We start from the raw sequence: 41,060 nt of genomic DNA, 5'->3' as shown, positions 1-41,060 counted from the left end.
TTCGGTTGCCGGTGGGATCAGGCCCCGGCGGATACCGGTTGCTGGTTCAGCTGCGTCCTCCGGGAATGCCTTGGGCGAACAGCATGGAGAAACCGCAAGGAAAGTACTGGCGAGGGGAGCCGCACGAAGTTGATTCGACAGGGCTCCCACCACGGGCAGCAGCTGGTGAAGTGCAAATCGAAGTAGCGCGATTACTACCCGGCATCGCGCAAGAGCAATAAGAGCTTCATCAGCGCCAAGACCCTGGCCAAAACCAAGGCTGTCACCCGTGGCAAGAAGGGCAACGGCGTTTGGGCGCTTTCCAGAAGCAAAGCAAAATCATTAGCTGCAGCTACTAAGGACGGCAAGGCGCCAGTTGGACCCGAAATCAGTGGAGGAGGCAAGAAGGGTACATGTGGCACTTCCACCCGAACAAGCGGACCCCTGACGTTCATCTCTTCTGCGGAAGCTCGACCTGGGAAAGAACTTGCACGAAGCATTGGTGCCGCCAGCTACTGTTGGCGGTACCAATAGTGCTTGAATTGGGGAACTATGACTGACTACCAAGAACTCTTGCAGGCTGCTCGTGCACACTACGGGGTTGGCACTGCTCCACGCGTGTCGGAAGCTGCAGCACTTCTCACCTCGTTGGGTGGCAAGACCTTCGACTACTCCAGGTTCGCCGGCAACCTCATCGATGAATATGTAGACTCGGCACGTGTAGTTGCAGCCTACGATATTTCCGACCCGGAGCTCCTTGCTTCCCGGTCCTTGCCGGTTGAACGCGAAATGATGGAATGGCCTCCCGAAGAAGATGAAGACAGCTACGACGTTGTGTTCACTAAGGATGAAGAGCTGTGGAACGTCATTCAGGACGAGCTCGGTGGGATGAGGCGAGCAATTGTCTTGCTTGAGCATGCTGAAGGGGATGCAGGCGCTGTAGGCAACTTCCGTGTAGCTGGATTCGCACAGTGGCTAAGGGAGACGCTCTGGGCTGCTACCGGTGTCGTTCCGCGGGATCCAGGCTGGCCGGATGAGAGCGCCATTCTGTATGAGAAGGCTTTTGCGATGCAGGGACGGCCAGGTTGCGAACCAGACCCAATCGATTGACGAGTATTGTCGGGTCAATCCGAGACACTTTCCAAGCTGCTTGCATCACCAGCCACGCTTTCGGCAAGGGGTGCATGGCGTTGCATGGAGTACGGAATGCGTCATACAAAGTCCAGTAGAAGTCGAAAACGCTTGGATCCGCGAAGCTACACGGATCCAAGCGTTTTTTATGAGATTTCGGGCTGGGTTACGACTTAGCTCATTGTGCCTCGGCCTCGGACTCGGCGGCTGCGGCTTCAGCGGCCTTCTCCTGGTGGATCACTTCGGCCAAGAGCTTTTCCATTTCCTTGGCGACACCTGCGGCGGAAGCTGGGTTCTGTCCGGTGACCAGGCGTTCGGAGACTTGTACATTCTCTTCGAAGTTATCGGCGGCGATATGCGTGGCGCCTTGCTCGGTGAGCTTGTCGGCCAGGAAGAACGGAATGATCTTGTCCTTGCCTACGGCCACTTCTTCATCGTTGGTGAATGCTGCAACGGTTTTGCCACTTAAGAGTTTCAAACCATGATTCAGCTCGACATCGAGCAGACCGGCCGGGCCGTGGCAGACTGCACCGACAACGCCGCCCTTGTTGTAGATAGCGCCGACCAGCTTTTGCAGGCCCTCATTATTGGGGAAGTCCCACATGGTGCCGTGGCCTCCCACGAGGTACACGGCGTCGTACTGTTCGGGGTCGACGACTTCAACCCTTGCGGTGTTGTACAAGCCGGCACGGGTCGTTTCGTCCTGGGTGAACTGGACCTGGACCGGGTCGTCCTGGTCCACTGTGTCGCGCGGGGGCTGTCCGCCTTTAATGGAAGCGAAGTCGACGAAGTGCCCGGAATCCCGGAACACCTTCCATGGATGTGCGGCCTCGGCGACGTTGTATCCGGTAGGTTCCTTGTCATTACCGATTTCGGAAACGCTGGTCAGGACCATGAGGATTTTCTTCAAGGTGTGCTCCTTTCGCATTCGTCCTTCCACCCTTGTACAACAGGCAGGCTGTCGCAAGGGCGATGCGCAAGTTGCCAGTTTGCTTTCCGGAATCGTGCTCCGGAGGGAGAACAAATGGGAAGTGGCTCCTGTTTCTAGCCTCGGAGCGAGTTTGGCGTGCGTTGCCAACTAAGCATGCGCTTAAAGCCAACGCCCTTGGGGCGGACTTTGCGAGAATGAATGCACCGGCCGGGATGTGCCGTGCATCACTTCTTGAACCTTGGAGAGCCATCCCGGATTGGTATCTTTCGAAAGGATTGCACTCGTGAACACCGCCCCTAGCCTTCTCTTGGTCAACGGCACCATCCATACGCTGGATCCGCATGAACGCATAGTCAATGCGATGGCCGTCCGCGCAGGAAAGATTGTCGCGCTCGGAGAGGATGCGCTGGCGCTGCGTGGGCCGGAAATGGAAATTATCGATCTGGACGGGGCCACGATCATGCCCGGGCTGATGGACGTGCACAATCATCACATGCTTGCCGGGCAGATGGACCTGTTCGAGCTCAACGTTCCGCCAACTCTCAACCTGGACGAGTTCCTGGAGGCAGTCGCGGTCTGGTCGGATAAGCTGGCTGCGGACCAGTGGGTCATCGGTGGCAGCTGGGGTTCGGGCCTGTTGAGCGAGATCAATACGCCCCAGGCACTGGCGCGGCTGGATCAGGCCACCGGCGGCCGGCCGGCCTTGCTCAAGGATGATGCTAAGCACAACCGATGGGTGAACAGCCATGCCTTGGAGCTTGCGGGCATCACCGGCGCGACCCCTCACCCCGAAGGCGGGGAAATCATGCGGGATGCCGAAGGCCGAGCCACCGGCGTGCTGCTGGAAGCCGGCGGGGTCATTGTCGAACAGGTCCGCGAATCACTGAGCCCCACGCCGACTTGGCAGTTGGCCGAAGCGGCATCGCGGGGCATGGAAATACTGCATTCTTACGGCATCACCGGTTTCCAGGATGCTGCCGCCTCCTTGCAACTCATGCAGGCCCTGAAAGAACTCGATGAATCCGGGAATCTGCACGCCTGGGTGGTTTCCAGCATGCAGGCCAATGACTTCATTTTCGGGACCCATCCGCTGGGCGAGGGGATCATTGCCGAGCGCGAGCAAACCAGGTCAACTCATCACCGCCCGGATTTCATCAAGATCTTCCTTGATGGCGTTCCGCCGGCAGGGACCGGAGCCTTCATCGAACCGTATCTGGAGGGTGCGGGATTCCCTGAATGCCATTGCGGCAACACCACAATGCCTCCAGAAGAACTCGAGGGCTGGCTGATGAGCACGGCGCGGCGGGGCATTTCCGCGAAGATCCACTGCACCGGCGATGCTTCGGTGCGCCTGGTCCTGGACACAGTCCAAAAGGTGCGCGATGCAGGTCTGGGCGACCCGAAATACCATATCGCCCACGGCCAGTTCATTCACCCGGATGACCTGCCGCGCTTTGCAGAACTGGGAGTCACCGCGGATATCTCGCCGTCACTGTGGTTCCCCGGGGTGATTACCGAAGCCATGAAACTCGTCCTTCCCGCCGACCGGGCATCCAAGATGCACCCGAACAAGACCTTGCTGGCCACCGGGGCGCTAGTTGCCGGCGGCTCGGACTGGCCGGTGAGCGTTTCCCCGAACGCATGGGAAGGAATCTACGGTCTGGTCACCCGCAAGGATCCTACCGGAGCTTTCCCCGGAACGCTCTGGGAGGAAGAAGCCGTGACCTTGGCGGATGCCTTGCGCATCTACACGATCAATTGCGCCAAAGCGATGGGACTGGATGACCTGACCGGGTCGCTGGAAATCGGTAAGTCCGCTGACTTCATCATGCTCTCGGCAGACCCGTTTGAGGTGCAACTCGAAGAGCTGCCGCAGATCACTGCACAGCAGACCTGGTTCAGCGGGCAAAAGGTCTACGACCGACTCGGATCCTCGAGCGTGCCGGTGCGCTAATCGCCTGCCCAGCACGTTGTTCTCAGCCGGCCAGGGTATCGGCCGGAGCATCATTATTTACCCGCGGCAACTCGCCGCTGTCTCGAAGGAAAGCCATGGACTCGATACTGGCTGGCGCGCGCACAAAAACAGGCGGCGACCGCGGAACCTACATCTACATCGGTGCCTACAGCGCGGTGCTGTACATGGTGCTGCTGACCGCACCGGTGATCGCCTCCAAGCTGGTGGCGCAATTCGGCCTGACGGCTACCCAAGTAGGCGGGCTGCTGTCCATGGAGCTCGGGGCCTTCAGCTTGGCGACTATCCCCGCCTATCTGTGGCTCAAGCGCGTCAACCTCGTGACGGCAACTCGTGTCTTCACGCTGGTTGCCGTGGCCGGAAATGTGGTCTCGGGCTTTGCGGACAACTACGCGCTCTTGGCGGTGTGCCGCATTGTGACGTCCCTGGCTGCTGGCTCGATCACCGTGGTGATCCTGAGCTTGAGCGGCAGGAGCGCGAACCCAGGACGGGCCTATGGGTTATTCGTTGCGGCCCAGCTGGTCATGGGCGCCGTGATTCTGGCGCTCTTCCCGGTGCTCTTCGCGGATTCCGCGGTGTCTGCGATCTACTGGACCATGGCTGGGCTAGCCCTGTGCTGCATGGCGGTTGCGCACCGCATCGATGGCAACGTGCTGTTGGGAAGCACCGCTGACCCGGCTGCCGATAGTGCCAACTACGGGCACCGGCCGGCCCCGAGATCCAAGGCGTTTCTGGCCCTGGCGGCGGTAATGCTTTTCTACGTAGCGTTGAGCGGGGTGTGGTCGTTCATGGGGCAATTCGCGGCGTCCGCGCAGATCAATTTGAGTACGACGAGCCTGATTCTCGCTGTTGCGACAGTCCCGGGAATTGCTTCCTCCTTGCTGGCCACATTCCTGGGCGACCATCCGCGCCGCCCGCTGTTCCTCATGCTCGGTTATCTGGCGATGCTGCTGTCCATCGGCTTGCTGTTCGGGTTGAGCGGAGCCGTGCAGTTCGCGGCCGCGGCGATCATCTTCAAGTTCTCCTGGACCTTCATCCTGCCCTACTTGCTGGCCACGGTCTCCGACCTGGACTCCAGCGGCCACCTGATGAATTCCACGAACTTGATGATCGGCACCGGGTTCGCGCTTGGACCAGTTCTGGGCGGCATGCTCATCGAGGCTGCCAGCGGCTTTGGCGTGCTTCTCGTCGCCTGCAGTGTCGGAGTGCTGCTGTCCATGACCTGCGTGGTTCTCGTCCAGGGCCGCCATCAGCACGGCTTGCCCCAGCGCGTCGCTCCAATGGGAATTCCTGAATAGCAGTGCACGGTCCACCACCGGCACATGCCAACCAGTGGAAAACAACGACTTTCCAGGACCTGCGCCGCTGGTAAAGGTGCCGAGGCATGTTCAGCACCACAACGATTCGCCCAGAGCGCCATGAAGCCCCAGCCGGTGTCCTCGATCCTGTAAGGTTCACGGACACCCGCTGGGGCCCAGGCGCGCTTTTCCGATTGGCGAGGAGCTAGACTGCCAGCTTGCGGCGGATGAATCCGGACGCTTGGTCAACGACGATGATCAGAATCAGCACGATGATGATGTGCGTAAGCATCGTATCGAACTGGAACGACTTGATCGCCTGGTTGATGAGCAAGCCGATGCCGCCAGCACCGACCAGGCCCAGGACCAGTGACGAACGGACGTTGACGTCGAAGCGGTACAAGAGCAAGCCGACGAACTGCGGGATCACCAGCGGCAGTGCGCCATGGGTAAGCTGCTGAACCCGTGATGCGCCGGTGGTGGACAGCGCTTCCTGCGGGCCCTGATCGGTTTCTTCCAGGGACTCGGCCCAGAGCTTTCCCATCACTCCCGTGTTGTGGCAGATCAGCGCCAGCACACCTGCGAAGGGACCCAAGCCCACGGCGGTGACGAAGATGAGCGCAAAGACGATGTCCGGAACCGCGCGGAAGAAGGACAAGATGCTGCGTGCTGCTTGGTAGGCCAGCGGATGCGGCGTCGTGGTGCGGCATGCGAGCACAGCGAGCACCAAGGCCGTAGGAATGGAGAAGGTCGTACCCAGCAAGCCGATCCACAAGGTGACCAGCGTTGCCTCCAAGCCAGGAAGTATGACTTTGTCCCAGCTCAGATCCGGCGGGAATGCGTCGCTGATGAATCGTGCCATCCCGCGCCAGCCTTCCACGAGCAGCGCCGGATCAAAATCAGTTCCCGCGATGGCCAGCAGATGAAGGGCGGCAATCACTGCAACTGCGGTAATCCAAAGGGTACGCCGGGCGGCCTTGTGCGGGTCCCTGGGCAGTGCTGGGGCGGATTTTCCAGCGATCATTTGCGAAGTGCTTTCCACTGCCTGCTCCTTGATGCGAGTCCGGGTATGGAGGCTCATGCTGCAATCCTCTCGGGAGAGTAGAGAATGTCCAAGAAGTCGTCGCCGAGATTCTGGACCGGACCGTTGAAGGCGATACGTCCATGCAGCAACCCGATCGCCCGGTCTGCGTAGCGTTGTGCAAGCTCTGGCTGGTGCAGAACCGCGGCGACTGCAAGGTTTTCGTCGTGCGCCAAGGTAGCGAGCAATTCCATGATGTTCTCGGCCGCATGCGGGTCCAGAGCAGAAACCGGCTCATCGGCAAGCAGCACCGACGCGCGCTGGCACAGGGCCCTGGCGACGGCTACGCGCTGCTGCTGTCCGCCAGAAAGGCGCCCGACCTTGTCCAGGGCGCGGTCGGCCATGCCAACCCGGTCCAGGCAGGCCATTGCTTCTTCCCGCAGTTCGCGCGAGAAGAAAGCGGGGGAGAAAGAGGCCAAGCCGGTGACACGGGCCAGGGCGCCTGCGCAGACATTGTCCAGTGCTGTGCGGCGGGGCACCAGATGGATCTTCTGGAACACCATGGCTGCCCGGGATCGCGCACGGGCTAGATCACGGCCATGGAGATCGGCCAGGTGGATGCCATCCAATTCGATGCTTCCCGAATCCGGCGTGGCCAATCCCGCGACGCACTTGAGGGTGGTGGATTTTCCGGAGCCGTTGGCACCCAGAAAGACCACGAGCTCGCCGCGGTTGACGGTGAAATCGACGTCATCAAGCACGCGGCGCTGGTTGAAGGACTTGGCCAGGGACTTCACCGAGAGGGCCGGACGGGCCAATTGCGTGGTGTCCATGGTTAGATATCGTCCTCGGTGAGGCCCATTTCGGAAGCCAGGTCGAACAGCGGGCCGTAGGTTTCCTTGGTGACTTCCAGCAATGGGCCCGGAGGGGTAACATCCAGGAAAGCTCCTACCTGGGCGATATCTTCCTCCGGCAGGTTCAGCAGCGCGTGCTTAACGGCTTTCTTCAGTTCCGGGTCGGCATCGGCGCTGATGGTGATCGGGTCGTTCGGGATGGGTTCCGAGGTCCAGATCTGGCGGTAGTCTTCCGGGTTGAAGGTACCTTCTTCTTCGGCAACCGCCTGGGTCTGCGAGTTGAGCTGGGCGGCGTCGACAGTTCCGTTGGCCAAGGCCAGCAGTGATTCAGGATGCCCTCCTGCGTAGTTCAAGTTGACTTCGGACTCGGCAATGCCGGCAGTCTTCAGCGCGTAGCGCGGCAGGACATCTCCGGAGGTTGAGCCCACGCCGCCAAGTGCGAAGTCCTTTCCGCGCAGGTCTTCGAGGGTCTTGATTTCTGAATCCTTCGCAACCCAGATGCCACCGGTGTAGGTGCTGAGCTCGCCTTGAGCGGTCCCGAAGGACACGAGCGGTTCAGCGCCGGCCTGCTGGCTGGCGAACACGTATCCCACGGGACCGAACTGGCCAAGATCCAGTTTTCCATTGCGCATTGCCAGTACCTCTGCGGCGTAGTCCTCGACAACTTGGACCTCGACTTCGCATCCGAGCTCGCGCTCCAATGCGTCGGCGAGCACGCCGTACGCCGGTTCGAGCTTGGCTGGTGCTTCGTAGGGCTCGATGCCGAAATTGATGGGCCCATCGGCGCAGAACGCGGGGGCAGCGGAGTCGGCCTGCTCATCCGCTTGGGCGGACCCGCAAGCGGTGAGGGCCAGCAGGCCCAGCGAGACGGCAGAGAATTTAAATGCCTGAGAGATCTTCATGGTTTGCTCCAATGCGTGGTGTAGCTAAGCTAGGCGGTGATCGATGAAGCCATGGCCGGCTTGGCGAGGTTTTTGATGTTCTTGTCGGCCAGGCCGAAGGACAGGGTCATTCCGACTCCGGCGGTCACGGAGACGACGGTAATGGCGTCGGCGGCATTGCGGATGAGCAAGGGGCCGATAGCGCTGGAGGCATAGATTCCTTGCCAGCGTTCAATGACTTTCAGCTCGGTGCCACTCATGTAGCCCCCGATGGCCGAGAGCAATGTTTGCGAGGTCGCTTCCTTGAGGAAGGGAGCTTGGGTTGCGGCGTAGCTGTGCGAATCTCCCATGAGCAGGGTGCCGTCGGGCCTTTGGGTGAACATGACATTCGCCTGGATATCCAGCAGCTCCGGGTGCTCGGCGAGAACTTCAGCCTGCAGGGCCTTGGCTGCTGGCACTTCGGTGAAGGCCTCGTAGCGCAGCATGGAGGTGGCGGTGAGGACGGCCGGCTTCAATTCCAGGTCTTCGGAAGCTTCTGCGCGGAGCATCTGCAGCGCGCACCGGGTGATCTGGTGCTCCTGCGCGATCTGCGGGAAGAGGTAGTCCACGTCGTGGCCGACGCAAACGAAAACCTGGTCGGCTTCGAAGGCGCCGCGATTAGTTTGCACGCTGGCCCGGCGATGCCGGCCGGCACCGAATCCCAAGGCGCTGGTGCTGAACTGGACGTTGCCAGCAACATGGGCGTTGACCCACTGGGCCAGCTTGGCCACCGTGGTGCGCGGGTCGACGCGCAGGTCATCACGCAGGAACGCGCCGCCGAGGAATCCTTCGGTGCTTTCGCGTCCGAGCTGTTCTGCGATGTCCTGCGCGTTGAGCATCTCGACCTGCCCGGTTTCGCGGCGTGCGGACAGTTCGCGCAGGACCTGCAATTCCGTTTCTGTCGAGGCCACCACGACAGCTCCCGATTCAACGGCCCAGAAGCCAGCGCGTTCAGCGTAGTCAAGCCACAAGGGACGTCCTGACTGCGCCAGGTCGTAGAGTTCGCCGGACTGCGCGGTGATGCAGCAGTGGCCGAAGTTGCGGACCGATGCGCCGATGGCCTCATGGTCACGTTCAATGACGATTACCGAGAGGCCGGCGTCCAGGGCACGAGCGGCATGGGCCAGGCCGACAATGCCGGCGCCGATCACCAGCACATCTGCGTGGTTGGCGACTGGCCGGGTCTGTGGGAAATTTTTTTCGTTGCTCACGACAGTGATCATCCATGCCCGGGATGAGCGGATTCAACCCGAAATGGCACTTGTTTGAACAAGTTTGCCTAGAGTTCAGAATGGTGTCCGTCTATTCACTTTCAGTTCACTGGAATGTCTTGTGAATCGCTGATTTCACAATAAAACCACTTGTATGATCAAGAGGTGATGGAGAACAAGAAGCAACCCAAGTACCAAGCCCTCACCACCTGGTTGCGGCAGGAAATAGCGGCTGGCACATGGCACGAAGGAGATGTCCTGCCCAGTGAGGCAGAACTCTGTGCCCGCGCCAATGCCTCGCGTGGCACGGTCCGGCATGCGCTCGCCCAGTTGCGTTCGGAGGGCCTCATTGCGGGGGGACAAGGCAAGCCGCCAATCGTGGCGCAACAGGTGCAATCCCAATCGTTTACCACCTTCATGTCCTTTACTGATTGGGCGCGCTCCATCGGATTGGAGGCTGGACAGGAAACGCGGGAATTGGCGCAGCGCCCGGCCGATGCCCTCGTGGCCGAGCAGCTCGAACTCGAAGAAGGTGCCAAGGTGGTGCAGATCCTGCGCCTGCGCTTGCTCGATGGGAGCCCGGCGATGCTGGAGCGGACTAGCTTTACCCAAGAAGTCGGTCGGCTGCTCTTCGAATTCGATGCGGATGACGGTTCGATTTTCGAGTACCTGCGGGAGCAAGGCGTAGACCTCTACCGAGGCAAGCACACCATCGACGCGGTGGCGGCCGATGAACTGGACGCGCAGCTGCTGGGTGTCCGGCTCGGCGCCCCGCTCCTGCGCGAACGGCGCGTGACTTCCTCCAAATCGGGGCAGAAACTTGAGTACTCCGATGATCGGTATTTGCCGGATCTGGCCAACTTCACCATTGAAAACACCAGCGAGCATCGCGCCTCATTGAGCCGTGTGCGAAGCATTGCTGTCTGAACAGGAAAACACGATGAAACGAGAAGACATGTTTGAACTCATTGCCTGCGATATGGCTGGAACGACCATTGACGAACATGCCGATGTGTACCGGGCTCTGGAGAATGCGGTGTGCGAATTCGGTGTTGAGGTCAAGGAGGAGGATCTGCAGCATTGGATGGGCGCCGAGAAGCAGGAAGCGATCAAAGCGCTGATTGAACTTGGCGGAGCTGTTGCCAGCGATGAGCAGGTGCAAGTGCAGTTTGGCCGTTTCCGCGATCTGCTGCTGGGATATTACCGGGAGAATCCGCCCGTCGCATTGCCAGGTGTCGTGCAAGCGCTGGAACGCTTGGCTGCCAGCGGCAAGAAGATCGCGTTGACAACGGGGTTCTCGCGCGATGTTGCCGATATTATCCTCGATGGCTTGGGCTGGAAGGTCGGTCCTGGCGAACTTCTCGACGCAGTGGTTGCCGGTGATGAAGCCGCAGCGGGACGCCCTGCGCCGTACATGATTCATCGAGCGATGGAGTTGACGGGAATTCGCGATGTAGCCAAGGTTGTTGCCGCAGGCGACACCGCCAACGACCTGCTGGCCGCGCATCACGCGGGAGTGCACGGGATCGGTGTGCTGACCGGGAAGCTGGGCCGCGAAGAGCTGGACCGGTTCCCGCATGCCGCCATCCTCGAATCCGTGGCGGAGCTGCCGGATTATCTCGAGGCGATTGAGCCCGCGGCCGTGTAGTTCGACCCGAGTAATTTTGCAATGCGGAAGATATGTTTCGTTTCGGATTGGGATGCGGGATATGCTGAGCTCTAGTTGGAACATCCCATTGAGATGAAAGAGAGTCGTCATGAGCAAGACTGTTCTTCAGCGCCACCTGTTCGGACCGGGTCCATGCAACCCGTATCCCGAGGCAACGGCAGCGCTCGGCCTTCCGCTGCTGGGCCATCTGGATCCGGAGTTCATTGCACGCATGGATCGCGTTGCTGATGGTTTGCGTACTCTCTGGGGAACCGGAAACTCCCGTACCTTGCCTTTGAGCGCCACGGGCTCAGCTGGCATGGAAGCCGCTTTCGTCAACACCATCAACCCAGGCGACGTAGCGGTCATCGCGATCAACGGCTTATTCGGCGAGCGCATGTGCGAAGTTGCTGCGCGCGCTGGCGCTGAAGTAGTCCGCGTCGAGCATGAATACGGCACGCCGATCGATGCCGAACGCGTTGCCGCGGCGCACCCGAACCCAACCGTCATTGCCGGCGTGCATGCTGAAACCAGTACCGGAGTTGTTTCCGATATAGCCGCGCTGGGCGCAATCAAGGGCGATGCACTGCTGATCACCGATGCAGTGACCTCCATTGGCGGCATGCCGGTGCTGGCTGATGAATGGGGGATTGACGTTGGCTATGCCGGCACGCAGAAATGCCTCGGCGTGGCTCCGGGATTGGCACCATTTACCATTTCAGACCGTGCTTTCGAGCGCCGCGTCCAGAAGCCCCAATCCTGGTATCTGGATCTGGGCTTGCTCGGCGGCTACGCCACAGGTTCCACCGGGGGCCAACGCACCTACCACCACACCGCACCGGTCTCGATGGTCGCATCGCTGGAAGCCGGCATCGACCGCATCCTGGCCGAGGGCCTGGACGCGGTCACCGCCCGCCATCAGGAAGCGGGAGGCTTGCTGCAAGATGGCTTGCAGGAAATGGGCCTGGAGCTATTCGCCCAGGAGGGGTACCGCCTGCCGCAGCTGACGACGGTCTACGTTCCTGAAGGCGTTGATTCGGCGAAGGTCCGTGGATACCTGCTCGACCGCTTCAATATTGAAATCGGCGGCGGTGTCGGCAAGTACGCGAGCACCGTATGGCGCGTCGGCATGATGGGCCCCAACGCTAATCCGGGTTCGGTGGCGCTGCTGCTGGCTGCGCTGAAGGAAGCGATCGACAAGGCCTAAGCCCGTGAGGGCCGTGGCCTACTGAGCGCAAAGCAAGGCGGGGCCAACCAGGAGATGGAATGGTCCCGCTTTTTGCCGTGGCCCTTGGGCTAGCCCAGCTGGTCTTGTGAATGCGCAAAGTGCAGCTGCACCGAATCGTCACCGGTCGAAAGCCTGGCGTAGCCGCCAATCGGCAAGGTGAACATCGGGGAAGTGTGGCCGAAATCGAGGTTGGCCACAACCGGGATGCGCTGCAGGATCGGGTGCTTTGCGATGACTTGCTCCAGCAGGCTACGGGTGATGCCGGATTGCCGCTGGAAACGCCCAATGGCCAGCCCGGTCAGGCCAGCGGCGCCAGGGGACTGCAGGAAAGAGGCGAGCTTCCGGGCGATTTCGTGGATGTCTTCGGAGGAGTCTTCCTCGATGAAGAGCATCGCCCCGTGCAAGGATGGCATGAATTCGCCGCCCTGCAACAAATGCAGCGTGCCCAGATTCCCTCCAATCACCGTGCCCGTGGTCGCTCCTTGATTCAGGATCCACGGTCCGCCGGATGCCTGGAAGGACCTGTTGTCTTGATCCATGAACCACAAATCGTCGGTGAATTCGCTGGCGTGCTCGATGGTCCACGCGTGCTCGTGGGTTGCGGTCCGGAACCACTGTCCGGTTGGTTCAAAATGATCACGCATGCCGAAGCTGGACCAATGCGCGCCGACATAGGTAACGAGGCCGGTCTTGGCATGCACGGCGTTTGCCAGCGCGGTGAAATCCGAATAGCCGCAGAAGACCTTGGGATTGGCGGCAATGAGATCCCAATCGAGGTAGGGGAGCAGCTCGTTTGAATTGAAGCCGCCAATGACCGAGATGATTCCGGCGACAGAAGGATCGGCAAATGCGGCGTGCAGATCGGCCACGCGCGACGGGATCGGCGAGCTGTCGAAGTCATCGTTCTCGTCTACGTGATCTCCGAATTCCTGCTTGAGCCCCATGGCCTCGAAGCGTTCAGTGATCCACTTCGTATTGTCGAATTCCATCACGAAGGCGCGGGAGCACGATGGCGCGATGGCCCTGATGGTGTCTCCGGATTGCAATCGGGCTGGGACGATGGTCGGCTTCTCATGGCTTGTCATGCAATCAGTCTAGGGTCTGGCTTGGCAGGGGATAATAACCCGCACGCAGTCGCAGGCGACTAGTTGGCGAAATTTTCGCAACAAATGAAGATATTCCGCTCCAGCTACTGGGAGAATACTGCGAAATTCGATAACGTGGGCGGGACAGCGCAATTTCTCTAAAGAAAGAAGCAAATAAGGTGAAGTCCCTCTTCGACTTGGAATTCAAACAATTCATCACGCCATCGATCATCAAGATCGTTTACATCCTGATCATGGTCCTGTTGGCGATCGGCTACCTCGGAATCGTGATTTCCGGGTTCATGGCTGATGCAATGCTCGGCTTCCTCATGCTCCTGATCGTGGGTCCTTTGGTGTCCCTGGTCTATTTGGTCCTGGTCCGTGCAGGACTCGAATCCTTGCTGGCACAGATCCGCACGGCAGAGAACACCACTGAACTCGTTCGTCTGGCCGGTGGCATCCCGCCGGCAGAAGGCGGCTACCGCCCGCACCCGGGTAATCCTCCTGCTCCCCAGCAGCCGCAGGATCCAACCGCCAATGGCGGCGGCACTCCGCCAGCCAACCCTTACCAGAAGTAAGTCCAACGGCCAATGGCCCGCCCCCGTGGTGCGGGCCATTGGCCGTTGTTGAGCGAACAGCGTGCAGAACTACCAGTCGCTGGACGCTTTGAGCGACAGCACTGGGCAGGAAGCCTGGAGCAGAATCCGTTGCGCGTTGCTTCCCATGAGGAACTTGCCCATTGCCGTCCGCTTGCGCAGGCCGATCACGATCAGCTCGGCTCGTTGGGCCTGGGCTACATGCAGGATCTGGTCTGCCGCATCGGCACCCTGGGTGTGGCGCTCAATCCAGAAATCGATGCCGGCATCAGAAAGGCGGGCTTCCAGCTCGTGGTACTGCTTCGCGTCAATGAGCCTGTCGTCAACGAGCTGATCGCCCTTCGAAGAGTTCACTACGATCAATCGCACCTCGCTGCGCCTGGCTTCGAGAATGGCTCGTTCCAAGGCGGCTTCGCCTTCTGGCGAGGGAATATAGCCCACTACGATCGTCATGATTCATTCCTTTCAGCAGCCTTGCTGTTCTCATTTCCGTGGCCAGGCTTCGCCTGTTCCGGCTCGGGGCCGCCAGCTGCATCGTCGCCCAGCAGGGCCTCGGCGGCGGCAGACGCTGTCCCGCGTTTGCGCCGAATAGCGGAGATCAGCACTGGCAGCAGGAGCAGGACGGCGATGAGCACGTAGATGCCCACGGCCAGCGGCTCGCTCCAGAGACCTGAGACTTCACCAGCAGAAAGCTGGAAGGTCTTGCGCAGCTGTTCCTCGGCCATGGGGCCGATGATGACACCAAGGATCAGCGGAAGCACTGGCAGGCCGAAGCGGCGCAAGGCAAAGCCCAGCAAACCGATCAGCAGCAGCAGCCAGAGATCAGCTACCTGCATGTTCACCGAGAAGGCGCCCAGCGTTGCGAAGAACAAGATGCCTGCGTACAGGTAGGGGCGCGGGATCTTCAGCAGCTTCGCCCACAGCGGCGCTAATGGCAGGTTGATCAGCAGCAGCAACGTGTTGCCAATGAACAAGCTGGCAATCAGGGCCCACACCAGGTCTGGTTCATTCTCGAAGAGCAGCGGACCGGGCTGGATGCCTTTCATGGTCAAGAACGCCAGCATCACCGCAGCGGTGGCATTGGTGGGCAAGCCCAAGGCGAGCATCGGAGTCAGGGTGCCAGCGGCAGAGGCATTGTTCGCGGCCTCCGGGCCGGCAACGCCCTCAATGGCGCCGTGGCCGAACTCCTCAGGATGCTTGGACAGCTTCTTTTCGGTGACGTAGGACAGGAAGGTCGGAACTTCGGCACCGCCGGCAGGCAGCGCGCCGAAGGGGAACCCAAAGGCGGTACCGCGAAGCCAGGGCTTCCACGAACGCTTCCAATCTTCCTTGCCCATCCACGGGGCACCCACCGGAATGGTGCGGGCCGGGCTGGTGCGCAAGTGCGCGGCAATCCACAGCGCCTCGCCGATGGCGAAGATCGCCACGGCGACCACCACGATGTCCATGCCGTCCACCAGGGGAGCGAAGCCGAAAGTCAGGCGCTGCTGCCCGGAGACCGGGTCCATGCCGACCAGGCCAATGGCCAAGCCCAAGCCCAGGGAAGCGAACCCGCGGATCTTGGAAGAGCCCAAGACTGCGGTGACAGTTACCAAAGCGAGGACCATGATGGCGAAGTAGCTCGGTGCGCCAAGGCCCACCGCGAACTTCACGACGATCGGGGCGACGGTCACCAGCAGCGCGGTACCGATGGTTCCTGCAACGAAGGATCCAATGGCCGCGGTGGCCAAGGCCTGTGCCGCACGGCCGGCCTTGGCCATCTTGTGGCCTTCGATGGCCGTGATGACTGTTGCCGATTCACCCGGGGTATTGAGCAGGATCGAGGTGGTTGACCCGCCATACATCCCGCCGTAGTAGATGCCGGCGAACATGATCAGTGCGCTGGAAGTTTCCATGCCGAAGGTCAATGGCAGCAGCAGTGCCACAGCCATGGCCGGGCCGATGCCCGGGAGCACTCCTACAGCGGTGCCCAGGATGACACCGGCGAAAGCGAAGAGCAGGTTAATCGGGGTCAGCGCCGAGGCGAAGCCGCCCATCAATAAATCCAGAGTTTCCAATTAGAGCACCCCCGAGAGGATTCCGGCCGGAAGCTTGATGCCCAGGCCCAGATAGAAGCCGTAGAACGAACCAAGCGCCAAGGCAAGCGAAATAACCAAGGTCAATACCCAGCGCCGCGCACCCAGGCAGGTGGCCGCGCCGAAGAACATGATGGTTCCCGAGATGACCCAGCCAGCCCAATTCACGATCAGCAGGTTCAGCACGAAGATGCCGATCAGCGGGAGCAGGACCTTCCAATCCGAAGGTTGGCTCAGGTCCACGTCTTCGCCTTCTTCGCCCGCTGCAAGGTTGCCACGCATGACGGTGATGGCCAAGGCAATGGACGAAAGAATGAGAATGCCCGAGACGACGTAAGGCAGGGCCTTGGGACCTACAACGTCTGCCTGGGAGTACGTCACATGAAGCTGCGACGCGTCAACAAACACGATGATTCCGACGATAAGAAGAAACGCGGCGAACAGGAGTTCGACGCGTTTCTTCTTTGCGGTGCCTACTTCGCTCACGCCAGGCCCAGGGTCTTCAGGACGCTGGCAACGCGCTCGTCCTGGTCGGTGAGGAAGGCGGAGAATTCGTCACCGGTCATGAAGGCGTCGCTCCAGCCGTTGGTCGCCAGGGCTTCCTTCCACTCGGCCGAATCATGCATTTCGGTGACCAGGTTGACCCACTTGGCCTTGTCCTCTTCGGAAATCTCAGGTGGAGCCACCAGACCGCGCCAGTTGGAGAACACCAGATCGATATCCGATTCCTTCAGGGTCGGGGCATCTACGCCTTCCAGGCGCTCTTCGCCGCTGGTGGCCAGTACGCGAACAGAGCCCTCTTCGATCTGCTGCATGTACTCGCCGGCACCGGAGGCAGCGAAGGCCAGCTTGTTGCCCAGGATGGCCGGCAGCAAGTCGCCGCCGCCATCGTACGATACGAAGTTCACGTCCTTGGGATCAATGCCCACGGCTTCGGCCAGCTGCATTGGCAGCAGATGGTCCGGGCCGCCAGGGGAGGAGCCGCCGCCGACCGAGAGCTTGCTTGGGTCGTCCTTCCAGGCCTTGACCAAGTCGTCAATGCTCTTGTACGGAGAATCCTTGGAAACCATGATCGCTCCGGGCTCTTCGATGAGCTTGGCAATCGGGGTGGTATCGGTCAGCTTGGAGTCGGTTTCGTTGGTGTAGCTTGCACCCACCACGCCCAGGCCCATGAGCATGGCCAGATCGCCATTGCCCTTCTCATTGACAATGCGGGCCAAGCCGACGGTGCCGCCGGCACCGGCAAGGTTGAAGACTTCCGGGTTGCTGGCCAGCGATGCGTCATCCATGACCTTGGCGGCAACACGGGCAGTGGTGTCGTAGCCGCCGCCTGGGGTGTTTGGCACCATGATGCGGAGGTTCGCGATGGGGCCCTTGGACTCTGCGGCGTCAGTGCTGGAAGACTCTGATGTCACGCCGCAGCCAGTGGCGGTCAGGGCCAGTGCAGCGGCAGCTGCCAGCGCGCTCAGCGCACGGAACGACTTGAACGGTTTCATGGGGATTCAGCCTCTTTGCTTTCATCGGGGTTGCGAGTGATACCAACTTACGTGCCATCGTGAGCCGGGTCACTCTTGCGTACTCAAAGAAAATACTGTTCATTGTGTAACCGGAAATTGTGATCTGAACCATTCGAATCTTCGGTAAGGTAGCACAGTGCCCGGATGCAGGTGCCAGCAAGGACCTGCCGGGTGCAACGTGGATTTCTGGAATATTGGGGGCGAGGCAATGGGTGCCATGCGTTTCTGGCTCGCTAATCTGTACACGCGCCGCAAGCTGACCCTTGCAGGGCAGTACCTGATACTGCAACTGCTCATTATCGCGGTGGTGCTGGCCGGGGTCATCACGGTATCGCTGACCCAGGCCACCAATAACTTCGAAAAAATCGAGGGGCGCCGCAGCCTCTCGGCCGCCGAATCGCTGGCTGCAAACCCCCTGCTGCGCGTGCTCCTGCCCGAGGCGGAGCCGGAAATGGGTTCGGCGTTGCCTGCCATGGGCGAATCGGTGCGCAGCACCTCGGGTCTCCAATTCGTGACCATTGCCGATCCCCGGGGAACGGTCGTCACCTCCAGCTATCCGGATGAAGTCGGAACCTCGATACTGCACCCTGAATCCGCCGTCACCGAAGGCCGCGGATGGACCGGGGAAATCTGGCGCAATGGCAACCATGTATTGATTGCGCAGGTTCCGGTGCTGGATGACGAGGGGAAGATGGTCGGCATCGTCAGCGCCGGCCAAAGCTATCCCAGCACCGGTGAGATGATCCAGGAGATCGCCCCCAACGCCTTGTTCACCCTGGTCATTTCCCTGCTGCTGGGGACCGCCGGCTCAGTCTTGCTGGCCCGCCGGGTCAAGCACCAGACCCGCGGGCTTGAACCCCGGGAAATTGCAGAGCTTTTCGAGCATCGCGAAGCCCTGCTGCACGGAGTCAAAGAGGGAATCATCTCGGTGTCGCCGGATAGCCGGGTGATGCTGGCCAATGATGTCGCCATCGAGCTGCTCCAGCTTCCCAGCCACTGCGTGGGCAGGACCCTGGACGAATTGGATGTTGTTCCGCAGGTGCGCCATGCACTGACCACCAGCCAAGAGCTGCCCGACCGGCAATTCCTTGTCGGCGAGCGGGTATTGGTCTTCAACCGGATGCCGGTCAAGACCGCCAGGCGGGATTTGGGATCGGTCACCACCTTCCGCGACAAGACCGAACTGACCCTGCTGGAACAAGAACTTGGAGACAGCAAGGCCACCGCCGACATGCTCAGGGCGCAGACCCATGAATTCGCCAACCAGCTGCACGCAATTTCCGGGTTGATCCAGCTCGGGGAATACGACGAGGTCGTGGGCTTCATCGATGGCGTGAGCTTCAGCCGGAGCAAGATCTTCGAGGACGTCTCCGCATGCATCGCCGAACCCACGATTGCCGCGTTGCTGATTGCCAAGTCCAGCGTGGCCGCCGAGCGAGGGGTGCACCTGAAGATGGCGCCTAGCTCAACCTTGGGCAGGTGCGAGGACCAGCTGGCGCGGGATCTGACCACCGTGATCGGCAATCTCGTCGATAACGCGATGGACGCGGCCGCTGCGGCTGCCAATCCGGAAATCCAGGTCGGGATCGAGGAAACCAGCGAGCTGGTGCGAATCACCGTGAGGGACAATGGAGAAGGCATCGCGGAAGATGCCATGGACGAGATCTTCACCCAAGGTTTCTCCACCAAGGACAGCGCGGTTTCCGGCGGCAGGGGCTTCGGCCTTGCCATCAGCCGCCTGGTTTGCCGCCGCCGCGGTGGAGAGCTGGCCGCGGCCAATGCACAAGGTGCCCGGTTTACCGCCACGCTCAGGAAGTAGGAAGCAAGAAGTGATCAAAGTACTGGTGATCGACGATGACTTCATGGTCGCCAAGGTGCACGCTGGATTCGTCAACAGCGAACCGGGGTTCACCGTGGTCGGCGTGGCGCACTCCGCCGGTGACGCGATCAAGGCCGCCGGCGCGCTCTCGCCGGATCTCATCTTGCTCGATATCCATTTGCCGGACATGAACGGCCTGGACCTCTTGCAGCGCCTGCGCGAAGTCCAGCCGGAGCTCGATGTCCTGGTGATCAGCGCGGCGCGGGAAATGGATACCGTGCGCCGCGCGCTTCGTGGCGGCATCGTCCACTATCTGATGAAGCCCTTCTCGCGGGATGACCTGCGCGAACGGCTGGAGCACTACGCAAAGGCCTACCAGCCGCTGGGCGAAGCAGCGGACCAGGAATTGCAGCAGGCCGATGTGAACATGCTCTTCGGGCTCGGCGGACAAAAGCGCCGGCCTCTTCCCAAAGGCTGCAGCGCCGAAACCATGGAACTGGTTGAGAGCATCGTCAAGGAAGCCGCCGAACCCATCTCGGCCACTGAAACCGCGCAGAAGCTGGGCACGTCCCGGGTGAGCGCTCGCCGGTATCTGGAATACCTGGCAGAGGAAAACCTGGCTCAGGTGAACCTGCGCTACGGGGGAGTCGGCAGGCCCGAGCGCCGCTACTCATGGAGGGGCTAGCCCCGGAACTTGGGTTTTGCAGATCAGGAAGCACTGTGGCTGCGTCCAAAAGCACGCAGCCACAGTGCGCGGTTCTGCTCAGCGCTACTTTGACGTGGCCTTTTCAGTGGCGGCCAAGTCTTCCACGCTTTCGGACGGAACGGGAGCCATATAGCGTTCCAGGCTGTCGTCCAATTCGCTGAGCCACGGCGTATGGTGCGTGGCTGCCATGGTACCGGTCATGACCGAAGGATAAACCTTGTCCCGGTAGGTCATGATGTTTTTCTTCTTGTCGTTCTTCCACGCCATGAAGGTACGGGTGACCTCATCCAGATCGAACATGGGGTAATCGGTCTGCTCGATGAGATCGCGAATGTAGTCGGCCTGGAACTTCACTTCGTCTTCAGCGGTTTCAATGGCATTAAAACGCTTCAACCACGCATCGATGCTGATCCGCTGGTCGCCCGCTGCGGGGATCGAGGCCTTCCCGGTAATCAGATCACGGACGTACCATGCTTGGGCATCGAACATGTTGAAGGTGAACCACTGGTCCTGGGCGCCCAGGTAATACAGCTTGTTGTTGTTCTCGGATGCGACACCACGGTACAAGGTATCCGGATACACGTTGTTCGGCGAGTCCAGAGCCAACCCGGAGGGCAAGAACGGGTAATGGTGGAGGTAGCCGGTACAGAGGATTACCGCATCGAACTTGCGTGATACGCCATTGCTGAAATGGGCCGTGGACCCTTCGAAGCGATCGATGAGCGGAAGCTCCTCAATGCCCTGGGGCCAGTCGAAGCCCATCGGTGCGGTGCGGTAGCTGTAGGTGACCGAGCGCGCACCCATCTTGAAGGACTGGACGCCGATGTCCTCGGCAGAGTAGCTGGCGCCGATGAGCAGGATGTCCTTGCCGGCGAAGCGCTCGGCTCCACGGAAATCGTGGGCATGCATGAGCTCGCCGGGGAAAGTGCCTATTCCTGCGAATTCAGGAACGTTAGGGAAACTGAAGTGGCCGGTTCCGACCACGACATGGGTGAAGTCGCTGGACGCAGTCTTGCCGGTTTTCAGATCTTCGGTGGTGACGGTGAAGAGCTCGGTGCTTTCGTTGTAATCTACCCAGCGGACCACGGTGGCAAAGCGCACGTACTTCTTTATATCGGATTTCTCTGCGCGGCCATTGATGTAATCCCAGAGCACGGCTCGTGGCGGATAAGACGAAATCGGCCCGCCGAAATGCTCATCGAAGGTGTACTCGGCGAATTCCAGGGCTTCCTTCGGGCCATTGGACCAGAGATTGCGGTACATGCTCGAGTGCACTGGTTCGCCGTATTTGTCGATCCCGGAGCGCCAGTTGTAGTTCCACTGGCCTCCCCAATCATCCTGCTTTTCGAAGCAGACGATTTCTGGGATATCTTGCCCTGTTTTCTTGGCAGAATCGAAAGCCCGCAGCTGGGCGATGCCGCTGGGTCCTGCTCCAATGATTGCGACGCGTTGAGTCAAGCGTTCCTCTCCGGCCTGTAAGCCTTGAAAATCTCGCGCAGGCCGCAGTACCGGAATCCGGGATATTTGGCCGCGCGTTACAACAAATGTGCTCTAAACCAGTTCTCTAGCCGTGCGGACGGGAGGTGCAGATTTCTATATGAAAACCTTCCATAGGCACAGGCTATAAATCCCTATTCTACCAGCCGTCAATTATATGGATCTTGAATGCAGAGGTCAGTGGGTATTTTCGGAATGAGTCAGCCGGAAGAATAGCGTGCAATCGAATGCCAAAGAGGGTGGTCAGGAGTTGGTACAGAGCAGAAGGGAACGCTGTGGTGCAGCCCCGTTGGAACCCGGATCAGCTGCACAGCGGAATGCGGGTGCTGGAACTTTTGCGCGAGTCTGAAAAATACAGGGGCGCAACGTTGAAAACCGTGCGTAATCGTGTCGTTGAAAGGGGAGCTGTGGCAGGACTGAAGAGTCCAGTAGCTTCGTCACGGTGCCGGGACCTGTCCGGAGGAAATTAGCTCCAGGGATTAAACGAAGGACGCTACAGTATTCTGTCGGTGCTCGCTGGCCGGATAGGAGCCGAGGATCTTGATTTCCCAGGTGAAGAAGTCCAGCTCCTCCAGGGCTCGGCGTACCGGAAGATCGTCGGGGTGTCCTTCGATATCAACCATGAAAGTTGTGGCCGCGAAGCCGGAACCCACCATGTAGCTTTCCAAGCGGGTGAGGTTCACGCCGTTGGTAGCGAAACCGCCCAGGGCCTTGTACAGCGCACTAGGAACGTTGCGAGCCTGGAAGACCAATGTGGTGATCACGGATTCTGGCATGGTGGAGCGACTCGGGAGATCCTGCCGGCGTGCAAGTACAACGAAACGAGTTGTATTGGTCTGGTCATCCTCCACTCCTGTAGCCAGCGCTTCCAAGCCATAGAGTTCTGCTGCCAGAGGTGGCGCCAAGGACAGCTTGGTGGGATCATTCCAATCGCGCACCTCGCGCGCGGAACCTGCGGTATCCCCGGCAATGATCGGAGTGAGCTGATGCTCGCGAATGATCTTGCGGCACTGGCCCAGCGCATGGATGTGGCTGTGCACTTCAGTAGCGCCCGAAATGGTGCTGCCTGGCAGCCCCAGCAGATCGAATCGGATTCGCAGGTAGTGCTCGGCCACGATCTGCAGCTGCGATTCGGGCAGCAGGACGTGGATATCGGCAACGCGTCCGGCCAGCGAATTCTCGATGGGGATCATGGCCAACTCAGCTTCGCCGTTTTCCACCAGGGCGAAAGCATCCTCGAAGCTGGCGCAGGGCACGGCTTCCATATCGGGAAAAAGTTCTGTGCAAGCCATATTGGAATTGGAACCGGCTTCGCCCTGATAGGAAATCTTGTTGCGCATTGAATCAACATAACCCAGTGCCCCTTTCCTGATGAAAAACTTGTGTCAAGGTTGCGGGGACGGGGCTTCTGGACGTCGAGGGCGCGACACCTGACGATGCTTGCGCCCCTTGCCGAACGGAGCTTGGAGTGCTGATGAATTACGGCAAGGTATGCGGATCGGCGACGAATTTTCACGCGAACATAGTTCCGTTCCTCTGCTCCTGGGCCAATTGCGGTCGTTATGCTGTAGACCACAGGGCAAAGGAGCATCAACCATGGCGAGCATATTGGTTCGGCAAGATGACGGGGCATGGTTTGAACCCCAAAAAATTGGGTATGCCTTGGAATCAGAATTACAGGAGATCCTTGCGAACCACCCGGAACTGATTCCAGGCGTGAGTTCCGAAGCGAAAGCCTGTCGCGAATTCCAGTCCGAGGTCGGCCCCGCAGATATTGTCGTGGTGGATGCCGGAGGGGAAGTCACCCTCGTCGAATGCAAGTTGGCGTCTAATCCGCAGATCAGGCGTGAAATCGTTGGCCAGATGTTCGACTATGCCTCGCGTCTATGGAAGATGGACGTCGACGAATTTGCGCAGCGCTGGAGAGACCGTTCTTCCACGCCGCTTTGGGATGAATATACTGAGACGGCGACGACACTGAAAGAGTCCCTTGCGCTGAACCTGACGCAGGGAAATTTTCGAATCGTGCTAGCGGTCGATGCAATCAATGCCCAGTTGAGACTCATGGTTGAATACTTGAATATGATGGCCGGCCCAGGGACATCGATCGTTGCAGTCGAATATGCCCGGAGGCGGCATGGGGAGCTTGAACTCCTGTTGCCTCACGTATTCGGCGAAGAATTGGCCAATGCGAAATCAACACCGGAGAATCGCCAGACCACCCGGTGGGAAGCAAGCAGCATCCGCTCCTGGCTTCTTGAGAGTGACAGGCAAAGCTTGGAAGCGTTCGACGAACTGATTAATTCTGCGCTCAAGTCGGAATTGCCATTCCTAGGGTCGAGGTCAAAATACCCCGCGGGCACGATTCCCATTTTCGATTCAATGGGAACTCGGCTTGGCACCGTATCGATATTCTATTTCAGTGTGCAAGGGCTGTCCCTGGAATTCAATTTCAAGCCTCTTTCCCAGTTGCCACTCGAAGAAGCGCCTGAATCTGAGGCCAGAGAATTCTTCTTGAATGAGCTGATTGGAATCCCAGGACTGGAAGAGGTCGGAAGGAGCCTGCGGCGCAGCAGCTTTGCCAGTCGAAAGCCTAACGTTCCGCTCTCGCAGATTCCCCCGGATTCGGTGCAACGCGTCGTCAATGCGCTAAGGATTTTTACAAGCTTTGGATCGCAGCAATCCTATTGAGCTGGAGCTTTCCCTCCGGAGGAAAAGCTTGCTCACCGCCGGTAGTGCTCCGCCAGCTTCTCCAGACCCTCGTCAATGCCTACCGCAGGTTTCCAGTCCAGGACTTCATGGGTTTCGCGCTGGTCGAACCAATGCGCGGTAGACAGCTGCTCGGCCAGGAAACGGGTCATCGGCGGCTCATCATGAACCAAGTTGCGCGAACCGGCTGCCAACCACAACTTCTCGATCACCGAACCGGCCGCACGGGCCAGCCAGCCCGGAACGTTGAGCTTCGGAGCCGGGGCGCCGCCAGCCTTGCAGATGCCGGCGATCAGCTCGCCCACCGGCCGAGGTTCGCCATTGGTGACCACCAGGGCTCGCCCGTGGGCGTGGTCCATGCGTTCCAGGCCTCGGACAATCGCCGCAGCGGCATTGTCGATATAGGTGGTGTCGATCAGTGCTGCGCCCTGGTCCAGCAAGGGCAGCCGTCCGGCCTTGGCCCGCTGGATGACGCGTTCCACCAGCTGGGTATCGCCGGGTCCCCACACAACGTGCGGGCGGATGGCGGTGACGCGAAGTGCTGGCGAATCGGCGCCCAGGGCATTGAGCTCGGCCGCTGCCTTGGAGCGTGCATAGAATCCATGCGCCTTGGCCGGATCGGCCTCGCCCGCACCGGCGCCCGCCAGCGAATCGCCGAAGTGCGCCACGGAAGGGGAAGAGACGAACACGAAATCCCTGATTCCTGCGCGCTTGGACGCTTCGAGCAGATTGCTGGTTCCCGCGATATTGGTGGCGGCGAAGTCTTCCCATGCACCGGTGAAGGAGACCTTGGCTGCCAGGTGGATGACCGCGTCCATGGACTCCACGGCCGCGGCGACAGCCTGCGGATCCGTGAGCGAGCCGCGGACTTCATCAGTGGCTGATGCCGAGCTGCCGCGCTGGAAGGTGCGCACATGGTGGCCCCTGTCGCGCAATAGCTGGGCTACAGCGCCGCCGAGCATGCCGCTGGCTCCGGTGACCAGAACGCGACGGGCAGCGTCTTCATTTTTCGATGGGCTCACGGATTGCGGATCCTTCCACCTGCGAGGGTCGCGGCAGCCCAGTGGGCGAGCGCGGCCCGGTCAATCTTGGAGTTGTGCCGGATATCGGTGGGCAGGCTTGGGACTACCAGGACCGCTGCCACTTCGGTGCCGGTGGCCGCGACCGCGGTGCGAACTTGGCGGGCCAGATCGCTGGCGGCCGGACCGGATTTGCGGGCCGCGGGCACCGTTTCCATGACGACCACCGCGGCCTGGGTTCCGTCAGGTCCCACGCCGACCAGCGCGGCACGGCCAGCGCCAGCAACCGACTCGGCAGCGTGCTCGGCGGCTACCGGGGTAACAGCGCCCTTGGCGGTGCGCAGCACGTGGCCAAGGCGTCCCTCGACCCACAGGCGTCCCAGCTCATCGAAGTGCCCGACATCGCCGGTGCGATGCCAGCCGGGGATGGAGACGCTGAGCTGTTCGGTGATCCACAGCCGGTCGTAGCGGTCCTTGACGTGCGGGGCGCGGACCAGGATTTCGCCGGTGGCATTCGGGGTGTATTCCGGCTTGTCTCCGGCCACGCCCAGGGCATCAATCGGTGCGATGGCAACGGTGGCTCCGGCGACAGCGGTGCCCACGCACACGCCATTGCCCGCTCCGGCAGCGCGGATGCCGGCCAAGTCGATATCGGTGACCGGCAAGGCCTCGGTCATGCCGTACGGGGTGTGGACCCGGGCATTGGGAACCAGATCCTGCACCCTGGACAGCAGATGCTCGGGAATCGGGGCGCCGGCGGACAGCATCAGCGAGACGCCTTCCAAGGTTTCCCGCTGAGCCTGGTTCAGCACATCCTGGGTTTCCAGGACGTTAGCCAGCGCGGCGGGGGAAGCGAAGACGGTGGTTGCGTCCACTGCGAGGGCGGCATCTGCCAACGCGGCGGCAGTCAAGGTCCGCGGTGCGGTGACGTCCATGTCCGGGGTGACCGAAGTGGCACCCAAAGCAGGACCCAGCAGCGCGAACGGAGCGAAGCCTGCCACCAGCGCAGAGCCGGCCTTGAGGTTGTAGGTTTCACGCAGGGTATCGCGCATGGCGGCCAGTTCGCGATGCGTGTACACCACTCCCTTGGCCGGACCGGTGGAGCCGGAGGTGAACAGGACCGCCGCATCGGCATCCGGATCGGATGGCTCGAAAACCCGGGACCCGGAAGCGGCCTGGCTGCCGGCTTCGTAGAGCTCGGGCAGGGTATGGGCTACCCCCAGCAGCTTGCGCTTCGCAGCAGGCAGGTCTCCAGCGGCAATCCTGGTTCCCGGCCAGCCGAACAGCCGCGCACCGGTGAGCGCACGGTCGATGCCAATCAGGTAGCTCGGGCCAGCACCCTTGATGGCTCGTCCCATGCCCTTGGTGCCAAGGCCGGCATCGGCCACCACAATGACCGCCCCCAGACGCAGGCAGGCGTAGATCAGGGTGGTCAGTTCAATTCCCGGTGGAACCAGCAGGTTCACCCGGTCGCCGGGCTCCACTCCGATCTGCCGCAACCCTGCGGCCAGGGCATTCACGCGCTGGCCGAGTTCGGCCCAGGACAGCGATCGCGCAGGATTGATGTCCACCACCGCGGCCGATTGGTCCTCGGTGCGCGAATCGAGTTCGGCAAGCATCGGACAGTATTCGCCCAGGGATTGGGCACGCGAGGTGTTCTTGGAACTCTTCTCGCCGGCAAGCCACTGGAAGATCGGGGTGGCAATATCATTGTCTTCGCCCACCAAATGGCTGGAGCCTTCAAAACGGTGAACCTGGGCGTGGGGCAGGCGCGACATCAAATCGCGCAGGTAGCGGTCGGAGAAGACCGGGTCCTTGGGTCCCCAGAGCATCAGGGCCGGGACCTTCAAGGAGCGCACTGCTTCCGAGATCTCGTCCAAGGCCGGACGGCTTGGGTGATCCTGGGAGAACGGGATATCGGCGACAAAGTTGGCTACGCCCTCGCGCTTTTCAGCGTTGGTGTACGGGGCCATGAAGGCCTTGCGGATATCCGGGGCCAAGGCCGGCTGCGCCAGCGCGTGGGTTACCTGCAAGAAGGCAGGGGAAGTCTTGGTGCCCCAACCGTGCACCGCGGGATGGGACGCGAGTTTCAGCGCGGCGGGAAGCTCGAAGCCTGCAGGGTGGATTGCGGTGTTGGTCAACACCACGTTCTCCAGCTGGTCCGGGTGGGAAACGGCCCAGCTCAGGGAGATGATGCCGCCCCAGTCATGGCCCACGGTGGTGATTTTGCCGGTTAGCCCCAGCGCGCCAGTCAGATCGCCGAGATCGTTGACGCGGTCGGCCAGGCGGCGGAACTTGCCGCTGCGCTCGGAGAAGCCCATGTCCAGCTGGTCCACTGCCACCACTCGCCACGGCAGCCCGTGCTCGGACACGTGGTTCAGCAGGCTGCGCCAGAGGTAGGACCAGGTGGGGTTGCCGTGCACGCAGAGCAAGGTGCCGGCCGGCTCAATTCCGCGTTGCTGCAGTTCTTCGTTGTTATCCAGGACGTGCCACCGGTGCCTAGTGCCCGGGGAGTCCACCTGCGAAGTGGACGGTACTTCCAGATACTTCGAATAAATGGCATCTACACCGGGGAAAAGCTCGGTCACCAGGCAATCTCCATCATCGCGGTGTTCAGGCCGGAACCGACGCCCATGCACAGCACCCGGTCGCCCTTCTTCAGCGAGTCGGCTTCTTGGGACAGGGTCATGGGCAGGGAAGCGGGTCCGACATTGCCCCACTTGGAGAAGGTGATTGGCACGCGGTCCTTGACCAGGCCGACGGCCTTGATAATGGCATTGGTGTAGGACTTGGAAACCTGATGGGTCACGTAGCGGTCCATGGACTTCCAGTTCCATCCGGATTGGTGGGCTTCATCCCAGGCATCCACGACCAGTTCGAGGCCGTTATCCAGCAAGCCCTTCGTGTCCGTGTACATGCCCGAGGGTCCGCCGACACACAGCTCGTGGTGCTCGGTGCCGGCACGGGATACGCCGCCGACGATGCGGTGCGCTTCCGGGTGCGCATCCGCGGGGCCAATGACCGCAGCGGCGGCGCCGGAACCCAGGGTCAGCGTGGCGAATTCACGCATGTAGTCATCGCGCGTCGAAGTTTCAGCGTTCAGCCGCTGGAAAGTGGTTTCCTGGGTTGGCTTGGCGTCTTCGCCCGCAACAATCAGGGCGTACTTGATCTGGCCGGAGTCGATCATGTTCGCTGCCAGGCTCATGCCGTTGACGAAGCCGAGGCAGGCGTTGGCCACGTCGAAATTCATGGCGGAGGATGGCAAGCCCAAGCCGTTGTGCACCTTGGAGGCCACCGACGGCTCCAAGTTGCGGCGGGTGACCGAAGTGTTGATCAGCAGGCCGATTTCGCTGGCATCGACACCGGCCTGGGCCAGCGCCTTCTTGCCGGCAAGAATTGCAGCGTCGTCGAATTCAACGCCATCGGACCACCAGCGGCGTTCCTTGACCCCGGAAACTCGTTCCAGAAGCTTCTTGGACAGGCGAAGGCGTTTCAGGCTAGGAGCAAGGCGCTCGTCGAATTCTGCAGAGCTCACCACCTCGGGTGCGAGGACGCTGTTCACTGATAAAAGCGCAACGTTGTGGTGCTTAAAGGTGGCATTGCCGTTCAAAATGGTGCCTTCGTTTCTGCTGGACTATCTATGTGCTGCGTGCTGCATTGAAACGTCGTGGCCGATGGGTGTGCGCCATCGGTTGCGTATGTGTTCTCCCTAGGTTATTCCCTGCATGACGCCAAGACCTATTTGAGCGCGTGTTTTCAGCCGAAAGCTGGAATTAGTACCTATGCAGACTATATCGATCCTACAGACTAGTCCTATGAGAATCATGGCAAGTGGGGGCGATCGTTCTGTGGGCCTGCTTCCATCTGCGCAGCCACAGGAAGCGCGCAGTAACAATCATCTGCGCGAAGTCTGAAACTCCGGACAATAAAAGCGATCCCGGTCACATTGCTGGACCACGGTCGCGTTATATGGATATCGCATCAAATCACGCTAATGCCCTCGCCCTCATCGACAAGGCGGTATCCAATGACAACTTCAAGCGTTGAAGCGCAAAGCACGTTTCCGGTCGTTCTGCGATTCGTGATCTATAGCCTTACCGGTATCTTGTTCTTCTTCCTCCCCATCACCATCAACGGCAAGAGCACCATCCCGCTGGATCACTTGGTGACGTGGATTCAAACTGCCGCGGCACCGGTCGTTCCGTACATTATCTTGCTGATGCTCATCTGCGGGACAGTTATTCCCTTCATTACCGGAGGATGGAAGGCATCCAAGGTACGTGGCATATTCGCATTCCTGAACATCTTCGGGCTGGCTGTCGGCTGCTCGCTGCTCTTCAACTTTGCCCCGGCATGGCTCAGCGATCCGGACATGGGTCCTTTTCTGCTGGACAAATTGGTCATTCCCGTTGGCTTGATCGTTCCAGTAGGTGCCATCTTCTTGGCCTTGCTAGTTGGCTACGGGCTGATGGAGTTCCTTGGTGTCTTCTGCCAACCAGTCATGCGTCCAATTTGGCGCACCCCGGGACGTTCGGCCGTGGATGCCGTGGCTTCCTTCGTGGGAAGCTACTCGCTGGGTCTGCTGATCACCGACCGCATGTACCGTGGCGGCCGCTATACGGGTCGCGAAGCTGCCATCATCGCTACCGGTTTTTCCACGGTGTCAGCCAGCTTCATGGTTATTGTTGCCAAGGCACTGGACCTGATGGACCACTGGAGCCTGTACTTCTGGCTGTCGCTGGTCGTCACCTTCGCGGTAACCGCCATTTCGGTGCGCATTCCGCCTCTGAGCCGGATTCCAGACACGACATACCTGGGCATGGAACATGACAAGGAAAAACTGGTCACGGGCAATCGTGCACGCGTTGCCTGGAGCGAAGCCATGGGAGCCTCGCGGCGAGCGCCATCGCTGCTCAAGAATGTCGGCGCCAACGTATGGGATGGGCTGAAAATGGCCATGGCAATTTTGCCGTCCATTCTCTCTGTCGGATTGCTCGGACTGGTGGTTGCCCGCTTCACTCCAGTTTTCGACTGGCTAGGCTACCTGTTTGTCCCATTTGCCTGGATCGTCGGGCTGGATGACCCGTTGCTGGCTGGCAAGGCTTCGGCTACCGGAATTGCTGAAATGTTCCTTCCAGCAACCCTCATTGCGGGACACGAATCCATCGAGCTGCGCATGGTGATCGCCATCGTTTGCGTCTCTGCAATCATCTTCTTTTCAGCATTGGTGCCATGCGTCCTGGCGACGCAGATTCCGCTGAACATCCCGCAGATGGTAGCTATCTGGTTCGTGCGCGTTGTCCTGACCATCCTCATCGCGACACCAATCGTGCGCATGCTGCTGTAGGCCGGCTGCGCTGGCGCACGGCAGCTTGCGAAACCAATGGGGAGATCGGGGCGATGGGGGGGGGAGCCGTTGAACCGAGTGATGCTTTCCGATTCGACGCGACCACGCCATGTCGCGGCTTTGCGATTCCTGAATGCCGTTGCAAGGCGGAGACGATCCGTCGTTGAATGGTCGAACCGATACGACGGAAAGCAGGTTCCAATGAATCACTTACACGAATCAGGTGCTCCGATGCAGGGTGATCCGAGTATTCCCGACCAGCCAGAACCGCCAGCGCAACCGCCGACACCAGATGCTCCGCCAAGCCCGGCGCAGCCGGACGTACCACCAAGCCCTTCGCATCCGGATGGGCCGATCCCGCCCCCGGGCCCGCAGGATCCCACGGAGCCGGCGCCGGGGCACCCAACTGACCCCACGACTCCGCCACCGCCTGCATTCGCCTAGGCGCAACGACCGAGGCTGGCGACATCCAATGCCCTGCAGGAACCTGGTTCCTGCAGGGCATTGGCCATAACTGCAAGAAGTTGGGTCAAACGCCTATCGACTTCAAGGAGATCTTCCTCCGCTCGGCTATGCCCGTGAGCGCGCGTGCAGCAAGCCGGGACAGCGACGAAGCCAACCGGGTGAGCTATTACCGAAGTCGGGATCGCAGGTAGAAGCGGAACAGTTATCGTGACCGCATCAATGTCCTCGTTCGCTATTCCGGCCGACGACGCAAGGGCGCAAATCAACCGTGAGAACGCTACCGGGGCCACTCAGGTAGTCCTACTGTCGGGGCGCATCAGTACAGTGGATCCAAGCAGTATTACTCTGCATTGGCGACCACCCTGTGAAAGGCGCAAATGGCACATTCAGTACAGGTGAAAGATCGAATTTGCGGGGTCCTGACCGGGATGGCTGCCGGAGATGCCCTGGGCGCGGGCTACGAATTCAACGCACCGTTGCCCGAATCCGCCAAAATCTCCATGATTGGTGGCGGGTTGGGCGATTTTGCGCGCGGGGAGTGGACCGACGACACCTCAATGGCCATAGTCGTTGCCCAGGGCCTGCTGGATTCCAACGGCAAGCTTGATGGTGACGCGAGCAACTACATGGTTCGGGAATGGGCTAAATGGGCCACGAACGCACCGGACGTCGGCAACCAGACGCGGGCAGTCCTTGCCCACGCCCAGCATGTTGCGTCTGCTGACGGAAGAGCCGAGCCGACCGCTGATGATGCGCTAGCTGGTTCTGAACAGATTCACCGGAGAACTGGCCGCTCCGGCGGGAACGGCAGTCTCATGCGCACAGCGCCCGTGGCGCTGGCTTATCTGTCTGAACCGCCTGCTGCCGCATTCGAAGCTGCGGCAGCTATCAGCAAGCTGACCCATTTTGATGATGAAGCCGCTGAGGCCTGCGGGCTTTGGACAGTAGCCATTCACCACGCTGTGCTCACCGGCGAACTAGATATTCGCAGTGGTCTTGCGATGCTTGAACCAGAACGCGCACAAGCATGGGAGCAGCGCATCCACCAGGCCGAAAACCATCGACCTCGGGACTTCACAAATAACGGTTGGGTCGTTGAAGCATTCCAAGGTGCTTGGAGCGCGATCGCCACCGCCGAACCGGAAGACGGGAACGCTCGCTTGGTTCCGGTGCTGGAAGCGGCTGTTCGCGGAGGCGTGGATACCGACACCGTGGCAGCCATCGCCGGATCGCTCATTGGCGCAGCTTCAGGGTTCTCGAGTGTTCCGGCGCAGTGGGTGGATATGGTCCACGGTTGGCCCGGAATGAGGATGCAACAGCTTGTCGATATTTCGAGTGAGCTCGCGGGCTAAGTTCTCCTGCGGGATCTTGCTTCTAGTCCCGGGCTGGTCGTCGAGCTTCCAGCTTCTGTGGCAGCACGATGCTGACTTCGTGGCGCACCCCACGCGCACCGAGGCCAGTCAGATCAATCGCTAGAAACCAGGGTCCGGAATGGGGCACCTTGATTCGGTATGGAGCACGGCGTGCCAGTCCACCGTATGCTTCGAATTCTTCTCCGTCCTGGAATGCCGCGAAATTTTCCGGATCCATCAACCGCAGATGAGCCGGTCCACTGAGAGTCACTACCAAGATGCTTCCCCGCTCAATGAAATCCCAATAATGTTCAGCAAAATTAGGCTCCGCCAATGCCAGCCTCCTCGATCCCAGGTGATCCGCCGAGCAACGGACCCAGACCCATTAACTCAAATTCAGGCCAGTGTCGCCAACGCACCCAAGGCAAGAGCACTGTACCGGTTCGGGCATTTGCAACGGCAAAGCTGCAGGAGTCTGGAGAACGGGGTCTTCTGGTCTTTGGGGTGCGTCGCGTTGCCACCTCAACCGATGCCAGATCCGCGATCGCAAGAGGGTTAGTGACAATTACCATTCGAGCTGCCGGCAGGTGGCATGAGCCGATCGCTGCATTGGACGAGCCGGAAGCCATCGGCTATTGGGTCCCGGATACCGGGGCAAGGAAGCAATATGACGACTCGAACGATTCGATCTCAACCGGATTGACGTGCTAGGCGGCAATTAATCCGCTGCTCGCGATAGCGTACCTAAGTGGGATGAAGTAACGCACAACTTGGGTCATGGCGGCCCAGAGCAATGAGGCAAAGTTCATGGATTTACTGACGGGCATTGGCCTGGAACAACTGCGAATGTGGATTTGGATTCTGGTGATTGGTTTTGCCGTGGCGGCGGGGCTATGGCGGCGGCACCAGCTAGTGGCGGTCGCCCTGGCCTCGGTGCTCTTATTCGCCGCTGCCAGCGCCGGTGCCGGGATCTATATCCTGAAGCGGCCAGGTGATCCGCGATGGACCATGGGCGAGCCTCCGGTGAATGCCCCTGATCTTTCCGGAATACCAGTTGTGGGCAAGCAACTGGCTCCCGTGGAATCTGCATTGGAATCGATTGCCGGGGGAGTGAATTCCTTCTGGGAATTCAATCAGGCCCTGCCGGTGGCCCTCGACTTCTTTGAACGCAGCGGCTGGGCCCTGCTCGCGGCCATTCCGCTGATCATCGCCATGATGATCAAGACTTTCAGGGCTGCCAGCCGCCGCAGGCAGGAACTGAAGAACCTCAGTGGTGCCGTGGCGCAACTCCAATCCGAGCTTGCCGCGATCAAGGGGAATTTGTCTGAGCAGGGCACTGCGGCCGAGGCTCCAGAACAGGGCAGCCAACGGGAGAACGCAGGCACTCGTAGATCGCGCCGGGGCGAATGAACGTTAATTAGCCAGACGCGAAACGGCGCCGGATCTGTCCTGCACTGCTGGACAAGACCGGCACCGTTCTCTGCGACCCGAGTGAGCTGGGGTAACTAGGCCAACGTCGCGGTATCGATTACGAAGCGGTAGCGGACATCGGATGCCAGCACGCGCTCGTAAGCCTCATTGATCTGCGTGGCACCGATGACCTCGATCTCTGCGCCAATGCCATGCTGGGCACAGAAATCCAGCATCTCCTGGGTTTCCTCGATGCCGCCGATCTGCGAACCTGCGAAGGAACGGCGTCCCCCGATCAGTGCGAAGGCATTGACAGGCAACGGTTCTGCCGGAGCACCAACGTTGACCATGGTGCCGTTCACGCGCAGCAGTCCGAGGTAGGCACTGACGTCGATGGAAGCGCTGACGGTGTTGATGATCAGGTCGAACTTCTTCTGCAGATCCTTGAAGGTGTTCTCATCGCTGGTGGCCCGGTAGTCGGTTGCGCCCAGCTTCAGTCCATCATCCTTCTTCTTCAGCGACTGCGACAGAACGGTGACCTCAGCGCCCATGGCACTGGCGATCTTGACCGCCATGTGGCCCAGGCCGCCGAGTCCCACGACGGCAATCTTCTTGCCCGGCCCTGCACCCCAGTGCCTCAGCGGGGAGAAGGTGGTGATGCCGGCGCAAAGCAGGGGCGCGGCAACATCCAGATCGATGCCTTCAGGAATGTTCAGGGCGAAGTTCTCGGTAACCACGACATGCGTGGCGTAGCCACCTTGGGTCATGCTGCCATCACGGTCACGAGCACCGTAGGTACCAACACTCTGCTCGCAGAATTGCTGGTCTCCGGCAAGGCAGTTCTCGCATTCCATGCAGGAATTGACCATGCAGCCCACGCCAACGCGGTCGCCCACCTTGTGCTTGGTTACCTCTGGCCCGACTTCGGCAACGATGCCGGCAATTTCGTGGCCCGGGACCAGCGGATAGTTCTGGTTTCCCCATTCTCCGCGCACCGTGTGGATGTCGGAGTGGCAGATGCCGGAGAACTTGATATCAATCAAGACATCGTGCGGACCTACTGCACGACGTTCAATCTGCGTCGGAATGAGTCCATCAGTCGCAGAGTGCGCTGCGTATGCATTGACCATAGTTGCCATCAGGTTTTTCCTTTGTCTTGCGGGTTGCGACTGGAAATGTTCTGGACTGCGGCGATTGCCGCGGCCCGTCAGGGCAAAGCCCATGGAGAACAACAATCGACAGGCTATGAATAATCCCGGCTGGAGAAAATTTCCTTCCGCAGGTTTCCCTGCCTAAATGAGGATCAACGCGCACCGTGCTGGTTGCGCCCGGGGATCGCCAGGGCAGCAGCGCCGCATGATCTTCGCTGGTTGCCCAGGTTGCAAGGCCGCTCTCAAACGATGAATGGCAGCGACGCAAGTGGCTGGCACGCGCCTATCGCCCAAGAACTGCGTCTTTTGCCAATTCCCGGTAGGCTAGTACCTGGGTCTGCATGTTCTATGCGGGCCCCGAAAGAAAATAACTCCCAGGGCTGACTGACCGTTGGTCCCGACCGCCAGTTTCGCGGTCCTCGGTAGTGACTTTCGCTAGGGCAAATATGCGCCCCAGCGCGGGTCTCGATCGAAGACCAGATCTGGGTAGGGCCACACGGTTCGCTCATCCACCACGTGGGAGCGATCGAAAGGAGCACCCCCTTAATGGAGGGTCCAGAAATCCAATTCGCCGAAGCACAGATCGACAACGGTCGCTACGGCACCCGCACCATTCGCTTCGAAACCGGCCGCATTGCCAAGCAGGCTGCAGGTTCGGCAATGGTCTACATCGATGACGAGACCGCACTGCTCTCGGCAACTACCGCTGGCAAGCACCCACGCGAAGGCTTCGACTTCTTCCCACTGACCGTGGACGTTGAAGAGCGCATGTACGCAGCCGGCCGCATCCCAGGCAGCTTCTTCCGCCGCGAAGGCCGCCCGTCGACCGAAGCCATCCTGGCTTGCCGCCTGATGGACCGCCCACTGCGCCCAGCCTTCGTCAAGGGCCTGCGCAACGAGGTCCAGGTTGTCGTCACCGTGCTGTCCATCGAGCCAGATGAGCTGTACGACGTCGTAGCGATCAACGCTTCGTCGATGTCCACCCAGCTTTCGGGCCTGCCATTCTCCGGCCCAATCGGCGGCGTTCGCGTTGCACTGGTTGATGACGGAAACGGCGCACAGTGGGTTGCCTTCCCACGCCACTCCGAGCTGAAGAACGCTGTCTTCAACATGGTTGTTGCCGGCCGTATCGCTGGCGACGACGTTGCCATCATGATGGTGGAAGCTGAAGCTACCGACAACGCTTGGGAACTGATCAAGGAACGCGGCGTCCAGGCTCCAACCGAAGAGGTTGTCGCTGAAGGCCTTGAGGCTGCGAAGCCATTCATCAAGGTCCTGTGCGAGGCCCAGGCCGACCTGGCTGCTCGCGCTGCCAAGGAAACCGTTGAATTCCCGGTCTTCCGCGATTACGAAGAAGATGCCTTCACCGCTGTCGAGGCTGCTGCTTCGACCCGCTTGACGGAGATCTACACCATCGCTGACAAGCAGGAGCGCGACAACGCTGCCAGCGCATACAAGGAAGAGATCGTTGCATCGCTGGCTGGCGAAGGCAACGCTTTCGCAGGCCGCGAGGGTGAAATCTCCAAGGCATTCGGCGCTGTTACCAAGCACATCGTGCGCCAGCGCATCCTGACCGACCAGATCCGCATCGACGGCCGCGGCCTTGCTGACATCCGCCAGCTCTCGGCCGAGGTCGAGGTTCTGCCTCGCGTTCACGGTTCGGCAATCTTCGAGCGTGGCGAAACCCAGATCATGGGCGTCACCACCTTGAACATGCTGAAGATGGAACAGCAGATCGACTCGCTGTCGCCGGTGAAGACCAAGCGCTACATGCACAACTACAACTTCCCTCCATACTCGACCGGTGAAACCGGCCGTGTTGGTTCGCCTAAGCGCCGCGAAATCGGCCACGGCGCACTTGCTGAGCGCGCACTGGTTCCAGTGCTGCCTAGCCGCGAGGAATTCCCATACGCAATCCGCCAGGTCTCCGAGGCTTTGGGCTCCAACGGCTCGACCTCCATGGGCTCGGTTTGCGCATCGACCCTGTCGCTGCTGAACGCTGGCGTGCCACTGAAGGCTGCCGTTGCAGGCATCGCCATGGGCCTGGTTTCGGACACCGTAGACGGCGAAACCCGTTACGCTGCCCTGACCGATATCCTCGGTGCCGAAGATGCCATGGGCGACATGGACTTCAAGGTTGCAGGTACCTCCGAGTTTGTTACCGCGATCCAGCTGGACACCAAGCTGGATGGTATTCCGGCATCGGTTCTGGCCGCCGCACTGACCCAGGCTCGCGAAGCACGCCTGCACATCCTGAACGTTCTGAACCAGGCTATCGACGCTCCGGATGAACTGAACGTCAACGCTCCACGAATCATCTCCGTGAAGATTCCAGTGGACAAGATCGGCGAGGTCATCGGCCCTAAGGGCAAGATGATCAACCAGATCCAGGAAGACACCGGCGCTGACATCTCGATCGAAGATGACGGCACCGTGCTGATCGGCGCAACCAACGGCGAGTCCGCTGAAGCTGCCCGCTCGGCCATCAACGCTATTGCCAACCCTCAGGTTCCTGAGGTCGGCGAGCGTTACCTGGGTACCGTCGTGAAGCTGACCACCTTCGGTGCGTTCGTTTCGCTGACCCCGGGCAAGGACGGCCTGCTGCACATCTCCGAGCTGCGCAAGATCAACGATGGCAAGCGTGTCGAGGACGTCGAAGACGTCGTCGGCGTTGGCCAGAAGCTGCAGGTGGAGATCACCAAGATTGATGACCGCGGCAAGCTGTCGCTGGCTCCAGTCGTCGAGGAAGAAGCTGAAGAAGCAGTTGCTGCTGAGTAGTCTTTAGATTCTTGCTGAAAACCCCGATTCGCTTGGCGAATCGGGGTTTTTGCTTATTCTTGCCCGGGAGCTGGTTCCTGCCAAAGTCTTTGGCGGTCCTGGATGGAGGCAAGGCCTGATGACACAGCCCATTGGACTCTCGCAGATCTTCTTCATATTCCAAAGCGCGTGCCGCTTGGCGGAGAGAACCTATCGCGGGGGCTCACGCTTCCGATTCAAGAATCATCGGGAGTGCCTCGCGAGAAATTGTGCGCAAGGCATTTCCACTGCGCCACGCTGCCCTGCCTAGCTAAGGTGCTTGTCGTAGAACTCGCGCAGCTGGACGCTCTTCTGCTTGGCGATGTCATCCCATTCGTCGATCGACGCCGAATCATCCGCGTAATCGGAAGGGATCTTGAAGATCTGCAGCGGCACGTTGAAGCGCTGGCAAATGCTTGCGTAGGCGTAGCCCTCCATATCGACCAACGAGGCGCCCAAGGAGTTGATGTGGATACGCTGCTCGTCATTCGAGACGAACACATCGCCGGTAGCCATGGTGACCTGGAAATCAGGAAGCAGGATTGGACCGGTAGGGTCCGCATCTGCCGAGGGCAGCGGGAAATCATGCTGGATCAGTTTGGTGATCTGGTAAATGGTGTCCAAGCTCGGACGGTCTTCGCCGGCATGGCCAACAACGCCAGCGGTGCCAAGCACGACGACGTTTTTGATGTTGCCTTCAGCAAGCGCGCCAGCCAAGGCTACCGACGCATTGACCTTGCCAACACCGGAAATCAGGTGCTCGACATCTGCAAAGGCTACGGCTTCGTCTGCATGCGCAAAGACGAGCAAGGACTTCTGGTCCGACATGAACTTCCCCTCTAAAGAAATCAGTTCGGGGATTGGTGCCCCGAACGTCCTAAGAAGTCTATCGGTTACCTCCCGCGATATGCTCTCGATTCGCCAGACGGTGAGCAGATAGACTTTGCATATGAGTGATATTGAACTTGCTGAAGTTGAAAGCTTTGCACTGGACCACACCAAGGTCAAGGCTCCGTATGTGCGCAAGATCGGGGTTGAGCACGGTCCCAAGGGAGACGCCCTCTCCAACTACGACATCCGATTAGTACAGCCAAACCACGGTGAGATTCCCACGGCAGGTTTGCACACCATCGAGCACACCATGGCTGGCCTGCTGCGTACCCGCATCGATGGCCTGATCGATTTCTCGCCATTTGGCTGCCGCACCGGCTTCCACATGATCTTGTGGGGCGAGCCAACCCCAGAGGTCGTCGCCGCAGCCATCAAGAGTTCGCTGGAAGATATCGCGCAGAAGGTTACCTGGGAAGACGTACCCGGAACCGAAGCCGTCAGCTGTGGCAACTACCGCGACCATTCCCTGCACTCGGCTCGCGAGTGGGCCAAGGTCGTCCTGGAGCAGGGCATCAGCCTTGATGCATTCGATCGTTCCAAGCTTGCCTAGGCTATAGCTTGAGATCTGAAAATCCCGCGTGTTCCATTTGGAACGTGCGGGATTTTCTTTCTTAGCCGTCCCTTCGCCAAGTGGAAACGCTGGCCGTCAAAACGCAGATTCGCAGCGTCCCGTCGGCAGCAAGGACGCTATGCGCAAAATTAGCTTCTTGGCCGCGGCACTAGACGCCAGGACACTAGCTATCAGCGGATGCGTGAATTTTGATGCAGAGAGCACTGTTTATCTTGCCGGCGCATCTAGCGACCCGGAGCTGCAGACCCCAGCGCGCGCTGACGCAGAGCAGCGCGGATATCTTGACGCAACGTAGTCCGCTGAACTAGCTGGAGCGTATTTGCGCAGGCCCGATCCGATCGCCTATTTTCCTAGAATGTGATGGCTCCGTCACCACTGGGCTATTGCTTTCAAACCGCGGTTCTATGGGAGAATGAAAGACAGTGTACTTAGCTTGAAATGGCTATTCTCGACGACTTAAGGACGTATATTCGTGGCCATGATTCCATTGCCGTTGCATTCGGTGGAGACCGCGCAGTTTTCTCCGATTGACCCGGCGGACCCGACGTTGGTCCACCGAGGCGAAGGCGGCTCTGAAGTCCGGCGCAGCATCCTGCCCGGTGGCGTACGAGTCCTGACAGAAGCGATGCCCGGACAGCGGTCCACCACAGTGGGCTTCTGGGTACCGGTCGGTTCCCGCGACGAGGAATCAGGGCACTTCGGCTCCACGCACTTCCTGGAGCACCTGCTGTTCAAGGGCACTGCCAAGCGCACTGCCTTGGAAATCGCCCAGTCCTTCGATGCCGTGGGCGGCGAATCAAACGCAGCCACCGCCAAGGAATCGACCTGCTATTACGCCCGCGTCCTGGACACGGAGCTGCCAATGGCCCTTGAGGTCATCGCCGACATGGTCACCTCGGCAGTTATCGACCCGCAGGAACTGGAGCAGGAACGCGGGGTGATCATCGAGGAGCTGGCCATGGATGCAGATGACGCGATGGATGTCGCCCACGAGCGGTTCGTTGCCAATGTCTTGGGCGATCACCCATTGGGGCGTCCCATTGGAGGAACTCCTGAAGAGATCATGGAGATCTCCCGCGAGGCAGTCATGGAGCACTATCGTGCGCACTACCGCCCAAGCGAGTTGATTGTTACTGCCGCCGGATCCCTGGAGCACGACAAGCTGTGCGAGCTGCTTCTCAAGGCGCTGACCGAAGCAGGCTGGGAACTGGACCCGATGGCTGTGCCAGAACCACGCCGCATGGGTGAACCAGCGCAGATCACTTCGAAGGCCGGGCTGGAAGTAATCAACCGTCCGGGCGAGCAAGCCAACATCATCATGGGATGCTCCGGCATCACCGGCCATGATGACCGCCGTCAGGTTCTCGCAGTGCTGAACGCTGTTCTCGGCGGCGGCATGAGCTCAAGGTTGTTCCAGGAAATTCGCGAGAAGCGTGGACTGGTGTACTCGACCTACTCCTTCTCCGCCGCCTACACCGATGCCGGCTACTTTGGCATGTACGCGGGCTGCGCCCCGGCTAAAGCCGCTCAGGTTATCGGGCTGCTGGGGGCCGAGCTTGATCGGTTGGCCAAGGACGGCATCACCGAAACTGAATTGGCGCAGGCCAAGGGCCAGCTATCTGGTGGAACGGTGCTAGCTCTGGAGGATCCAGGAAGCCGCATGTCCCGTTTGGGCCGGGCAGAAATGATTACCGGAGAATTCCAGGACATCGACGAAGCACTGTCTCGCGTCAATGCCGTCACGGCCCAGGAAGTTCAGGATCTGGCCCAGGAACTGGCCTCCAAGGATCGAGTGATCACCGTGGTGGGACCGTTTGAAAGTGAAGCCGACTTGGGCCTCTAGAGCTGGGTGCCGTGGGGC

At 60.2% G+C, this 41,060-nt stretch carries 34 protein-coding genes; 16 read left to right on the top strand and 18 right to left on the bottom strand.

Features of this window, described 5'->3' with window-relative positions; translation table 11 throughout:
- The first annotated feature begins 531 nt into the window (after positions 1-531).
- Positions 532-1,089 carry a hypothetical protein gene (locus ACNPN0_RS17030; RefSeq protein ID WP_448938369.1) on the top strand — a complete coding sequence of 186 codons (558 nt, stop codon included), beginning with the start codon at positions 532-534 and terminating at the stop codon, positions 1,087-1,089.
- A 199-nt stretch (positions 1,090-1,288) separates the two neighbouring features.
- Here the strand turns inward: ACNPN0_RS17030 and ACNPN0_RS17025 are convergent, their stop codons facing one another.
- The gene (locus ACNPN0_RS17025; protein WP_448938368.1) at positions 1,289-2,020 is read right to left on the bottom strand and encodes a type 1 glutamine amidotransferase domain-containing protein; all 732 of its coding nucleotides are present in this window, start codon (positions 2,018-2,020) and stop codon (positions 1,289-1,291) included.
- Between the two features lie 304 nt (positions 2,021-2,324).
- Here ACNPN0_RS17025 and ACNPN0_RS17020 point away from each other — a divergent pair, with 304 nt between their 5' ends.
- The gene (locus ACNPN0_RS17020) at positions 2,325-3,995 is read left to right on the top strand and encodes an amidohydrolase (RefSeq protein WP_402472297.1); all 1,671 of its coding nucleotides are present in this window, start codon (positions 2,325-2,327) and stop codon (positions 3,993-3,995) included.
- A 95-nt stretch (positions 3,996-4,090) separates the two neighbouring features.
- Positions 4,091-5,311: an MFS transporter gene (locus ACNPN0_RS17015; protein ID WP_448938367.1), complete on the top strand. Its 1,221-nt coding sequence runs from the start codon at positions 4,091-4,093 to the stop codon at positions 5,309-5,311.
- Between the two features lie 205 nt (positions 5,312-5,516).
- Here the strand turns inward: ACNPN0_RS17015 and phnE are convergent, their stop codons facing one another.
- Genes phnE through ACNPN0_RS16995 form a run of 4 tightly spaced genes read right to left on the bottom strand, consistent with a single transcriptional unit; the run spans position 5,517 to position 9,317 of the window.
- Positions 5,517-6,392 carry a phosphonate ABC transporter, permease protein PhnE gene (gene phnE / locus ACNPN0_RS17010; RefSeq protein WP_400290401.1) on the bottom strand — a complete coding sequence of 292 codons (876 nt, stop codon included), beginning with the start codon at positions 6,390-6,392 and terminating at the stop codon, positions 5,517-5,519.
- Positions 6,389-7,165: a phosphonate ABC transporter ATP-binding protein gene (locus ACNPN0_RS17005; protein WP_448938366.1), complete on the bottom strand. Its 777-nt coding sequence runs from the start codon at positions 7,163-7,165 to the stop codon at positions 6,389-6,391. Before ACNPN0_RS17005 ends, phnE begins: the two co-directional genes overlap by 4 nt.
- Before the next feature lie 2 nt (positions 7,166-7,167).
- Complete coding sequence (locus ACNPN0_RS17000; RefSeq protein ID WP_105658230.1) at positions 7,168-8,088, bottom strand: phosphate/phosphite/phosphonate ABC transporter substrate-binding protein; 921 nt, start codon at positions 8,086-8,088, stop codon at positions 7,168-7,170.
- Between the two features lie 29 nt (positions 8,089-8,117).
- Positions 8,118-9,317: a TIGR03364 family FAD-dependent oxidoreductase gene (locus ACNPN0_RS16995; protein WP_448938365.1), complete on the bottom strand. Its 1,200-nt coding sequence runs from the start codon at positions 9,315-9,317 to the stop codon at positions 8,118-8,120.
- A gap of 168 nt (positions 9,318-9,485) precedes the next feature.
- Here ACNPN0_RS16995 and ACNPN0_RS16990 point away from each other — a divergent pair, with 168 nt between their 5' ends.
- From ACNPN0_RS16990 to ACNPN0_RS16980, 3 genes are all read left to right on the top strand, one after another.
- Positions 9,486-10,244 (top strand): GntR family transcriptional regulator, encoded by a 759-nt coding sequence (locus ACNPN0_RS16990; protein WP_332594941.1) that lies wholly within the window; start codon positions 9,486-9,488, stop codon positions 10,242-10,244.
- A gap of 13 nt (positions 10,245-10,257) precedes the next feature.
- Positions 10,258-10,965: a phosphonatase-like hydrolase gene (locus ACNPN0_RS16985; RefSeq protein ID WP_448938364.1), complete on the top strand. Its 708-nt coding sequence runs from the start codon at positions 10,258-10,260 to the stop codon at positions 10,963-10,965.
- 109 nt (positions 10,966-11,074) lie between these two features.
- A complete protein-coding gene (locus ACNPN0_RS16980; protein WP_332730822.1) occupies positions 11,075-12,172 on the top strand; it encodes a pyridoxal-phosphate-dependent aminotransferase family protein in 1,098 nt (365 codons plus the stop codon).
- A gap of 89 nt (positions 12,173-12,261) precedes the next feature.
- Here ACNPN0_RS16980 and ACNPN0_RS16975 read toward each other — a convergent pair whose 3' ends face one another.
- On the bottom strand, positions 12,262-13,278 hold the full coding sequence (locus ACNPN0_RS16975; protein ID WP_448938363.1) for a S66 family peptidase: 1,017 nt from the start codon (positions 13,276-13,278) through the stop codon (positions 12,262-12,264).
- A 179-nt stretch (positions 13,279-13,457) separates the two neighbouring features.
- Here ACNPN0_RS16975 and ACNPN0_RS16970 point away from each other — a divergent pair, with 179 nt between their 5' ends.
- Positions 13,458-13,856, top strand: coding sequence for a DUF4282 domain-containing protein (locus ACNPN0_RS16970; RefSeq protein ID WP_105661845.1), 399 nt, complete (start codon positions 13,458-13,460; stop codon positions 13,854-13,856).
- Between the two features lie 69 nt (positions 13,857-13,925).
- Here the strand turns inward: ACNPN0_RS16970 and ACNPN0_RS16965 are convergent, their stop codons facing one another.
- The 4 genes from ACNPN0_RS16965 to ACNPN0_RS16950 are packed head-to-tail and all read right to left on the bottom strand — an operon-like array spanning position 13,926 to position 17,445.
- A complete protein-coding gene (locus tag ACNPN0_RS16965) occupies positions 13,926-14,327 on the bottom strand; it encodes a universal stress protein (RefSeq protein ID WP_332727091.1) in 402 nt (133 codons plus the stop codon).
- Positions 14,324-15,910 (bottom strand): tripartite tricarboxylate transporter permease, encoded by a 1,587-nt coding sequence (locus ACNPN0_RS16960; RefSeq protein ID WP_402472734.1) that lies wholly within the window; start codon positions 15,908-15,910, stop codon positions 14,324-14,326. Before ACNPN0_RS16960 ends, ACNPN0_RS16965 begins: the two co-directional genes overlap by 4 nt.
- Before the next feature lie 21 nt (positions 15,911-15,931).
- Positions 15,932-16,435: a tripartite tricarboxylate transporter TctB family protein gene (locus ACNPN0_RS16955; protein WP_332594928.1), complete on the bottom strand. Its 504-nt coding sequence runs from the start codon at positions 16,433-16,435 to the stop codon at positions 15,932-15,934.
- Positions 16,432-17,445: a Bug family tripartite tricarboxylate transporter substrate binding protein gene (locus tag ACNPN0_RS16950; protein ID WP_105661846.1), complete on the bottom strand. Its 1,014-nt coding sequence runs from the start codon at positions 17,443-17,445 to the stop codon at positions 16,432-16,434. Before ACNPN0_RS16950 ends, ACNPN0_RS16955 begins: the two co-directional genes overlap by 4 nt.
- A gap of 229 nt (positions 17,446-17,674) precedes the next feature.
- On the opposite strand from ACNPN0_RS16950, the gene ACNPN0_RS16945 reads away from it, so the two are divergent.
- Both ACNPN0_RS16945 and ACNPN0_RS16940 read left to right on the top strand, forming a co-directional pair.
- Positions 17,675-19,285: a sensor histidine kinase gene (locus ACNPN0_RS16945; RefSeq protein ID WP_448938362.1), complete on the top strand. Its 1,611-nt coding sequence runs from the start codon at positions 17,675-17,677 to the stop codon at positions 19,283-19,285.
- 10 nt (positions 19,286-19,295) lie between these two features.
- On the top strand, positions 19,296-19,970 hold the full coding sequence (locus tag ACNPN0_RS16940) for a response regulator (RefSeq protein ID WP_102598037.1): 675 nt from the start codon (positions 19,296-19,298) through the stop codon (positions 19,968-19,970).
- An 84-nt stretch (positions 19,971-20,054) separates the two neighbouring features.
- Here ACNPN0_RS16940 and ACNPN0_RS16935 read toward each other — a convergent pair whose 3' ends face one another.
- Positions 20,055-21,449 (bottom strand): NAD(P)-binding domain-containing protein, encoded by a 1,395-nt coding sequence (locus tag ACNPN0_RS16935; protein ID WP_448938361.1) that lies wholly within the window; start codon positions 21,447-21,449, stop codon positions 20,055-20,057.
- A gap of 518 nt (positions 21,450-21,967) precedes the next feature.
- A complete protein-coding gene (locus ACNPN0_RS16930; RefSeq protein ID WP_400342814.1) occupies positions 21,968-22,828 on the bottom strand; it encodes a prephenate dehydratase in 861 nt (286 codons plus the stop codon).
- 256 nt (positions 22,829-23,084) lie between these two features.
- Here ACNPN0_RS16930 and ACNPN0_RS16925 point away from each other — a divergent pair, with 256 nt between their 5' ends.
- Complete coding sequence (locus ACNPN0_RS16925) at positions 23,085-24,179, top strand: hypothetical protein (RefSeq protein ID WP_448938360.1); 1,095 nt, start codon at positions 23,085-23,087, stop codon at positions 24,177-24,179.
- Positions 24,180-24,211: 32 nt separating this feature from the next.
- Here the strand turns inward: ACNPN0_RS16925 and ACNPN0_RS16920 are convergent, their stop codons facing one another.
- The 3 genes from ACNPN0_RS16920 to ACNPN0_RS16910 are packed head-to-tail and all read right to left on the bottom strand — an operon-like array spanning position 24,212 to position 28,826.
- Positions 24,212-25,219, bottom strand: coding sequence for an NAD-dependent epimerase/dehydratase family protein (locus tag ACNPN0_RS16920; protein ID WP_448938359.1), 1,008 nt, complete (start codon positions 25,217-25,219; stop codon positions 24,212-24,214).
- Entirely contained in the window at positions 25,216-27,807 is a 2,592-nt protein-coding gene (locus ACNPN0_RS16915; RefSeq protein WP_448938377.1) for an alpha/beta fold hydrolase, read from the bottom strand. The genes ACNPN0_RS16920 and ACNPN0_RS16915 overlap by 4 nt, the downstream gene beginning before the upstream one ends.
- Positions 27,801-28,826: a 3-oxoacyl-ACP synthase III gene (locus tag ACNPN0_RS16910; RefSeq protein ID WP_013348415.1), complete on the bottom strand. Its 1,026-nt coding sequence runs from the start codon at positions 28,824-28,826 to the stop codon at positions 27,801-27,803. Before ACNPN0_RS16910 ends, ACNPN0_RS16915 begins: the two co-directional genes overlap by 7 nt.
- A gap of 417 nt (positions 28,827-29,243) precedes the next feature.
- Between ACNPN0_RS16910 and ACNPN0_RS16905 the strand changes: the two genes are divergently transcribed.
- Both ACNPN0_RS16905 and ACNPN0_RS16900 read left to right on the top strand, forming a co-directional pair.
- Complete coding sequence (locus tag ACNPN0_RS16905; protein WP_448938358.1) at positions 29,244-30,563, top strand: YjiH family protein; 1,320 nt, start codon at positions 29,244-29,246, stop codon at positions 30,561-30,563.
- Positions 30,564-31,405: 842 nt separating this feature from the next.
- On the top strand, positions 31,406-32,380 hold the full coding sequence (locus ACNPN0_RS16900; RefSeq protein WP_448938357.1) for an ADP-ribosylglycohydrolase family protein: 975 nt from the start codon (positions 31,406-31,408) through the stop codon (positions 32,378-32,380).
- Between the two features lie 22 nt (positions 32,381-32,402).
- Here the strand turns inward: ACNPN0_RS16900 and ACNPN0_RS16895 are convergent, their stop codons facing one another.
- Positions 32,403-32,714 (bottom strand): DUF1883 domain-containing protein, encoded by a 312-nt coding sequence (locus tag ACNPN0_RS16895; RefSeq protein WP_166650648.1) that lies wholly within the window; start codon positions 32,712-32,714, stop codon positions 32,403-32,405.
- Positions 32,715-33,187: 473 nt separating this feature from the next.
- On the opposite strand from ACNPN0_RS16895, the gene ACNPN0_RS16890 reads away from it, so the two are divergent.
- Complete coding sequence (locus tag ACNPN0_RS16890) at positions 33,188-33,790, top strand: hypothetical protein (RefSeq protein ID WP_133832980.1); 603 nt, start codon at positions 33,188-33,190, stop codon at positions 33,788-33,790.
- A 95-nt stretch (positions 33,791-33,885) separates the two neighbouring features.
- Here ACNPN0_RS16890 and ACNPN0_RS16885 read toward each other — a convergent pair whose 3' ends face one another.
- Entirely contained in the window at positions 33,886-34,929 is a 1,044-nt protein-coding gene (locus tag ACNPN0_RS16885) for an NAD(P)-dependent alcohol dehydrogenase (protein ID WP_133832979.1), read from the bottom strand.
- Between the two features lie 558 nt (positions 34,930-35,487).
- Here ACNPN0_RS16885 and ACNPN0_RS16880 point away from each other — a divergent pair.
- Positions 35,488-37,719 carry a polyribonucleotide nucleotidyltransferase gene (locus tag ACNPN0_RS16880; protein ID WP_133832978.1) on the top strand — a complete coding sequence of 744 codons (2,232 nt, stop codon included), beginning with the start codon at positions 35,488-35,490 and terminating at the stop codon, positions 37,717-37,719.
- Positions 37,720-38,004: 285 nt separating this feature from the next.
- Here the strand turns inward: ACNPN0_RS16880 and ACNPN0_RS16875 are convergent, their stop codons facing one another.
- The gene (locus ACNPN0_RS16875) at positions 38,005-38,565 is read right to left on the bottom strand and encodes a phosphorylase family protein (protein ID WP_133832977.1); all 561 of its coding nucleotides are present in this window, start codon (positions 38,563-38,565) and stop codon (positions 38,005-38,007) included.
- Between the two features lie 121 nt (positions 38,566-38,686).
- Between ACNPN0_RS16875 and ACNPN0_RS16870 the strand changes: the two genes are divergently transcribed.
- Both ACNPN0_RS16870 and ACNPN0_RS16865 read left to right on the top strand, forming a co-directional pair.
- The gene (locus ACNPN0_RS16870) at positions 38,687-39,178 is read left to right on the top strand and encodes an S-ribosylhomocysteine lyase (RefSeq protein ID WP_133832976.1); all 492 of its coding nucleotides are present in this window, start codon (positions 38,687-38,689) and stop codon (positions 39,176-39,178) included.
- A gap of 493 nt (positions 39,179-39,671) precedes the next feature.
- Positions 39,672-41,042, top strand: coding sequence for a M16 family metallopeptidase (locus ACNPN0_RS16865; RefSeq protein ID WP_286134282.1), 1,371 nt, complete (start codon positions 39,672-39,674; stop codon positions 41,040-41,042).
- Positions 41,043-41,060 lie beyond the last annotated feature (18 nt).

It is taken from the genome of Glutamicibacter sp. AGC84 (assembly GCF_053543575.1).
The sequence above is the reverse complement of the archived record's forward strand: the minus strand, read 5'-3'. Positions and strand labels throughout refer to the sequence as shown.

Excerpts from the sequence above, each read along its gene's own strand:
- ACNPN0_RS17030 (WP_448938369.1), top strand. The coding sequence starts at position 532 with ATGACTGACTACCAAGAACTCTTGCAGGCTGCTCGTGCACACTACGGG.
- ACNPN0_RS17015 (WP_448938367.1), top strand. The coding sequence starts at position 4,091 with ATGGACTCGATACTGGCTGGCGCGCGCACAAAAACAGGCGGCGACCGC.
- phnE (WP_400290401.1), bottom strand. The coding sequence starts at position 6,392 with ATGAGCCTCCATACCCGGACTCGCATCAAGGAGCAGGCAGTGGAAAGC.
- ACNPN0_RS17005 (WP_448938366.1), bottom strand. The coding sequence starts at position 7,165 with ATGGACACCACGCAATTGGCCCGTCCGGCCCTCTCGGTGAAGTCCCTG.
- ACNPN0_RS17000 (WP_105658230.1), bottom strand. The coding sequence starts at position 8,088 with ATGAAGATCTCTCAGGCATTTAAATTCTCTGCCGTCTCGCTGGGCCTG.
- ACNPN0_RS16990 (WP_332594941.1), top strand. The coding sequence starts at position 9,486 with ATGGAGAACAAGAAGCAACCCAAGTACCAAGCCCTCACCACCTGGTTG.
- ACNPN0_RS16985 (WP_448938364.1), top strand. The coding sequence starts at position 10,258 with ATGAAACGAGAAGACATGTTTGAACTCATTGCCTGCGATATGGCTGGA.
- ACNPN0_RS16980 (WP_332730822.1), top strand. The coding sequence starts at position 11,075 with ATGAGCAAGACTGTTCTTCAGCGCCACCTGTTCGGACCGGGTCCATGC.
- ACNPN0_RS16975 (WP_448938363.1), bottom strand. The coding sequence starts at position 13,278 with ATGACAAGCCATGAGAAGCCGACCATCGTCCCAGCCCGATTGCAATCC.
- ACNPN0_RS16965 (WP_332727091.1), bottom strand. The coding sequence starts at position 14,327 with ATGACGATCGTAGTGGGCTATATTCCCTCGCCAGAAGGCGAAGCCGCC.
- ACNPN0_RS16960 (WP_402472734.1), bottom strand. The coding sequence starts at position 15,910 with ATGGGCGGCTTCGCCTCGGCGCTGACCCCGATTAACCTGCTCTTCGCT.
- ACNPN0_RS16950 (WP_105661846.1), bottom strand. The coding sequence starts at position 17,445 with ATGAAACCGTTCAAGTCGTTCCGTGCGCTGAGCGCGCTGGCAGCTGCC.
- ACNPN0_RS16945 (WP_448938362.1), top strand. The coding sequence starts at position 17,675 with ATGGGTGCCATGCGTTTCTGGCTCGCTAATCTGTACACGCGCCGCAAG.
- ACNPN0_RS16930 (WP_400342814.1), bottom strand. The coding sequence starts at position 22,828 with ATGCGCAACAAGATTTCCTATCAGGGCGAAGCCGGTTCCAATTCCAAT.
- ACNPN0_RS16925 (WP_448938360.1), top strand. The coding sequence starts at position 23,085 with ATGGCGAGCATATTGGTTCGGCAAGATGACGGGGCATGGTTTGAACCC.
- ACNPN0_RS16905 (WP_448938358.1), top strand. The coding sequence starts at position 29,244 with ATGACAACTTCAAGCGTTGAAGCGCAAAGCACGTTTCCGGTCGTTCTG.
- ACNPN0_RS16900 (WP_448938357.1), top strand. The coding sequence starts at position 31,406 with ATGGCACATTCAGTACAGGTGAAAGATCGAATTTGCGGGGTCCTGACC.
- ACNPN0_RS16890 (WP_133832980.1), top strand. The coding sequence starts at position 33,188 with ATGGATTTACTGACGGGCATTGGCCTGGAACAACTGCGAATGTGGATT.
- ACNPN0_RS16885 (WP_133832979.1), bottom strand. The coding sequence starts at position 34,929 with ATGGCAACTATGGTCAATGCATACGCAGCGCACTCTGCGACTGATGGA.
- ACNPN0_RS16880 (WP_133832978.1), top strand. The coding sequence starts at position 35,488 with ATGGAGGGTCCAGAAATCCAATTCGCCGAAGCACAGATCGACAACGGT.
- ACNPN0_RS16875 (WP_133832977.1), bottom strand. The coding sequence starts at position 38,565 with ATGTCGGACCAGAAGTCCTTGCTCGTCTTTGCGCATGCAGACGAAGCC.
- ACNPN0_RS16870 (WP_133832976.1), top strand. The coding sequence starts at position 38,687 with ATGAGTGATATTGAACTTGCTGAAGTTGAAAGCTTTGCACTGGACCAC.